This is a genomic window from Cellulomonas soli (assembly GCF_052036975.1).
Lineage (GTDB): Bacteria > Actinomycetota > Actinomycetes > Actinomycetales > Cellulomonadaceae > Cellulomonas > Cellulomonas soli_A.
Genome location: NZ_JBQIAR010000001.1, coordinates 1 through 55,419 on the forward strand (window position 1 = coordinate 1; position 55,419 = coordinate 55,419).

The window sequence follows — 55,419 nt, forward strand, 5'->3', positions numbered from 1 at the left end:
GGACTACCAACCCCAAAAACCACGACAGCCCGAACCCTGATGGGTTCGGGCTGTCGCCGATGTCTTGCGACATCACATGGCGGTAGCGGTGGGATTTGAACCCACGGTGGACTTTCACCCACACACGCTTTCGAGGCGTGCTCCTTAGGCCGCTCGGACACGCTACCTCGCGCAGAAGAGTACCGGGTCGGAGCCCCAGCCTCCGAATCGGCCTCGGGCCGCCCACCCCGCTGGCCGTCGGCGGGCCCCGGCGGCGCACCCCGCGACCCCCGGCGCACCCGGACGTACCGTGGTCGTATGTCCTCCTCCGACGCCCGCCCGATGACCGCGACGTCCCTCGCGGACGTGGTCGAGGTGCTCGCCGGGCATCGCCTGGCGGTGCTGACGGGTGCGGGGGTGTCGACGGACTCGGGGATCCCCGACTACCGGGGGCCGGACTCGCCGCCGCGCACGCCGATGACGTTCCAGCAGTTCGTGGGCGATGCGGCGTTCCGCCGGCACTACTGGGCGCGGAACCACGTCGGCTGGCGGCACGTGCACCGGACGTTGCCGAACGCGGGACACCGGGCGTTGGCGGCGATGGAGGACCGCGGCGTGGTGACGGGGGTGATCACGCAGAACGTGGACCTGCTGCACGAGGCCGCGGGCTCGCGCACGGTGGTGGACCTGCACGGCCGCTACGACAGGGTGCTGTGCCTGCAGTGCGGGCGGGTGATGCCGCGGTCGGAGCTGGCGGAGCGGCTGGACGCGCTGAACTCGGGGTTCATCGAGCAGGTGCAGCAGGTGGGCGACGTGGAGATCGCGCCGGACGCGGATGCAGTGATCGAGCAGACGGCGCACTTCGTGGTCGCGGACTGCGCGGTGTGCGGGGGGATGCTCAAGCCGGACATCGTGTACTTCGGGGAGACGGTGCCGCGGGAGCGGGTCGAGCAGGCGTTCGCGCTGGTGGACGCGGCCGATGCGCTGCTGGTGGCGGGGTCGTCGTTGTCGGTGCAGTCGGGGTTGCGGTTCGTGCGGCACGCGGCGCAGCGCGGCATGCCCGTGGTGGTGGTGAACCGCGGTGCGACGCGCGGCGACCGGTACGCGGCGGTGACGTTGGACGCGGGCACGTCGGAGACGCTCAGCGACCTGGCCGAGACCCTGCCCGCTCCCCCGCACCGCGCCGCACCGCACGGCCCGGCGGCGCCCTGAGCCCACCGACGGCTCGGCCGGACGTCAGCCCTCGCGGTGCTCCTCGAAGAACGCCCGCAGCAGCTCGCCGCACTCCTGCTCGCGGATCCCGCCGACGACCTCGACGCGGTGGTTGAGCCGCCGGTCCCGCACCACGTCCCACTGCGACCCGCACGCCCCGGCCTTCGGGTCCCACGCGCCCAGCACGAGCCGCTCGATACGGGCCAGCACGATCGCCCCGGCGCACATCAGGCACGGTTCGAGGGTGGCGACGAGGGTGCAGTCGTCCAGCCGCCACCGTCCCAGGTGCGTGGCGGCGTCGCGCAGGGCCATGACCTCGGCGTGGCCGGTGGGGTCGGCGTGCACCTCCCGGGTGTTGCGCCCGCGTCCGACCACCTGGCCGTCGGCGTCGAGCACCACGGCCCCGACGGGCACGTCGAGCGTGGTCAGGGCCAGCCGGGCCTCGTCGAGCGCGAGGCCCATGGCACGCTCGTCCTCGGCTCGTAGCCCGCGGCGTTCCGGTCGCACGGGCCCATCCTGCCCGGTGGCGCCCGACGTGACCGATCGCACCGCTCGATCGCGCCGCGCAGGGCCAGGAGGGGCGTCCAGCACGTGGGACGCACGGTAGGTTGGACCCATGCGCCTGCACGTCGCGGACCACCCGCTCGTCACCCACAAGCTCACGGTCCTCCGCGACAAGAACACCCAGTCGCCGACGTTCCGCCTGCTGGTCGACGAGCTCGTCACGCTCCTGGCGTACGAGGCGACGCGCGACGTCCATACCGAGCCGGTCGAGATCGAGACGCCGGTCACCACGACCACGGGCGCCAAGCTCGCCGACCCGCGCCCGCTCGTGGTGCCGATCCTGCGTGCCGGCCTCGGCATGCTCGAGGGCATGACGCGCCTGCTGCCGACCGCCGAGGTCGGGTTCCTGGGCATGCAGCGTGACGAGGAGACCCTCGAGGCGATCACGTACGCGAACCGTCTGCCGGAGGACCTCTCCGGCCGGCAGTGCTTCCTGCTCGACCCGATGCTCGCCACCGGCGGCACCCTGGTCGCAGCGATCGACTACCTGCTGGCGCGCGGCGCCCGCGACGTCACGGCCGTGTGCCTGCTGGCCGCACCGGAGGGCCTGAAGGTCGTCGAGGACCATGTGGGCGACCGGGCCAACGTGTCCGTCGTCGTGGCGGCCGTCGACGAGCGCCTCAACGAGAAGGCGTACATCGTCCCCGGGCTGGGCGACGCCGGCGACCGCCTGTACGGCGTCGTCTGACCTTCACCACCTGCGCGTCCCGGGCGAGCAGCCCGCGGCGACGCGCGTGTTCCATCACCTGAGACGGGCGTGAAAACGCTTGGGCGTCCCCGCACGCCCGTGTGACGATCAGTCAGTGACAGATCCCACGCGCCGATACCGCACCGCCACGGTGCGCGTCTGCGTGCGCGGGACGTCCGTGTGCTGTCGGCACTGAGCCCACGCGCCCACCCGACCCCGCCACCGCGCCGACCGCGGTCGGCCACCCCCACGCACGGAGAACCCCATGAGCCTGTCGGCCCCCCGCGGCGCACCCGCAGCCGCCGCCCGCCCCGCCCCGCCGCCCCGCAGTGCCGCCGAACGGCGCGCCACCCGCACCGTCGCCGACCCGGTCGCCCCGGCCCTGCCGCCCGGCCGGGCCGGGTTCGTGCTGTACGTGAGCCTGCCCGAGGACGGTTCGCCGGCCGACGGTCGGCCCGGCAGCACCCTGACGGCCGCCGACCTGGCCGGTGTGGCCGAGCTGCTGCGTGAGTCGGCCCTCGACCTGCTGCCCGCCGCCGAGACGTACACCGCGCTGTCGCTCGCACCGCAGCGCCCCGGCCCGTCGGTCGAGTTCGGCCGGTTCGGCGAGCGGCTCTCGCACCTGCGACTGCTCGCTCCGCTGCCCGACGACGCCCCCACGGCCGGCGCGTCGGCCCCTGACGTCCTCGGCGAGTCGGGGGACACCCGCTGAGGACCCGCGCCACCGGACCCGACGCGGATCGGGGGACCTGCCCGGGTCCGGTGGCGCGAACCACGCACGAGGACCCCGCCGCAACCTGTGCGACGGGGTCCTCGTGGTTCAGGCTCAGAAGGCGGGGAGCACCTCGCCGTCGGGCCACCGCTCCTCGATGTACGCCCGGACCTCCTCGGAGTGCAGCAGCTCGTCGAGCTTGACCAGCGCCGGGTTGTCGATGTCCTCCGAGCGGACCGCCAGGAAGTTGGCGTACGGGTTGTCCACGCCGGACTCGATGAGCAGCGAGTCGGTGGCAGGGTTCAGGCCGGCCTCGAGCGCGTAGTTGCCGTTGATGATCGCCAGGTCGACGTCCTCCAGGGCACGCACGAGCGACTCGGGGGCCGTCTCGATGAACTCGAAGTTCTTCGGGTTGGTGTCGATGTCCAGCAGCGTCGGGTCGGCATCGCCGGTGTCCTTCAGCGTGATCAGGTCGTTGGCGACCAGCAGGTCGAGCGCACGGGCCTGGTTGCCCGGGTCGTTCGTGATGCCGAACTGCGCGCCGTCCGGCACCTCGTCCAGGCTCGTCCACTTCGAGGAGTACAGCGCGTAGGGCTCGATGTGGATGCCCTCGAAGTGGTCGAAGTCGTAGCCCTGCTCGGCGACCTGCGACTCGAAGTACGGCAGGTGCTGGAAGTAGTTGGCGTCGATGTCGCCCTCGGCCAGCGCCGTGTTCGGCAGCACGTAGTCGTCGAACGTCTCGATCGTCAGGTCGAGCCCGGCGTCCGCGGCCAGGTTGTCCTGCACGAACTGCAGGATCTCGGCGTGCGGCGTGGGGCTGGCGCCGATGGTCAGCGAGACGACCTCGCCGGCGGCGGCGGTCGTGGCGGTGTCGTCGGCCGCCGGGTCGCTCGAGGAGCAGCCGACCAGGGTCAGGGCGGTGGCGGCAGTGAGCGCGATGGCACTCAAGGTCTTCCTCATCGTGTCCTCCTGGACGGTCGGTGGTGCGGGGTCGTGCAGCTCCCGAGGATCGGGAGGGGTCGGGGTCTAGCGGTGGTCGAGCGCGCGGGCGATGACGTCGCCGAGGGCCTGCACGACCACGACGAACACCGCGAGGACGATCACGCACGCAGCCATCACGGTGTTGTCGAAGCGTTGGTACCCGTACGAGATGGCCAGCGCGCCGATACCGCCCGCGCCGATCACCCCGGCCATGGCTGAGTAGCCGACCAGGGCGATCACGGTCACGGTGAAGCTCGCGACGAGCGCCGGCAGGGCCTCACGGATGTGCACCTGCACGGTGATGCCGACGCGCGTGGCGCCGATGACGCGGGCGGCCTCGATCTTGCCGGGGTTCACGTCACGCACCGCGGTCTCGACGAGCCGGGCGAAGAACGGCACCGCGCCGATGGTCAGCGGCACCACGGCCGCCTTCCACTGCAACGTCGTGCCGACCAGGGCCCGGGTCAGCGGGATCACCGCGATCATGAGGATGAGGAACGGCAACGAGCGCACGACGTTCGCGACGAACCCGATCACGGCGTTGACCGCGCGGTTCGGCGTGAGGCCGCCCAGCGACGTGGCGTGCAGCAGCAGGCCCAGCGGCAGGCCGAGCAGGGCCGTCAGCACCGCCGACACACCCACCATCTGCAAGGTCTCGAGTGTCGCCTCGGGCAGCTTCTGCTGGATGACCGGGTTGGTCACCAGCTCGTTCCACCAGCCCATCACAGCCCCCGCTCGAGCGTGGTGCGGACCGCGTCGGCGGTGTCCGGTGCGGGCGGTCGGTGCCCGGGCGGGCCGTCGGCGTGGCGGTCGTCGGGCACGGTGTCGTCCTCGTCGGTGGGCGGCTCGACCTCGGTGACCACGGCGTGCAGCCCTGCGGCGTGCAGCGCGGCGAGCGTCGCCTCGACGTGCTCGGCGTGCACGTCGAGTTGCAACCGGCCGACGCGTCGCCCGGCGATGGTCTCGATGGCCCCCGCGGCGACCTCGACGCCCTCGCCCAGTCCGGCGACCACGCGCAGCACCTGCGGCGTGGGCACGTCGTCGGTGGTGTACGCGACCTCGACCAGGCTGCGCTCGGCACCGACGGGCAGGTCGGGCACGGGGATGAGCTCACGGGCCAGGCGTGTGCCGTACCGGGCGACGACCTCGCCGACCGGGCCGTGCTCGGCGACCTTGCCGTGCTCCAGCAGGGTGACCGTGTCGCACACCTCGCGGACCACGGTCATCTCGTGCGTGATGATGACGACGCTGATGCCCAGGCGGTCGCGCAGCTCGCGGACCAGGGTGAGGATCTGCCGGGTGGTGGCCGGGTCGAGCGCGGAGGTCGGCTCGTCGAGCAGCAGCACGGCCGGCTCGGCGGCCAGGGCCCGGGCGATGCCCACGCGCTGACGCTGCCCACCGGACAGCTGGGCCGGGTAGGCGTGGGCGCGATCGCCCAGGCCGACGATCTCCAGCAGCTCCTGGGCGCGGGCGGCACGCTGCGCGCGACCGACGCCGGCCACCTCGAGCGGGTAGGAGACGTTGGCCAGGATGGTGCGCGAGTCCAGCAGGTTCACGTGCTGGAAGACCAGCCCGATGCGGCGCCGGGCGGCCCGCAGCTCCTTCTCGGGCAGGGCGGCGATGTCGACGCCGTCGACGACGACGTGCCCGCCGGTGGGTCGCTCGAGGGCCGTGAGGCAGCGGATCAGCGTGGACTTGCCCGCACCGGACCGACCGACGACGCCGTGGATCTCGCCGGGGCCGACGGTCAGGTCGACGCCGTCGAGCGCGACGACGGCACGCTCGCCGTCGCCGTAGACCTTGCGCAGGTCGGTGACGCGGATGCGCGGGGGAACGCCGGTGGATGCTGTCACGGGGTCGCCTTCGGGGCTGTGACGTGCGGGGGCACGTCGGGGCAGGGCACGGGAGGCGGGTACCGACCTGGCCTACGGGCCGGGCGGGCTCCTCCGGGGGACGCGCCGGGGCGTCAGTCGCTCAGCTCAACAGCAGCGGCGACGGCCGACGGCGCGCACCGGCATTCGACCCGGGAGGGTCGTGCGGAAGGAGGCGTCGGACATGACGTCATCAGACCACAGGATGAGACGGGCCCTGTCCACATGTCCATGGAATGGACGGGGTGGTGTCAGAGGGCCCGCGGGCAGCGGCCCGCACGCGTCACTTGAGGTCTCGCTGGAACAGCGAGATCACGCTCACCGCACCGCTGCCCGACTCCGGCGCCACCGCTGTGACCAGCACGCTCAGGTTGCCGCCGGCCTGGCCGTACGGCACCCGCAGCGACACCGGCAGCTCCCGCACCTCACCGGGCGCCAGGCTGCCCACCGTGCACACCACCGCGTGCGACCCGGGCTCGGCGCGCCGACTCTCTGCCACCCGACCACCACCCGGCCTATCAGCCACGCACGTCCAGCCGTCACCGTCCGTCGCGACCAGCCGCACCGCCGAGGGCGCCACGACCGCCACCGCGACCGGTGCCGCCACCGCACCACCGTCGTTGCTGACACTGACACCCAGCGGCTGCTCGCCGTCACCCGGTGCCACCAGCAAGGACTCCGGCGCCGCGAGCGCAAGCCGCGGCGGGCTCGACACCTGCAGGGCGATGACCCGGCTCTCGCTCGCGCCACGACCCGACGGCGCCAGCTGCACCAGCACCGTCGACGACGCCGCAGCCTTCTCGCCCGCCGTCAACGACAGCCGGACGCTCGAGGCCGAGTGGCCCGCGAGCACCTCGCGCACGCACCGCACCGTCGCGGAGTCCTGCGCCGTGCACCCCCAGCCGTCGGACTCGGGCGCCTGCTCCCACGCCACCCCGGCCGGCAGCGTCAGCTGCACCACGGCAGGTGCGGCGGCAGTCGTCGCCGCGCCCCCGAGGTTCTGCACCGGCACGACCAGCTCCCGCGCGCGCCCCACCACGAGGTCGAGGGACCGCGGTGTCGACGGAGCACTCACCCTCGCCGCCGACGGGGTGATCCGCATCCGCAGCGGCGCCGGCTGGGCCTTCACGCCCGCACCCTCGACCACGACCGCGACGGCCGCATCCGTGCCCTCGACGGCCTCGTCGACAGAGACCCGCAGGCTCAGCCGGGCCGTCTGCCGGGGGCCGAGCGACCCGAGGACGCACGAGGCGCTCGCCGCGTCGGCCGCGGGCACGCACAGCCACCCCGTGACGGCCGCCGGCGCGAACCCGGCCGTGACAGTGGTCGAGGCCGACGGCTGCGCACCGTCGAGCGAGAGACCCGCGGGCATCGTGACCGTCGCCGTCAACGCGCCGGTCGCCGTGCCACCGGAGTTCGTCACGTCGACCGCCAGGTCCTGCGCCCCTGCACCGGCCTCGAGCACATCGGCCGAGGCCGGCAGCGCGACCTCCACCGACGCCGGCGCCGGCGCGGGCGGAGCGGGAGGCGGAGGTGCCGCGGGCTCGACGCCCGTCCCGCCGCCGCTGCCGGACGGGTTCACCGCGTCGGCGTCCGAACCGCTACCCGTGCCCTCCCCCGTGTCGGAGGACGGCGTGAGACCGTCCTGCACGGCGACCGCGTCGCCCGGCGTCGCCGCATCCGTCGGCATCAGCGGGTCGTCCGGGATCGCCGAGGGCCCCGCGGTGACATCCGGCGTCGGCGACGACGTCGGAGGAGCCGTGCTCGCACCAGCGGCGCCGGTGCCGTCGGCCGCCGCCGACTCCTCGACCCCGAGCGCCCCCTCCGCCACCGGGTCACCGCCGAGCACACCGGTCACACCCGAGACGACAAGGGCCCCGGCCACCACCACCCCCGCGGCCGCCGCCATCAGCGGCACGGACGAGAACAGGGCGGCCAAGCCACCGACCGTCGCAGCGCCCGCCGCGGCACCGGCGGCACCCGTCACGGCACCCGCACCGACCAGGGCAGCCGCGCCTGCACCGGCGGAGGTCGCCGTGACCGCGCCGGTCCCCGCAGCCGCCGAACCCCCGACCGCCGCGAGCTCCGCCCCCGCGGCACCCGTTCCCGCGGCACCGGCCCCAGCGCCGGCACCCGCCATGCCCGAAGCCGCACCGGCACCACCCATCGCAGCTGCACCCGCCGCCAACCCGCCGGCCACCGGCAGCTCGTGCGCCAGCGCACCCAGCCCGAGCACCCCCAGCACCATCGGTGCGATGACGCCGCGCATGCCGTGGTTCACGTCGCCCAGCTCGAGCACCAGGGTGCGGCACCGGCCGCAGTCGTTGAGGTGCGCCTCGACCCGACGGGTGTCCCGCGCGGCCAGCCCGCTGCGCACGTACGCGCCCAGCAACCCGTGCACGTCGCGGCAGCCGTCGCCGGTCGCACCGGCCAGGTGTCCCTGCAGGTAGGCCTGGCGCAGTCCCTCGCGTGCGCGGTACGCCAGCGCGGCGACCCCGTTCGCGGTCAGCCCGAGCAGCGGGGCGACCTTCGCGGGCGCCAACCCTTCGACCTCCGTGTACCAGAGCACGGCCTGCCACCGCTCGGGCAGCGAACGGTACGCACCGGCCACCAGCGAGCCCTCGAGGCCCGCGAGCACCGGTTCCTCGGCGGCCGCCTCGGGGATCGCAGCGGCCTCCAGGACCCGCTCGTCGTCCGTAGGGAGCGCACGGGCCCCCTGGGCCCGCCGGGCGGCCGCGGTGCGGCGCACCACCGTGAACAGGTAGGCGCGGAACGCGACGTCCGGGCCCGAGCCGCCGACCAGTGCGGAGTACACGGCGGTGAAGGCCTCCGCCACCACGTCGTCGGCGTCGGCGCGGGAGTCGACGTACTGGCGCGCGACGACCCACGCGGCGCCCGCGTGCCGCTGGTACAGCTGCCCGAACGCGCCGGAGTCACCGCCGCGCGTTGCGGCGATCAGCTCGGCGTCCTCGTTGACGGGACCGAGCTCCGCGTCCCTGTCCACGTCACTCCCCTGGTCCATGGTCCGACGGCCCGCGATCACGCGGAAGTTCCGTGGGATCAGGGTCCCATAGTGCGCCGAACGGGTGAAAGTGCGCCAGTGGTTGGAATCCGGCGTCATGGACAGGCACGACGCCCCTCTCATCCCCCGTGAAGACCGACGAGGGGACCGGCGGGCCGCTCCTGCCCGACGCCCTGCGTGAGCTGTGGCGGCACGAGAGCACGACCAGCACGTGGCTGCGCCCGAGCGACTGGTACCACCCGGCAGTCGACGGGCTCGCCTCCGCCGTGCTCGAGCAGCGCGACCCGACCGGGGCGGCGCACGGCCTGGGGCATGCCCGCGGGCACGACGGCGTCGGCATCACCGAGGCCCTCGACGACCTGGCCTGCCTGTACCGCTCGACGGGGCTCGCCGACCCGCCGCACGCCGTGGTCACCGCCTTCTGCGCGGGCTGGGCCGACGCGCAGGCCGCCGGGGCTGTCGCCGTGCCGTGCCTCGACGCCGAGTCAGGACTGCCGACCAGCGACTACCTGTCCGTGCGGCTCGCCGAGACGTACCTGATGGCGGCCCGCACCGGGCGCCCTGCGCACGCCGACCACGATCTCATCCTGCTCGACGTCGCCACCGGCGAGCTGCACCCGTTCCTGCGCATGGCCCGTTCGGCGGCCGTGGGTGCGGCACTGCTCGCGACCTACGGGCACGGGCACCCGATGGCCACGCTGGGTGGTGGTGCGTTCGCCGTGCTCGTGCGCCACGACGAGGCCACCCGTGGCATGCGCATGTTGCGCACCGAGGTCGACCGGCACTGCGAGGCGCTCGGCCTGGGCCCGGAGGCCCTGCGTTCACCCGCTCGCATCTGGCGGCGTGCGCTGCCCGACACGCACGACGAGGCGGTGCAGGCCCTGACCCGGGCGGGCCGAGGCTGAGCGGACGCGTGACCGCTGCGTGGTCGGTGCGGACCAACCCTCGAGACGCAGCGGGGGACAAACGCGCGCCGTTCGCCTACCGTCGAGGGCATGCTCCCCGCGACGTCGCACGGAGAACCTGTCGTCCCGACCCCGCTCGGCCCGGTCGTCGCGACGGGTGCGTTCGCGGACGTCTACGCGATCGACGAGGCTCGCGTGCTGCGCCGTTACCGGTCAGGACGGGACGCCTCCGGTGAGGTCGAGCTGCTGGCACACGTGGTCGCGCACGGGTTCCCCGCCCCCCAGGTCCTCGAGGCGCACGGCCCCGACCTGGTGATGGAGCGGCTCCACGGGCCGACCCTGCTGCAGGCCGTCGTCGCGGGCATGATGCCGCTGCGCGAAGGCGCGGAGATCCTGGCCGACCTGCACGCACGCCTGCACGCGATCCCCGCCCCTCCCGGCTGGACGTCCACCGGCGTCGCCCAGGACTGGGGGCACGCCACCGGCGGCCCGGTGATCGCGCACCTGGACCTGCACCCCGGCAACGTGATCCTGTCCGACACGCACGGTCCGTCGCTGGTCGACTGGGCCAACGCCCGCACCGCCACCGCCGAGCTCGACGTCGCACTCACCGCGCTGATCCTGGCCGAGGTGGCCGTCGACGACGACGGCGAGTTCGCGCGCGGCGCCCGCGCACTCACGGCGGCGTTCCTCGCCTCCGCGCACGTCGACCCGCGCCGGTCGATCGAGGACGCCATGGCCGTACGACGGCAGGACCCCGGCCTGGTGGCGGGGGAACGCGAGCTCGTCCCCGCGGCCGCCCGGCTCGTGCACCAGCTGCTCGACGAGCTCGCCGAGGCGCACACCGCCCGCATCGCCAACTGACCGGTCGGCGGACGTCGGCCGGTCGACGTCAGCTGCGGGGATCAGCGCGGGGCGAACGTCAGGCAGTCGGCCAGGTCGTGGCCGGCACCGACCCGCACGGAGGTCGCCGAGCACTCCAAGGCGGAGTTGTGCGTGCAGTCCTGCCGCTGGCACGCGCCGACGTGCGTGACGACCTTGTCCAGACCGCCCTTGACGCCCAACGGGATGAACGTGGCGCACTGCGCGTCACCGTTCACACCGCCGATCGTCACCGCGGCGGCGTGGCAGTGCGAGTGGTCGTTGTAGGAGCAGCCGGCCACCGAGCACTCGGAGACCTCGGGCAGATCCATCAGCGTGCTCATGGCGTCCTCCGGCGAGGGATCAGGGGGGCGGCGGTGCGCGCCGTCCTGACGACCGTAGACCCGTCCGGGCCGCCGCGCCCGGCGGGGCGGACACGAGGTGGGGCTACCCCCACCTTCGACTCGCCAGCAGCCGCCACTGCGCTGTGACCTGCGACGACGCCAGACTGAAGCCATGACCACATCGACCGCGGCCCAGCCGGCCGCACCGACGTCGCCCGGCGTGCTGCGCGACACCCTCGCCAGGTCCCGGTACCTGCTGACCTCCCTGCCGCTCGCCCTCGGCTCGTTCACGGTGCTCGTGACGGGGCTGTCGTTGTCGGCGGCGCTCGTCGTGCTCGTCGCGGGGATCCCGCTCGCAGCAGCCACCCTCGACGTCGCCGGATGGTTCGCCGCGGCGGAGCGCCGCCGACTGGAGGTGATCGGCCACCCCGTGGGCCGGCCCGCTTACCGCCAGGCCCGCAACCAGGGCCTCGTCGGGTACGTCGACCGCCTCCGGGACCCCGCGCGCTGGGCGGAGGCCGCGCACGGACTGGTCCAGATGCCCGTCTCCGTGGTGACCTGGTCGGTGGCCTGCATCTGGTGGTCGGGCGCCGTCGTGGGGCTGACCTCGTGGATCTGGACCCCGCTGCTGCCCGAGGGCACGCACGGTGAGGTCGGGATCACCGGCCTCGACATGGTGTTCCCCGACGTGCCGCGCGTGGTGCTCGACCTGGCCGTCGGGCTGATCTTCGCCGCGACGCTCGTCCCGGTGATGCGCGGCTGCACCGCAGCGCACACGGCCCTCGGCGAGGCACTGCTGTCCTCCGACTCGGCGTTGCTGCGCCAGCAGGTGGAGCACCTGTCGCACAGCCGCGCCCAGGCCGCGCACGCCGAGGCGCAGTCGTTGCGCCGGTTGGAGCGCGACCTGCACGACGGCCCCCAGCAGCGGCTGATCCGGCTCGGCATGGACCTGTCGACCGCCGAGCGGCGACTGTCCGCCGACGACGTCGACGAGGCCCGGGTCGTCATCGCCGAGGCCCGCCGGCAGACCGACGAGGCACTGGCCGAGCTGCGGGCGCTGAGCCGGGGCATCGCTCCGCCGGTGCTCGCCGACCGGGGGCTCGTCGCCGCGCTCGTCGCCGCAGCGGCCACCTGCACCGTGCCGACCGCCCTGCACACCGACGTCGCCGAGGGCGTCCGCCTGCCGCCGGCCGTGGAGAACGCCGCCTACTTCGTGGCCTGCGAGGCCCTGGCCAACGTCGCCAAGCACGCCGGGGCGACCCGGGCCGACGTGACGCTCGTGGTCGACGGCGGGGTCGTCCGGCTGACGGTCGCCGACGACGGCCGCGGCGGCGCCCAGGTGCTCCCGGGCCACGGACTGGCCGGGCTGCAGGACCGTGCGGCTGGTGTCGACGGCACCGTCGAGATCACCAGCGGTGCAGGTCAGGGCACCATGGTCACCGTGAGGATCCCGTGCGCATAGTGCTGGCCGAGGACTCCGTCCTGCTGCGCGAAGGTCTGGTCCGTCTCCTGCAGGAGGCGGGCCACACCGTCGTCGCGGCCGTCGGCACCGCCCCCGACCTGATGACCGCCGCCCGCGATCACCGCCCGGACGTCGCCGTCGTCGACGTCCGGATGCCACCCGACCACACCGACGACGGGCTACGAGCCGCAGTCGTGCTGCGGCAGGAGCAGCCGGGCCTCGGTGTGCTCGTGCTGTCGCAGTACGTCGAGGAGACGTACGCCCGCGACCTGCTCGCCGACGGCCGCGGCGGTGTCGGCTACCTGCTCAAGGACCGCGTGCAGGACCTCGACGTGCTGGCCGACACCCTCGACCGGGTCGCCGCCGGTGACACCGCGCTCGACCCGCAGGTCGTGGCCCAGCTGCTGGTCCGTCGCCCGGCCGGGTCGCCCCTCGACGCCCTCAGCCCCCGCGAGCGCGAGGTGCTCGAGCATGTCGCCCAGGGGCGGACCAACGCCGCGATCGCCGACCGGCTCGTCGTCACGCACGGTGCGGTCGAGAAGCACGTGTCGAACATCTTCACCAAGCTCGGCCTGGCGGCCTCCGACGGCGACCACCGCCGGGTGCTGGCCGTGCTGGCCTGGTTGCGCGGGTAGGCCCTGGGGCGCCGCCTGTCGGACGGCACCGTCAGCGCGAGTCGCGCTGGGCCTGCCTGCGGGCGCCCTGCGAGGCGCTCGAGGCGTCTCGCTTCGCTCCCCCGGTGGTCTGCTGGTGGCCGGCGACGCGGCCGGGGCCGTCGACCGGTCCGGCGGAGGACGGGGACGAGTCGGGTCCGGTCGATCGGCCGGCTCGGGCCTGCGCGAGCCGCTGGGCCTTGAGCTCCTCCGCCTGCTCGTGGGCGACCACCGCGAGCCGCGCGCTCACCAGGGACAGTGCCTCCTCGAAGGCTTCCGCCCGGAGCCGCGCCTTGCCGCCCTTGGGTCCGGCGGCACCTCGACCTCCGGCCTCCTCGACGCGTTTCGCGCCTCCGCGGCGGTAGTTCGTCGTGTGCTTGTTTCGGGCTCTGCGGACCCGCCGGTGCAGGTCGATCAGGGCGTCCTCGTCGAGCGCGCCCATCCGGTCGGGTTCGATCTCCCGGACCAGGTCCTGCTCGGACTCCTTCAGCACCCACATGTACTCGTCCACGAACCCTCCTGGCCGGCTGAGTCTGCTGCACCTCGGCGTGCAGGTTCACCGTCCCACCTGGTGCGCCTGGGTGCGCGGCGAGGGAGCGACGACCGGCATCCCGCGACGAGGTCCGAGGTTCCTCTTGACACCGTTAACTGAGTCGCCTCATTATTGAGTCCACTCGGCCAGTCGCTCGACGGCAGACCGCCAGACGCGGCGCAGCGCGCTCCTCCCCCGAAGGACCACCATGAAGGCGTTCGGCATCACCGGCTACAAGCAGCCCCTGACCGAGATCGACGTCCCCGAGCCGACCGTCGGCCCCCACGACGTCCTGGTGAGCGTCCAGGCCGCGGGCCTGAACCACCTCGACGAGAAGCTCCGGGTCGGGGAGTTCAAGTCGGTCCTGCCTTACAGGACCCCCCTGGTCCTCGGCCACGACCTGGCCGGGACCGTCCTCGGCGTGGGCGCCCAGGTACGCGGGTTCCAGCCCGGCGACCAGGTGTACGGGCGTCCGCGCGACGGCCGCATCGGCACCCTCGCCGAGCGGATCGCCGTCGACGAGTCCGACCTGGCGCCCCTGCCCGCCGCACTGACCGTCGACCAGGCAGGAGGCCTGCCGCTCGTCGCCCTGACCGCCTGGCAGGCGATGGTCGAGGTCGGCGGGCTCGAGGCCGGGCAGAAGGTGCTCATCCACGCCGGCGCCGGTGCCGTCGGCTCCCTCGCGATCCAGCTCGCCAAGCACCTCGGCGCGCACGTCGCGACCACCGCCAGCGGCGACGGGATCGACCTGGCACGCGAGCTCGGCGCCGACGTCGTCATCGACTACCGCACCCAGGACTTCGCCGCCGAGCTGACCGGCTACGACCTGGTGCTCGACAGCCTCGGCGGGGACAACCTCAGCCGGTCCCTGCGCGTCCTCGCACGCGGGGGGACGGCCATCGGCATCGCCGGCCCGCCCGAGCCCACCTACGCCCGCGCCGCCGGCCTCAACCCCGTCCTGCGGCTCGCGATCAGCGCACTGAGCAGCAAGGTCCGCCGTCAGGCCAAGCGCCTGGGCGTGACCTACCGGTTCCTGTTCATGCACGCCTCCGGCGACCAGCTGCGCCAGATCAGCGCACTGCTCGAGTCCGGCACCCTGCGCCCCCTGCCCGTCGAGGTGTTCCCCGCCGACCAGGCACCGCGGGCGCTGGACGCACTGGCCGCCGGACGGCTCCGCGGCAAGGCAGTCATCACCCGCCCCTGACCGCGCACCACCCAGACCGCCGACTCCCCGCCACCGACGTCCCCACCCCGCAGGAGAGCACCCGTGAGCACCACCGGCACCGAACCCGTCATCACCACCTACGCCCAGGCCCCCGCCCGCACCCTCCGCGTCGGCACCGACACCTTTGCCTACCGCGAGCTCGGCCCGACCGGTGGCGTCCCGGTCGTGTTCTTCGTGCACCTCGCCGCCACCCTCGACAACTGGGACCCCCGCATCGTCGACGCGATCGCGGCCCACCGGCACGTCATCGCCTTCGACCAGCTGGGCGTCGGCGCCTCCAGCGGGAAGGTCCGCGACACCCTCGAGGAGGCCGCCGACGACGCGTACGCCTTCATCCGGGCACTCGGGCACGACACCGTCGACATCTTCTCGTTCTCGATGGGCGGGATGATCGCCCAGGACCTCGTGCTCAAGCACCCGGACCTGGTGCGCCGGTTGGTGCTCACCGGCACCGGGCCGCGCGGCGGCAAGGACATGGACAAGGTCGTCCGCACGACCTACTGGGACGTCGCACGCGCCACACTGACGCGGTCGGACCCCAAGGAGTTCCTGTTCTTCCCCCGCGACGCCGAGGGCAAGCGCGCCGGGAAGGCGTTCGTGGCGCGCCTCAAGGAGCGGACCTCGGACCGCGACCAGGACGTCACGCTGGCCGCGTTCCGCACCCAGCTGCGTGCGATCGTGAAGTTCGGCCGCTCGGCCCCGTCGGACCTGTCCGCCATCACCCAGCCGACCCTGATCGCCAACGGTGACAACGACCGCATGGTGCCCTCGGTGCTCTCCCAGGACCTGCATCGGCGCATCAAGGGATCCGAGCTGATCATCTACCCGCGCTCGGGGCACGGCGCGATCTTCCAGTACTGGGAGCAGTTCGCCCCCGTCGCCGCGGCCTTCCTCGCCGACCCGCCCGCCGGAGCGGCCTCCTGAGCCCGCGGGGCAGCGACTACCCTCGCCACTGAGCACAGTCAGAGTCTCGCCCCGGAGGATCCGATGCCCCTCGACCCCCCGCCGGTCGGACGACGCGAGCGCAACAAGCAGGCCAAGCTCGAGCGGATCGTCGCCGCCGCCGGCGAGCTGTTCGCCGCGCACGGCGTCGACGACGTCACGACCCAGCAGATCGCCGAACGCGCCGACATCGGCACCGGCACCCTGTTCCTGTACGCCAAGACCAAGGGCGAGCTGCTCCTGCTGGTCCAGAACGCCGCCTACGTCGACGCCCTCGCCCGGGGCCGCACCGCCGCCGAGGGCACGCCCGACGTGGTGGACGCGGTCATGGCGATCGTCCGCCCCGTCGTGGAGTGCAACCGCACCCAGGTCGACAACGGCCGCACCTACCTGCGCGAGATGGTCTTCGGCGACCCCGAGGAACCCCGCCACCGCGAAGCGCTCGAGATCGTCGCCCAGACCGAAGAGGCCGTCGCCGCCGTGCTGCGCCGGGACGCCCGCATCACCGGCGAGCACGCCGCGACCCTCGCGCGGATCATCTCCGCGGTGCAGTTCGTGACCATGGCAGCCGGCGTGAACGCGACGGCCGAGGTCGAGGAGATCCTGCAGGACGTCCGCAGCCAGGTCACCGCGATCCTGCCGGGCTGACCGGACGACAGCTCCGGCGCCCCTCGGGGGGACCGGGGTGAGGTCGCCTCACGGAGGCGACCTCACCCGACGATCAGAAGTCCCAGTCCTCGTCCTCGGTGTTGACGGCCTTGCCGATCACGTACGACGAGCCCGACCCCGAGAAGAAGTCGTGGTTCTCGTCCGCGTTCGGGCTCAGCGCCGACAGGATCGACGGGTTCACGTCGGTCTCGTCACGCGGGAACAGCGCCTCGTACCCGAGGTTCATCAGCGCCTTGTTGGCGTTGTAGCGCAGGAACTTCTTGACGTCCTCGGTCAGACCGAGCTCGTCGTAGAGGTCCTGCGTGTACTCCACCTCGTTGTCGTACAGCTCGAAGAGCAGCTCGAACGTGTAGTCCTTGAGCTCGGCACGCTCGGCCTCGCTGACCAGCTCGAGACCCTTCTGGTACTTGTAGCCGATGTAGTACCCGTGCACGGCCTCGTCACGGATGATCAGGCGGATCAGGTCGGCCGTGTTCGTCAGCTTGGCGCGCGACGCCCAGTACATCGGGGCGTAGAAGCCCGAGTAGAACAGGAACGACTCGAGCATCGTCGAGGCGACCTTGCGCTTGAGCGGCTCGTCCCCGCGGTAGTAGTTGAGGACGATCTCGGCCTTGCGCTGCAGGTTCGGGTTCTCCTCCGACCAGCGGAACGCCTCGTCGATCTCCTTGGTGGAGATCAGCGTGGAGAAGATCGAGGAGTACGACTTGGCGTGCACCGACTCCATGAACGCGATGTTCGTGTAGACGGCCTCCTCGTGCGGGGTCAGCGCGTCGGGGATCAGGCTGACGGCACCGACCGTGCCCTGGATGGTGTCCAGCAGCGTCAGGCCGGTGAAGACGCGGGTCGTCATCGTCTTCTCGGCCTCGGTGAGCGTGGCCCAGCTCTGGATGTCGTTGGACACCGGGACCTTCTCCGGCAGCCAGAAGTTGCCGGTCAGGCGGTCCCAGACCTCGGCGTCCTTCTCGTCCTCGAGCCGGTTCCAGTTGATCGCCTGCACCCGGTCGACCAGCTTCAGCTTCCCCGTGGGGGTCATGTCGTTCCTTCGTCGTTCGATGCGTGATGGATGTGCGAGAGGGAGTGTGCGCAACCAAGTGTGACCTACGTCACAACATGCAGGAAACGCAACCCTCCACTTCCGTGCCCTCCAGCGCCATCTGCCGCAGGCGGATGTAGTAGATCGTCTTGATGCCCTTGCGCCAGGCGTAGATCTGCGCCTTGTTCAGGTCGCGCGTCGTGGCGGTGTCCTTGAAGAACAGCGTCAGCGAGAGGCCCTGGTCGACGTGCTGGGTGGCCTCGGCGTACGTGTCGATGATCTTCTCGAAGCCGATCTCGTACGCGTCCTGGTAGTACTCCAGGTTGTCGTTCGTCATGAACGGCGCCGGGTAGTAGACGCGCCCGATCTTGCCCTCCTTGCGGATCTCGATCTTCGACGCGATCGGGTGGATCGAGCTCGTCGAGTGGTTGATGTACGAGATCGAGCCGGTGGGCGGCACGGCCTGCAGGTTCTGGTTGTAGAGACCGTGCTCCTTGACGAGTGCAGCCAGCTCGCGCCAGTCGTCCTGCGTCGGGATGTGGATGCCCGCCTCGGCGAACAGCTCGCGCACCCGCGCGGTCTTCGGCTCCCACGTGCCGGTCACGTACTTGTCGAAGTACTCGCCCGTCGCGTACTTGGAGTCCTCGAACCCGTAGAACGCCTGCTTGCGCTCCTGCGCCAGCAGGTTCGAGGCACGGATCGCGTGGTAAGCCACCGTGTAGAAGTAGATGTTCGTGAAGTCCAGCCCCTCCTCGGAGCCGTAGAAGATCCGCTCGCGCGCCAGGTACCCGTGCAGGTTCATCTGGCCCAGGCCGATCGCGTGCCCGCCGGCGTTCGCGCGCTTGACCGACGGGACCGACTCGATGCTCGTCTGGTCCGACACGGCCGTCAGCGCCCGGATCGCCGTCTCGACCGACTGGCCGAAGTCCGGCGAGTCCATCGACAGCGCGATGTTCATCGAGCCGAGGTTGCACGAGATGTCCCGGCCGACGTGGTCGTAGGACAGGTCCTCGTTGAACGTGGAAGGCGTCGAGACCTGCAGGATCTCCGAGCACAGGTTCGAGTGCGTGATCTTGCCCTTGATCGGGTTCGCGCGGTTGACCGTGTCCTCGAACATCACGTACGGGTAGCCCGACTCGAACTGCAGCTCGGCGAGCGTCTGGAAGAACTCGCGGGCGCTGATCTTCGTCTTGCGGATCCGGCCGTCGTCGACCATCTCGTGGTACTTCTCCGACACGTTGACGTCGGCGAACGGCACACCGTAGACGCGCTCGACGTCGTACGGGCTGAACAGGTACATCGGCTCGTTCTTCTTGGCGAGCTCGAACGTGATGTCCGGGATGACGACGCCCAGCGAGAGGGTCTTGATCCGGATCTTCTCGTCGGCGTTCTCACGCTTGGTGTCCAGGAACCGCATGATGTCCGGGTGGTGCGCGTGCAGGTACACCGCACCGGCCCCCTGGCGCGCGCCGAGCTGGTTGGCGTAGCTGAACGAGTCCTCGAGCAGCTTCATCACCGGGATGACGCCGGACGACTGGTTCTCGATGTGCTTGATCGGCGCGCCGTGCTCGCGGATGTTGCTGAGCAGCAGTGCCACGCCGCCGCCGCGCTTGGACAGCTGCAGGGCGGAGTTGATGCCGCGCGCGATGGACTCCATGTTGTCCTCGATGCGCAGCAGGAAGCAGGAGACGGGCTCGCCGCGCTGCGCCTTGCCGAGGTTGAGGAACGTCGGGGTGGCCGGCTGGAACCGACCGGAGACGATCTCGTCGACCAGGTGGAGCGCGAACTCCTCCTTGCCCTCGGCGAGCGAGAGGGCGACCATGCAGACGCGGTCCTCGAACCGCTCCAGGTAGCGCTTCCCGTCGAAGGTCTTCAGCGTGTACGACGTGTAGTACTTGAACGCGCCGAGGAAGGTCTGGAACCGGAACTTCTTGGCGTAGGCGTGCTTGAAGAGCGTCTTGATGAACGCGCGGTCGTACTGCGCGAGCACGGCCGGGTCGTAGTACTTGTTCTCGACCAGGTAGTCGAGCTTCTCGTCCAGGTCGTGGAAGAACACCGTGTTCTGGTTGACGTGCTGCAGGAAGTACTGCCGCGCGGCCTCACGGTCCTGGTCGAACTGGATCTTGCCGTCCGCGTCGTACAGGTTGAGCATCGCGTTCAGGGCGTGGTAGTCCAGCCCCGTCGCGGGAGTCACGCGGGAATCTGTCGCTGTCGCTGCCAAAACTGCCCCAATCCTTCTCGGACGCGCTGCACGTCCTCAGTGGTTCCCATGAGCTCGAAGCTGTACAGGTGGGGGACGTGGCACTTGGCCGCGATGATGTCCCCCGCGATGCAGTACGCCTCGCCGAAGTTCGTGTTGCCGGCCGCGATGACGCCGCGGATCAGCGCACGGTTGTCCTCGTCGTTGAGGAACTTGATGACCTGCCGGGGGACGGCGCCCCCCTCGTTGCCGCCGCCGTACGTCGGCACCACGAGCACGTACGGCTCGTGGACGCGCAGGAAGGGCTCGGCCGGGAGCAGCGGGATGCGCTGCGCGTCGATGCCGAGCTTGGCGACGAAGCGGTGGGTGTTGCCGGACGCGGAGGAGAAGTAGACCAGCGAACTCATCGACCTGCTCTCCTCGCCTGGTGGAACCGGTGGGTCAGGTGGGCGACGAACGTGCAGGACGGGTGCCCGCCGGGCCGACGCGGTGCTCCGACGCCGGCCCGGGGCGTCCGGTCAGGCGATGACTGCCGCCAGGCGCTGCTCGAGCGCCTTGATGCGGTCGGGCCGGTAGCCCGACCAGTGGTCGCCGTCGACGATGACGACGGGTGCCTGCAGGTGCCCGAGCGACATGACGTAGTCACGCGCGTCGGCGTCCTCGCTGATGTCGACGACCGTGTAGTCCGCGCCGAGCTTGTCCAGCGCGCGGTACGTGGCGTTGCACTGCACGCACGCCGGCTTGCTGTAGACGGTGATCGTCATGCCCACTCCCCCGAATGTCCTGTCCGTGATCCCCCCGACGGGCCTCCCGTGAGGCCCTGGCGGCCAGGTCCCGGAAGGCCACGAGGCCCCGTAGGACCTTCGTCGGCGCCTCGGTCGGCCGCGTGAAGAAGACACTACACCTGGTGTCTGACACTGCAATGCACCACTAGGTGTTGTGTTGCACACGTGTCGTTTTCACCCTGTGCACGGCGTTCTGCACCGCCTGTGGGCGGCGGGGCACCGCCCTGGCCTGCGTCTTCACGGGCCGATCCGGCCACCCTGGCGCCCTACGCACAGGGGCGTCCACAACGACGCGCCGCTCGTCCCCAACGGCGTCCACAGGGCGCCCGCCCGGTTCGCCCGGATCTCACCGCCACCCCGGTGCACCCACGCGTCCGCGCACGCGCACACCCGCCACCGAGTCCCGCAGGTCCTGTGCAGGACCCGTGACCGCGCTGCGAACCTGGCATGCCACGCCCCCGCGCACGGCAGGCTCGACCCGTGCCACCCACCACCCCGCCCTCGCCCCTGCGGTACCCGTGATGGAACTGGCCGTGGGCCTGGTGATCCTCCTCCTGATCGGCCTCGCGGTGCTGGGCGTCGTCCTGACCGGGATGCACCTGCACAACGCGCTGCGCCCCTCCCACGCCCGGCGCCCCCGAGGGGTCGAGCTGACGATCTACCTGCTCGGGCTCCCGCTGACCGGCCTGCTGCTGTCGATCCTGGGATGGCGCAAGGACTGGCCGGAGGCCCTCGAGGCCGGCGCCTCGTTCGAGGACCTGCACAGGCCGGTCGCCTCCTGGCACACCCCGACGGTCGCCGCGCTGGCCATCGCCGGGCTGCTCGCACTGGCGGCCCTCCGCCGGTCGCAGCGCCACCAGCCACCCCTGGTCACCGTGCTGTGCCTGTCCGCCACGTACCTGGCGGCGGCCGTGTGCCTGGCGTGGCTCGTGCAGGTCGGGCCTCACACCACGCAGAGCCCGCTCACCGCGCTGGTCTGCCTCGTACCGTTCGCGTTCCTGGTGTCGACCGTCGACGTCACGCGGGCCGTGATGGCCACAGCGCTGACCGAGCGCGCGCGCACGGCCACGCCGCACCCGGGCGTCGCCTCGACGAGCGCGGTCGACCCGGTCCCACCCCAGCGCGCGAGCCTGCAGGGGGTGCTGGCCTGGTCGGAGCAGGTCCTGCACCGCGTCTCTCGCTGGCCGGTCGCGGCGCTCGCCCTCGCGCTGCCGGTGTGGGGCGTGCTCACCGCCGTGCTGCTCCTGCTCGGACAGCGGCCCGACTCGGCCGTGCGGGCGTTCCTGGACACCAGCGACTGGACGCTGTCCACCCGGCAGTCGCCGCCGATGGTCCAGCTCGACCAGCACTACCTGTGCACCGTCGCCGCGGGCGGTCACCGCAGGCTGGTCCGTCCGCTGCGCCGCGGGGTCCGGCACGGGCACGACGTGGTCGTCAACCGGCAGCTGTGCGTCGCGAACGCGTTCGAGGACGTGCTCGCCGAGCGCCTGCCGCGCACGCACAGGGCGGTGCGCGGGTTCTACGACCGGTGCGGTCTACCCGTCGCCCGGCACGTGACGACCTCGTGGCGGGCCGACGCGGTCTACCTGGTGATGAAGCCGCTCGAGTGGGTGTTCCTCGCGGTGCTCTACGCGAGCGACGACCACCCCGAGCAGCGGATCGCCCGTCAGTACCTACCGGGCGCACCGGCGCGCCCGCGCTGACGCGTCCGGTAGGGACCGGCGGGCACCCGCGCGGCCCCGCGAACTGATGGACCGAACGCGCCACCCGGACGGGACCGGATCGGTACGGTTCGGCCCATGACGACACTGCCGACCCTGCTGCTCACGTCCGTCACCACGACGACCACGACGACCACGACCACCGGCCCGTCGGGCGGCGCGATCGTCGGCATGATCCTCCTGGCGATCGTCGGCTGGATCATCGGCGGGCTGCCCGTGGCCGGCATCTTCGAGAAGGCCGGGGAGCCGAGCTGGCAGGGATTCGTGCCGTTCTGGAACACGATCGTGCTGCTGAAGATCGCCGGGAAGCCCTGGTGGTGGTTCCTGCTGATGGTCGTGCCGGTCGTCGGGATCGTCCTGCAGATCCTGCTCTACCACCAGGTGTCACTGTCGTTCGGCCATGGCGCCGGGTTCACGGTCGGGCTGGTCCTCGTGCCGCTGATCTTCCTGTACGCGCTCTGGCTCGACTCCAGCACATACCGGGGCCCGGCCGCAGGCCGACCCGTCGCCCCGGCGGTCTGACCCGCACCTCGACCACCGGCTCGCCGCCCGCGAGCCGAACGTGAAGCCCCCTCGGGGACCGTCAGCGCGAGCCGGGTCGCCAGAGCACGACCGACCCCGACTCGATCTGCGCCACCGGGCGTCGCGGCCTCGCCCCGCGCGGACCGGCCACCACGTCACCGCGGGCGTCGGCGGTGAACACACGCCGACCCGGCTCGATGAACGCGCGCAGGTACTCCACCTGCGTGACCAGCCGCTCCACCTGCGACTCGAGCTCGAGGATGCGCTTGATGCCCGCCAGGTTGACGCCCTCGTCCTGCGAGAGGCGCTGCACCTCGCGCAGCATCGCGATGTCCCGCACCGAGTACCGCCGGCCGCGCCCACGCGTCCGGCCGGGCGAGACCAGCCCGAGCCGGTCGTACTGCCGGAGCGTCTGCGGGTGCATGCCCGCCATCTCGGCGGCGACCGAGATGACGTAGCGCGGGGTGTCGTCGAGGGCCATCAGGTCACTTCTTCGCGGCGTCCATCAGGTCGGCCCGCACGTTCTCACCCGAGGTGGCGATGCCGAACGCCTGCACGGCCTCGCGTGCGGCACCGGTGAGCCGCTGCGGCACCACGATCTGCACGGTGACCAGCAGGTCACCGGCGGTCTTGGCCGTGGCGACACCCTTGCCCTTGACGCGCAGCGTGCGACCCGACGGAGTGCCCTCGGGCACCTTGACGCGCACGGTGCCGCCCTCGAGCGTGGGCACCTCGATGGTCGCGCCGAGCGCCGCCTCGTCGAACGCGACGGGCACGGTCAGGCGCAGGTCGGCGCCGTCGAGCGTGAACACCGGGTGCGGCGTGACGTGCACGGTGACCACCAGGTCACCCGCGGGGGCGCCACCCTGGCCGGGACGACCCTTGCCGCGCAGCCGGATCTTCTGCCCGTCGCGCACCCCAGGGGGGATGCGTGCGGTGACCGTGCGGCCCTCGACGCCGAGCTGCACGGTGGAGCCCGTCGCGGCCTGACGGAAGGGCAACGTCGTGGTGGCCGCGAGGTCCACGCCCTGCTGGGCGCCGCGCCCCCCGTACCCGGACCCACCGCCGAAGAGGCCGCCGAGCAGGTCCTCGAACCCGGGGGCACCGCCGGCACCCGCGCCCGGGGTCGAGTACCGCACGCGAGGGCCACCGGCGCCGCCGGCCGCGCCCCCGCCGCCGAACATCGACCCGAACAGGTCCTCGAACCCGGCCGTGCCGCCGCGCCCGCCGGAGGTGAAGCGTGCGCCGCCCGCCATGGCCCGCAGCTGGTCGTACTGACCGCGCTGCTCGGCGTCCGACAGGACGGCGTACGCCTCCCCGATCTCCTTGAACTTCGCCTCGGCGACCGCGTCACCCGGGTTGTGGTCCGGGTGCATCGAGCGGGCGAGCTTGCGGTAGGCCTTCTTGATCGTGGCCGCGTCGGCGTCCTTGGGCACACCGAGGACACCGTAGAAGTCCTTCTCCAACCAGTCCTGGCCGGTCACCGGGTCTCCTTCTCGTCCGTCCCACGCTCACATCGCCGACCTACCGCCTCGCCCGCGCTCACGGCGCCGAGGATGTCATGCCTCCGGGTCGACGACGGCCACGCGCGCCGCCCGCAGCACGCGGTCCTTGGTCCGGTAGCCCGGCTGCAGGACCGCCTGCACGGTCGACTCGGTCACGTCGGCCGAGTGCGCGTGCATGAGCGCCTCGTGCACGGCCGGGTCGAACGCCTCGCCCGCCTCGCCGTACCGCTCGACACCGAACCGCTCGAGCGTGGACTCGAGCTTCTCGGCGATCGAGGCGAACGGGCCCGTGAGGTCACCGTGCTGCCGGGCGAGCGCGATGTCGTCCAGCACCGGGATCAGCGCCTCGGCGAGCGCGGCGACACCCCGCTCGTGCGCGGTGATCGCCTCCGCCTTGGACCGCTTCACGTACGCCGAGTACTGCTGCTCGAGGTTGTAGTGGGCGGCCTGCGCCCGCTGCAGCTCCTCGAGCCGCTCGGCCGCGAGCTTCTGGGTCTCGACGAGACCCTCGAGCACCACGGCCTCCTCGGCCCCGGCCAGCGTCTCCGCGGCGTCGGCGAGCACCTGCTCCTCGGGCGTGCGCACCTGACCCGTCTCCGGGTCGATGCGCCGCTTGTCCGTGAAGCGCGGGACCTCGTGCTCGTCGCCGCCGGCGCCCTCGTGCGAGGTCACTTCTTCTCGTCCTCGTCGTCCACGATCTCGGCGTCGACGACGTCGTCGTCAGCGGCCGAGGTGCTCTCGGCGGGCGCGTCGGCCTGGGCCTGCTGGGCCTGGTCGGAGGCGTAGAGCGCCTCGCCGATCTTCTGGCCGACGGCCAGCAGCGCGGCGTGCTTGGTCTTGACTGCCTCGATGTCCGTGCCCTCGAGCGCCGTCTTGAGCTCGGTGACCGCGGTCTGCACCTCGGTCTTGACGTCCTCGGGCAGCTTGTCGCCGTTGTCGGTGAGCTGCTTCTCCATCGAGTAGACGAGCTGCTCGGCGGTGTTGCGGGTCTCGGCCTCCTCGCGGCGCGCCTTGTCCTCGGCGGCGTGCTCCTCGGCCTCCTTGACCATGCGGTCGATGTCCTCCTTGGGGAGGGCCGAGCCGCCGGTGATCGTCATCGACTGCTCCTTGCCCGTGCCGCGGTCCTTGGCGGACACGTGCACGATGCCGTTCGCGTCGATGTCGAAGGTGACCTCGATCTGCGGGACGCCGCGCGGGGCCGGCGCGATGCCGGTCAGCTCGAACGTGCCCAGCGGCTTGTTGTCGCGGGCGAACTCGCGCTCGCCCTGGAACACCTGGATCAGCACGGACGGCTGGTTGTCCTCGGCCGTGGAGAAGATCTCCGAGCGCTTGGTCGGGATGGCCGTGTTGCGCTCGATGAGCTTGGTCATCACGCCGCCCTTGGTCTCGATGCCGAGCGACAGCGGGGTGACGTCGATGAGCAGGACGTCCTTGCGGTCGCCCTTCATGACACCGGCCTGCAGCGCGGCACCGACGGCCACGACCTCGTCCGGGTTGACGCCCTTGTTGGGCTCGCGCCCGCCCGTGAGCTCCTTGACGACCTCGGTGACCGCGGGCATGCGGGTCGAGCCGCCGACCAGGACCACGTGGTCGATGTCGGCCAGCTTGATGCCGGCGTCGCGGATCACCGAGTGGAACGGCGCCTTGGTCCGGTCGATGAGGTCCTGCGTCATCTGCTGGAACTGCGCCCGCGTGAGCTTGGTGTCCAGGTGGACGGGGCCGTTCTCGCTCATCGACAGGTACTGCATGGAGATGTTGGTGCTCGTCGCGGACGAGAGCTCCTTCTTGGCCTGCTCGGCCGCCTCACGCAGACGCTGCAGGGCGATCTTGTCCTTCGACAGGTCGACGCCGGTCGTGTTCTTCACCTCGGCGACCAGCCACTCGACGATCCGGTTGTCCCAGTCGTCGCCGCCGAGGCGGTTGTCGCCGGAGGTCGCGCGGACCTCGATGGTGGAGAAGCCGTCGTCGTCCTTGCCGACCTCGAGCAGGGACACGTCGAACGTGCCACCACCCAGGTCGAAGACCAGGATGAGCTCGTCCTCCTTGCCCTTCTCCAGGCCGTAGGCCAGGGCGGCGGCGGTGGGCTCGTTGATGATGCGCAGTACGTTGAGGCCCGCGATGGTGCCGGCGTCCTTGGTGGCCTGGCGCTCGGCGTCGTTGAAGTACGCCGGGACGGTGATGACGGCCTCGGTGACGGGCTCGCCCAGGTACGCCTCGGCGTCGCGCTTGAGCTTGGAGAGCACGCGCGCGGAGATCTCCTGCGCGGTGTACTTCTTCTCGTCGATCGCCGTCGACCAGTCGGTGCCCATGTGGCGCTTGACCGAGGTGATCGTGCGGTCGACGTTCGTGACGGCCTGGCGCTTGGCGATCTCGCCGACCAGCACCTCACCTGTCTTGGAGAACGCGACGACGGACGGCGTGGTGCGCGACCCCTCCGCGTTGGCGATGACCGTGGGCTCGCCACCCTCGAGAACGGCGACCACCGAGTTCGTGGTGCCCAGGTCGATACCGACTGCTCGTGCCATGTGCTGTGCCTTCCTTCGTGCCGGCGGCGTGCCTCCGTGCCCCGTGGGTCCAGGGGTGCCGCGCGTGCGTGTCTTGAGCCTGCTGCGCTCAAGTCTGCGACGGCGGGCCGGTCTGTGCAAGCCCAGTCGATCAAACTTGAGTCTGACAGGCTCAACTTGAGGACGGCGCGATCTGTTCCCCTGGGCCGGCGGACCCGCCCCTACGGTGAGGGCATGGCCTCCCGACTCTCCGAGCTGGTGATCGACTGCCAGGCCCCGCAGCGGCTGGCGGAGTTCTGGTGCCAGGTGCTCGACTACGTGGTCCTCGACACCGACGAGGGCGCGATCGAGATCGGCCCACCGAGCGGGTTCGGCGGACTGCAGCCGACGCTGATCCTCAGTCCCTCGCCCGAGCCGAAGACCGGCAAGCTGCGACTGCACATCGACGTGAACCCGGTCGACCGCGACCAGGACGCCGAGCTCGCACGCCTGCTCGAGATCGGCGCGCGGCCGGCCGACATCGGGCAGACCGGCGAGGAGCCCTGGCACGTCCTGCTCGACCCGGAGGGCAACGAGTTCTGCCTGCTGCGCCGCCGCCTGGACTAGGACCCGTCGGGTCTCGCACGCGCGCGAGGCGGCACGAGGTATCTTGACGTCAAGATAATTGCCCGCAGGGCTTCCCCGCTCCTGGTGGCAAGCGGCCCCGACCAGGGAGTGACCGTCGTGCCAGTGGACTTCCACGATCCCGCGAACGCGCTGACCTACTCCGGCCGCAACGCCGACCCCGCCTGGGGACGAGCCGTCACGAGCCTCGTCGACGCCACGGGACGCACCGTCGTCGACATCGGCTGCGGCGGCGGCACCTACGCGCGGGAGTGGCTGCGGCTCGGGGCGTCCGCCGTGGTCGGCGTCGACTCCAGCATCCCGATCCTGGGCGCCGCCCGCGCAGATGCCCCCGCGGGCCTCGAGCTGCGCGAGGGCGATGCGGCAGCCACGGGTCTTCCCGGAGGCCGCCACGACATCGTCTTCGCCCGTGCGCTCGTCCACCACGTCCCCGACCTGCGATCCGTCGTCGCCGAGGCCCACCGTCTGCTGCGCCCGGGCGGGCACTACCTGGTGCAGGACCGGACGATGGAGGACGTCCACCAGCCAGGGTCGCCGGACCATCCGCGCGGGTGGATCTTCGAGGTGTTCCCTCGCCTGCGGGACGTCGAGGCTCGTCGCCGCCCGGACAGCGCCACCCTGCGCGACGCGATGGTCGCTCAGGGCCTCGACAGGCCGGCCGTCCACAGCCTGTGGGAGGTGCGACGGCACTACCCCGACCGCAACGCCTACCTCGCCGACGTGAGCGCCCGGACCGGACGGTCGCTGCTGCACGAGCTCGACGACGACGAGCTCGTGCACCTCGTGGCCGAGCTGCGGCGGCGCCTGCCGGACGGACCGATCACGGAGCAGGACCGCTGGACACTGTGGTGCGCAGCGCGCCCGTGAGCCTCCCGGCCCCTCTGGGCCGCAGCATCCGCCGACCGGCTCGTCAGCGCGCGAGGAGTTCCACGTGCACCGTCGGGAGAGTGGTGATGCCGTTCTGCAGGTCGACCAGGACGCGCATCCTCACCTGGGACGAGCGCCACCCCCGATAGCCCGCCGGGTGAGGTCGACGGCAGCACTCAGCGCGACCACGGCCACCACGACCGACGCGTCGGCCTCACCGAGGGAGCCGCCGAGGCCGGGTATGCGGGCACCGAGGCCCGCACCGCCGCATAGGTCTCGACGAAGCGGAGCAGCTCACCCTCGTACTGCTCACGATCGAAGACGAACGGTCCGCCCTCGAACCGGATGTCGTCCTCACCGTCGTCCCAGTCGGTGTCCCAGCCGAACTCCCGCCACACGACTGTGGCCTCCGACCACTCGACGGCGGCCGAGACCACCCCGCAGCCGGCGTCGCCGCAGACCGAGCACACGTACAGCGCGACCCGGCCACCGGGCAGCGCCGAGGGCTTCCGCCCCAGCAGCTCCTCGGCCCCGTCCGTACCGGCCACCGGCCAGTTGTGGACGAGCACGGGGACACTCTCGCCAGCCGGGCCGACGTGCTCGCGCTCACCGACCTGACCCGTCGCGTCCGGGTCATGGAGCAGCCCACGCACCGGGCGGCCGTCGACGAGCGGTTCCCAGTACGCCAGACCGAACCGGCTCGAGGTCACCTGCTCGAACGTCAGGCGGTTCACGTCGGTCATCCTCCCGCGCCGGACGGGACCAGCGTCGTGGCTGCCCACGACGCCAGCAGCTGCAGCCCGTCCGCGGACGGAGAGCCCGGCACCGCCGTGTAGACGTTCACCTGCAGCCCGGGGTCGGCCGGGAGCACGAGCGCCTCGTAGTCGAGCTCGAGCCGTCCGACTGCCGGGTGGTGGAAGACCTTCGTGCCCGAGCGGTGGTAGCGCACGTCGTGCGAGGCCCAGAGGCGACGGAAGTCCTCGCTGCGGGTCGACAGCTCGCCGACCAGGTCGGTCAGTCGCTTGTCGTACGGGTTGCGCCCCGCCTCGGCGCGCAGGAGCGCGACCGAGTCGTGCGCCATGCGGTCGGCCTTCGCACCCCAGAACGCCTCGGCGCCTGCCGGGTCCAGGAACATGAACCGGGCCGAGTTGATCGGCTCGCCCGGCGCGCAGGAGAGCGAGTCGTACAGCGGCGCGTACAGGGCACGCCCGAGCAGGTTGGTGCCCAGCACGTCGAGGCGCCCGTTGCGGACGAAGGCCGGTGCGCCCAGCGCGTCGAGGATGCGTTGCACCGCAGGTCGCAGCACGGCTGTCGGCGCCCGGCGGGCCCGGGACCGCGCCGCGCCGGAGGCGTTGGCCGTCCGGGCCAGGTCGAACAGGTGCCCGCGTTCGGCCTCGTCGAGCTGCAGGGCCTGCGCCAACGACTCCAGGACCTCCTCGGAGACACCGGCCAGGTTCCCGCGCTCCATGCGCGTGTAGTAGTCGATGCTCACGCCGGCGAGCATGGCGACCTCCTCGCGGCGCAGGCCCGGCACGCGGCGGTTGCCGCCGTACGCCGCCAGGTTCGCCCGCTCGGGGGTGATGCGCCCGCGGCGAGTCGTGAGGAACTCACGGGTCTCGGCTCTCAGGTCCATCCGTCGACGGTACGACCGGCGGCCGGATGCCGGGAGGCCCTGGCGTTACCGGGCAGGACGATCCGTCGTGCCCGGGCTGGCAGAGCGAGGTAATGACAGACCCTCCCGCACGGCCCGGCCGCTTCCTAGCGTGCACGACATGACGACGCCCCCGATCCCCACCCTCACCCTGAACAACGGCGTGACGATCCCCGCCCTCGGGTTCGGGGTGTTCCAGACCCCGCCCGAGCAGACCGTCACCGCGGTGCGCACGGCTCTCGAGGTCGGCTACCGGCACATCGACACGGCCGCCGCGTACGGCAACGAGCGCGAGGTCGGGCGGGCCCTGCGCGAGTCGGGGGTGCCGCGCGAGGACGTCGTCGTCGAGACGAAGGTCTGGGTCAGCGACTACGGGTTCGACGCGACGTTGCACGCGTTCGAGAAGTCCGCCGGCAAGCTCGGCCTGGACGTCATCGACGTGCTGGTCCTGCACCAGCCGCTGCCGAGCGAGCCCGACCTGGCCGCCGACGCCTACCGCGCGCTCGAGCACCTGCTGGCCGAGGGCAGGGTGCGCGCGATCGGGGTCTCGAACTTCATGCCCGACCACCTCGAGCGCCTGCTGGGCGACGCCACCGTGGCGCCCGCGCTCAACCAGGTGGAGGTCCACCCGTACTTCCGGCAGCCCGACGTGCTCGCGACCGACGCCGAGCACGGGATCGTGACGCAGGCGTGGTCGCCCATCGGTGGCATCACGTTCTACCCGGGCTGGGGCGACGGTGCGCGTCGCAGCACCCTTCAGGACCCGACCATCGGCCGGATCGCCGCTGCGCACGGTCGGACCCCCGCGCAGGTGATGCTCGGGTGGCACCTGCAGCAGGGTCGCTCGGCCATCCCGAAGTCCGTCACCCCGGCGCGCATCGCGGAGAACTTCGCCGTCGCCGACCTCACGCTGACCGACGACGAGCTCGCCGCGATCGACGCCCTCGACACCGGCCTGCGCGGGGGTCCCGACCCGGACACCGTCACGGTCGCAGGGTGGGGCCGCGACATCCCCGAGGCCTGAGCGCCCCGCACCACGACGACCGGCTGGACCCCTGCCGACCTGGGAGCCATCGCGCCCACCCGGACCGGAACGGCCACGGCTCGCCGGTGCGGGCGATCACCAGCGCCGTCGCGACCGCGACCACCCTGCGCGTCGACCCGCGCTGAACGCCCGGGCGGTGCGTCAGAGCAGCTCGACGTCGTCCGCCTGCGGGCCCCGGTCGCTCTGGCGCACCTTGAACCGGACCCGGTCGCCCTCGAACAGCGACTCGCCACCGCGCACCACCGACACGTGCACGAACAGGTCCGCGCCACCCGCGTCCGGGGTGATGAAACCGAACCCGCGGTCCGCGTCGAAGCGTGCGACCACGCCCTCACCGCCGCGCACCGGGCCGGACGCCGACGACGAGCCCGGACGGCCGCCGCGCGGCGACGACGCGGGTGCCGAGCGGTGCCCGGACCCGCGGACCAGGTCCACGTTGCGGGCCTGGGGCCCACGCTCACCGGGGGCCACGTCGAACACCACACGGTCGCCCTCGGACAACCCGGTCAGGCCCCGACCCAGGGCCTTGACGTGCACGAACACGTCGTCGCCACCCGAGTCGGGCGTGAGGAACCCGAAGCCCTTGTCCGCGTCGTACCAGGTCACCGTGCCGTCGGCACCGTCGGACGCAGCGGCCTGCGCACCGCCACCCGCCCCGGCACCGGCACCGAGCGGCAGCAGATGGTCCGCCTGCGGGCCCTTCTCGCCGTCGACGACCAGGAACGCCACCCGCTGACCCTCGGCGATCACGCCGCCACCGACGATGGCCGAGCTGTGCACGAAGATCTCCGCGCCACCACCGTCGGGCGACACGAAGCCGTACCCCTTGGCCGGCTCGTACCAGGACACCGTGCCCAGCACACCCAGCGCGGCGTCGGGCGCGTGGCCGCCGATCACCTTCACCCGACGGGCCTGCGGGCCGCGGTCACCCTCACCGACCTCGAACTCGACGACCTGGCCCTCGCGGAGCAGCCGGTCCTCCCCGAGGATCTCGGAGGCGTGCACGAACAGGTCCTCGGCGCCGTCCTCGAGGGCGAGGAAGCCGAACCCCCGATCGACGTCGAACCAACGGACGGTTCCCTGGGGCACGGCTGACTCCTTCTCGAACGACGAACTGCTGCCCCCCAGTGTCCCCGACAGAACCGCCCCGCGCGGAACCAGGTGACGGCAGTCACGGCACGCCGGTCAGGCGCCCCGGTACTCCTCGTCCGGCACGTGCTCCAACCACGTGACCACCTGACCGTGCTCGTCGGCCTCCTGCATGGCCACGTGCGCCATGAACCGGTCCGGTGTGGCCCCGTGCCAGTGCTCCTCGCCGGGCTCGATGACGACCACGTCACCCGGGCGGATCTCCTGCACCGGGCCGCCGCGGCGCGCCACGTAGCCGACACCGTCGGTCACGTAGAGCGTCTGACCCTTCGGGTGGCGGTGCCAGGCCGTGCGCGCACCCGGGGCGAACCGCACGTGCGCGCAGCCGATCGCCGACTGCTCGTCCGGCGTGCGGACGCCGTCGATGTACACGGTGCCGGTGAACCAGTCCTCCGGGCCGGCGGCCGTGCTGCCGCCGCTGGGGATGAACCTCATGTCCGTCGTCCCTCCTAGAAGGTCAGCAGCACCTTGGTGGCGCGCCGCTCGTCCATGGCCCGGTAACCCTCGGCCGCGTCCTCGATCGGCAGCGTCAGGTCGAAGACCCTGCCCGGGTCGATCGTGCGGTCCCAGATGAGCCGGATCAGCTCGGGCAGGAACCGGCGCACCGGAGCCGGGCCGCCGTGCAGGTGGACACCCGAGAAGAACAGCTCCAGGCCCGGCAGCGCCACGTCGTGCGACACCCCGACGTACCCGACGTGCCCGCCGGCGCGGGTCGCACGGATGGCCTGCAGCATCGACTCCTGCGTACCCACGGCCTCGATCGTGGAGTGCACGCCGAGCCCACCGGTGAGCTCCTTGATGCGGGCCACACCCGCGTCGCCGCGCTCCTCCACGATGTCCGTGGCACCGAACTCGCGGGCCAGTGCCTGCCGGTCGGCGTGCCGCGACATCGCGATGATCCGCTCCGCACCCAGCTGCCGGGCGGCCAGCACACCCAGCAGGCCCACCGCGCCGTCCCCGACCACGGCAACCGTCTTGCCCGGCCCGACCTCGGCGGCCACGGCCGCGAACCAGCCGGTGCCCAGCACGTCGGACGCGGCCAGCAACGACGGGATCAGGTCCGCGTCGGGCATGCCCGGGGTGGCCACCAGCGTGCCGTCGGCCAGCGGGATCCGGGCGTACTCGGCCTGCGCACCCGGCAGCGCACCGGGCTTCCGGTGCACGCAGTGCGACTGGTACCCGGCCTGGCAGATCTCGCACGTGTTGTCCGAGGCGAAGAACGACCCCACGACGAAGTCCCCGACCGCCAGGGTCGTGACTGCCGAGCCGATCTCGTCGACGACACCCACGTACTCGTGGCCCATCGGCTGGTGGTCGACGTGGTCCGCCCCCCGGTACGGCCACAGGTCGGACCCGCAGATGCAGGTCGCGGACAGCTTGATGATCGCGTCGGTCGGCTCGACGATCGTCGGCCGGCTGGTCTCGTCGACCCGGACGTCGCCCGGGGCGACCATGACGACTGCACGCATGGTGATGCCTCTCTCTTGTGGTCCTCCCGCCGCACGGCGACGCGCGACGACCGGGACACCCCAGGTTCGCGCCCCGGCCGCTGCCCCGGGAGTCCCTGCTGGGAGGTGTACTGCCAGGGCACCCCACCAGGGGTGTGCGCCACCTAGCCTGCTGCGCATGGACACCCGAGCCGAGGTCCGCGAGTTCCTCATGACCCGCCGCGCCCGCGTCACGCCCGAGGCCGCCGGCGTGGTCGCCGGGTCGAACCGGCGCGTGCCCGGGCTGCGCCGCAGCGAGGTCGCGGCCCTCGCGGGCGTCAGCGTCGAGTACTACGCCAAGCTCGAGCGCGGCGCCATCGCCGGGGCGTCGGCCTCCGTGCTCGAGGCGGTCTCCCGTGCCCTGCAGCTCGACGACACCGAACGCGCCCATCTGCTCGACCTGGCCCGTGCCGCCGACGGCATCCCCACCAGCAGCCGCCCGCGCCGCCGAACCAGCAGGCCCGGAGCCACCCGACCCAGTCTGCACTGGGCGCTCGCCGCCATCACCCACGCCGTCGCGTTCGTCCGCGACCCGCAGCAGAACCTCCTGGCCACGAACGACCTGGGCCGCGCGTTCTACTCCCCCGTGCTCGGCGACGGCGGCCGCACCCCGAACCTGGCGCGCTTCCAGTTCCTCGACCCGGCCGCCCGCGACTTCTACCCCGACTGGGACCTGTTCGCCGAGATGTGCGTCGGGATCATGCGCGCCGAGGCCGGTCGCGACCCGCACGACAAGGCCCTGCAGGACCTCGTCGGTGAGCTGTCCACCCGCAGCGAGACGTTCCGGCGCCTGTGGGCCGCGCACGACGTGCGCACGCACGGCTCCGGCACCAAGCGGTTCCACCACCCCGTCGTCGGCGAGCTGGTGCTGGCCTACGAGGAGCTGGCCATCACCGCCGAACCCGGGCACGTGCTGCTCGTCTACACCGCCGAACCCGGCTCCCCGTCCGCGGAACGCCTGCGGCTGCTGGCCTCGTGGGCCGCCGACGCGACGGTGCCGGAGAGCGCCCCACCCCGCTGACCGTTCGCTGCCCGACCTGGGGGTGTGCGGCGAGAACCCGCCGTTGCTTACGATTGCCCGGGCCCGCGAGACCGCGACAGCCCTCCCCCTGCAGGACGGACGGCGCATGAGCGCGCAGACAAGCACGCCGGCGCCCGGTGTCGGCGACTCCCTCGACGCCACCGCTCCCGAGCAGCCCGGCGTCCTGCCCGCCGACTTCGAGACGTTCCTGCGGGTGGCGGACCAGGTCGCGGCGCTGCCGCAGACGCACCCGCAGCACGCGCAGGCCCGTCGCGCGGCCGCGGCGCTGTTCAAGGCGGCCAAGAAGCACCGGCGCGACGAGAAGCGCCGCATGGTCTCCGAGGCCGACGCCGCCGTCGTCGCCGCGACCGCGACCGGCAGCCCGGGGCGGATCGACGACGAGACCAACGGCCTGGCGTTGACGTCCGCGGCGACGAGCGCCATCGCCGGGACCCTGCTGCGCCCGCGTCCCTGCTACGTGTGCAAGCGGGACTACACGGTCGTCGACGCGTTCTACCACCAGCTCTGCCCGGAGTGCGCGGCGCTGCACCACGCCAAGCGCGACGCCCGCACGGACCTGACCGGACGGCGTGCCCTGCTCACCGGCGGCCGCGCCAAGATCGGCATGTACATCGCGCTGCGGCTGCTGCGCGACGGTGCGGACCTGACGATCACGACCCGGTTCCCGCGCGACGCCGTCCGGCGGTTCAGCGCGATGGAGGACGCCGGCGACTGGCTGCACCGGCTGCACGTCGTCGGGATCGACCTGCGCGACCCGTCGCAGGTGGTGTCCCTCGCCGACCACGTCGCCGCGCAGGGTCCGCTCGACATCCTCATCAACAACGCCGCGCAGACGGTGCGCCGGTCGCCCGGCGCGTACACGCACCTGGCCGACGCCGAGTCGGCGCCGCTGCCGGCCGACGCCGCACGCATGATCACGACGTTCGGGCACACCAGCGACGCGCACCCGCGGGCGCTGGCCGGGTCCGTCAGCGAGCTGTCGAGCCCCGCGCTGGCGATCGAGCGCGCCGCCGGCGCCGCCGCGGACGACCTCGTCGCGCAGTCCCTGACCGCGCACGCCGCGAGCCTCGAGCGGCTCGTGGCGGGCACGTCCATCGACGCCGGCGGGCTGATCCCCGACGTGGCCGAGACCAACAGCTGGGTCGCCACCGTCGAGCAGGTCGACCCGATGGAGCTGCTCGAGGTGCAGCTCTGCAACCAGACCGCGCCGTTCATCCTGGTCAGCCGGCTCCGGCCGGCCCTCGCCGCGTCACCTGCGCGCCGGACCTACATCGTCAACGTCTCGGCGATGGAGGGCGTGTTCTCCCGCGGCTACAAGGGCCCCGGGCACCCGCACACGAACATGAGCAAGGCCGCGCTCAACATGCTCACCCGCACCAGCGCGGCGGAGATGCTCACCGACGGCATCCTCATGACGGCCGTCGACACCGGCTGGATCACCGACGAGCGACCGCACCACACCAAGGTGCGGCTCGCCGAGGAGGGCTTCCACGCACCCCTGGACCTCGTCGACGGTGCCGCGCGGGTCTACGACCCGATCGTCCGGGGCGAGGCCGGCGAGGACCTGTACGGCTGCTTCCTCAAGGACTACGTCCGTTCCCAGTGGTGAGCCGTGGCGGAACCGCCGCAAACGGGTGATTGGCCGCAGAACTCGCGGAGCGCCCGAAGGGCGCGTGCCACGATCGTCGGGTGAGCTCCCTCCCCCCTGCCGGCTGGTACGACGACGGCGTGACGGCCGGTGTGCTGCGCTGGTTCGACGGCACAGCGTGGACCGAGCACACGACAGCGAACGCACCGCAGGTCCAGGCCCCGGCCGTCGTCCCGGCGATGGCTCCGGAACCGGTGGCCGCCCCGGCGCTCGCCTCGACGTTCGGCAGCGTCCCCGCCTGGCGCATCGGTCAGTCGCTGAACCTCGCTGACCGCGTCGTCGAGGACGACGCCTTCCAGCGCAACCGCCTGCACGAGGCGATCGCGCTGCGCCGCAGGGGCTTCACGATGTTCGGCGGTGCACTCGCCGTGCTCGTGGTGACGGGCGCGATCGGCATGGCGATGCACGGCGCGGACACCGTCTGGTACGTCGGCGCGGCAGCGGCCGTGTTCCTCTGCGTCCGCGCGTGGCGCGACTACCAGAACGCGACGTTCCGTGGCGCGCCCACGCTCACCGCGGGCGGCTGGGCCCTGGCGGGTGTCGCACTCGTCGCGGCGCTCGTGGTCCTCCTCGTCGGCCCGCTCGTCGCGATCAACTCGCTCGCGCACCTCGGAGACACCGTCGGGCAGTAGCCCCTGTCGGTTACCCGGCGGCGGCGAGCGCCGCCACCAGCGCGCTGGCGAAGCCCGCGGGATCGTCGAGCATCATCACGTGGCCGGTGTCGGGCACCACGTGGACGGGGATCCGGGCGGCGCGCAGCCGCGGGTCGTCGGCGAGCCAGCCGCTGAGTCCGCCTTCGATGACCGCGCGGGGCATCGGCAGGCGGAGCAGCACGTCGTCGAGCACGGGCATGCCGGCACCTAGGCCGAGCTCCGAGCGGTACATGGCGACCGGGTCGGCCAGGCGCATGGTGGCCGCCCACTGCGGGCCGGCGTCGTCCAGCCGCCGGGCGAACCCGGACTGCACGTACTCCTGCTCGGTGGACGACTCGGGGATCGGCCGCGGGGTGGGGTGCAACGACGGCTCGACGAGCACCAGACGGCCCACCAGGTCGGGGCGACGGTCGGCGAGCGCGACCCCGATGCCCCCGCCCATGCTGTGCGCGACCACGTCCGCGCCGGTGACGCCCAGCGCGTCGAGCGCCCGCGCGACGGCGTCGGCGTGATCGGTCACCGTGTACCCGAACGCGGCCGGGCGGTCGCTGAGCCCGAAGCCCAGGAAGTCGAGCATGAGCACGTGCCGGCCGGCGATGCCGGGCTCCGCGGCGGGCCGGGCGAAGTACGCGACCGAGCACGAGCCGAGCCCGTGCAGGTACACGAGCGCCGGGCCGTCACCCTCGAGCTCGACGTAGCCCATGCGTGCACCGTCCGGGCCGACCTCGACGTGCTTCATCACCGCTCCTGTCCTCGGCGAGGGTCCTGACGACCCGTCGCACCGCGGCTGACAGTAGAGGCAGGGTCCGACAGCCGAACCGTCGCGCGGCGGGTGATGGCGCAGGTCAGCGTGCGGATCTCGTCACGGGTTCGACCGACGCCCGGGTCCGAGCGGTTCGACGACCTGCTTGCGCGTGTGGTCGAACACGATGGACGTGCGGATGTCGGCGATCTCGGGCCGCTTGGCCAGGGCGAGCACGAACTCGCGCAACCGGTCGGTGTCCGGCACGGCCACGTGCACCAGGAAGTCGGACGCGCCGGAGACCATGAACACCGACAGCGTCTCGGGCAGGTCGGCGATCCACCGTTCGAACGTGCCCGCGGAGCCGAACGCCTGCGGTTTGATCTTGAGCGCGACCATCGCCTGCGCGCTGCGACCGATCGCCGAGAGGTCCACGTCGACGTGCGCACCGCGGATCACACCGGCCTCACGCAGGGCACGGACGCGGGCCAGGCACGACGACGGCGCGAGTCCGACGGCGGCCGCCAGCTCGCGGTTGGTCTGCCGCACGTCGTGCTGCAGCCGGTCGAGGATCGCCAGGTCGAGTTCGTCCATGACGACGATCATGGCAGCGACGCCCGCACGTCGTTCGGCCTGGGCCGATCCAACCGCTCGTCCGTTCTAGCGTTGTCGGCGATCCCCGAACGGAAGGACGCCTGCCGATGCCACCCGAGACCTCCGACACCCGCCTGGTCCTCGCCCTCGTCGACGACCTGCCGACCGGCCTGACCCTCAACGCCGGGGCCCTGCTCGGCATGAGTCTCGGGCGGATGTTCCCCGACGTCGTCGGGCACGACGTGACGGACGCCTCCGGCGTGGTGCACCCGGGCATCAGCACCCGCACGTTGCCGGTGCTCAAGGCGTCCACCGAGCGGCTCGCGCACCTGACCGGCAAGGCGCGCGCCACACCGGGCGTCACCGCCGTGGACGTCACGGACACCGCGCAGCGGGCCCGCACGTACGACGACTACGCCCGCCGGCTCGCCGACGCACCCACCGAGACGCACCGGGTGCTCGGGCTGGCCTTGCACGGCCCCGACGCGGCGATCCGGTCGCTCACGGGCGACCTGCCGCTGTACCGCTGACGCGTCAGGTGCCCGGCCGGTCCGGACTGCGCAGGCGCTCGACGAGCGTCGCGCGCCGACGGGACACCCGCGCCCAGATGACCTGCTGGGCGAAGAGCATCAACCACCCGGCGAGCGCCATACCCGTGAGGTTCACCACGAGCTGCAGCAGGCTCCCCCACACCTCCGTCGAGTCGCCGAGTGCCAGCGAGAGCGCCACGTTGCCCGCGGCGGGCACGGTCGTGACCGAGATGAACACCCCGGCCAGGCCCCCGACGCGCGCGGAGGTCAGGGACAGCACACCGGCGGCGCCGGCGATGACCGCGACGACGAACGACCACTTGTCGGGCGAGTAGATGAACGAGGTGCCCGGGCGGCTGGCGGTGACGTGGTCGAGGCTGATCCAGCCGAGCCAGCTGGCGACGAGCGCAAGCACGGTCGTCGCCGCCATGGCCACGAGGAAACCGACGACCAGGGTGCGGCCCGCGAACCAGAACAGCTGGGGGCGTCGCCGCACGAGGGCCACGCCGAGCGCCGCCACCGCACCGAACTCGGGGCCGAGCACCATGGCGCCGATGACGAGCACCTGGGAGTCCAGCACGATCGCGATGGCGGCGATGATCGTGGCCAGGGACAGGAACGTGAGGAACGTCCAGTTCAGCTCGCTGTCCTCGTAGGCGCGCTGGGTCACCTCGGGCCAGACGACCGAGTCGGCGCTCGACCCGGGGGCCAGCTGCTCGGCCTCGTAGCCGGCCTTCGACACCCACGTCGTCACCGGTTCCAGGTGCAGGGAGCCCTCGCGGTGCACGTCGAGCGCCAGCAGCCGTTCGACGACGTCGTTGCACGCCTCACGGGCCACGTCGGCAAGGAACACGTCGCCCTCGGGCCGCACGGACGCGCCGCGCAGCACGGCCAGGCTGCTGACGGCGGGGTCGTCGGTGAGCACCGTGAGCACCTGGTCGCTCAGGTGCGTCGGGACGGTGACGCTCAGTCGTTGCACCCGGTGATTGTCCCGCCCGGCCGGTCAGCCCGCGACGAGCAGGCCCAGCAGTGTCAGGTTGAGCGCCACCACCAGGACGACGACGAGCACGAGCGCCGCGTGCGTCCACGGCCCGTTGCGGTGCTCCCCCATGAGCGAGCGGTCCCGGGTGAGGCGCACCAGCGGGATCACGGCGAACGGGATGCCGAAGCTCAGCACCACCTGACTGACCACCAGCGTCCACGTGGGGTCGGCGCCGACCGCCAGCAGGACGAGTGCCGGGATCAGGGTCACGGCGCGGCGCACGAGCAGCGGGATCTGCCGGTGCACGAGCCCTTCCATGATCGTCGCGCCTGCGTACGCGCCGACGGAGGTGGAGGCCAGGCCGGAGGCGAGCAGGCCGATGGCGAAGACGATCGCGACGCCCGGGCCCAGCGCGGACTGGATGGCGGCGTGCGCACCCTCGATCGAGTCGGTGCCGGGCACGCCGCGCAGCCCGGAGGCGGCGAGCAGCAGCAGGCCGATGTTCACCAGGCCGGCGAGCAGCAGGGCGCCGGCCACGTCCCAGCGGGTCGCGCCGAGCAGCGTGCGGTGCGCGAGCCCAGGTCGGTCGGTGGCGTGGTGGGCCTCGAGCGCATGCTCGGGTGCCCGGCCGAACCGGTCCCTGACCAGGGCGGAGTGCACGTAGATGGCGTGCGGCATGACGGTGGCGCCGAGCATGCTGGCGGCGAGCAGCACCGAGTCGGGGCCGTCGAACCGGGGCACCAGGCCGGAGAGCACCCCGCGGGCGTCGGGCGGGCTGAACAGCAGCCCGGTGAGGAACCCGACGGTGATGACCAGCAGCAGACCGACGACCACCGACTCGAACCGGCGCTGCCCGTACCGGTTCTGGGTGGCCAGCAGCAGCATCGAGACGCCCCCGACCACCAGGCCGCCGACCGGCAGCGGCACCCCGAACAGCAGGTGGAGCGCGATGGCGCCGCCGACGATCTCGGCGAGGTCGGTGGCAGCCGCGACGACCTCGGCCTGCAGCCAGAACGCCAGCCGGGGACCGCGGCGCAGGCGGGCGCCGAGCACCCCGGGCAGCGACTCCCCCGTGACGATGCCGAGCTTGGCCGACTGGTACTGCACGAGCACCGCGATGACGTTGGCGGCGACGAGCACCCACAGCAGCAGGTACCCGTACCGGGCGCCGGCGGTCAGGTTCGCGGCGACGTTGCCGGGGTCGACGTAGGCGATGGCGGCCACGAACGCCGGGCCGAGCAGCGTCGGGGTCAGGTGGCGCGGGCGCCGACCCGTCGGCTCGTGGGCTGCGGGCAGCACCTGCGGTGGCGCATCCGTCATCGTCCCGATCACCCCTGATCCGTTTCCCCGCACACATCTTTTCGGTCACCCGAACTTTACGGGACCCGGGTGACCCCGGCCAGCCCTGCCGGGGTGTGCCCAGGGTCAGGCAGCGACCTCCACCGCGCGCTCCCAGCCGCCCTCGACCCGGCTGAAACCCACCCGCGTGAGGTACTCGCGCGACTCCGGCCGCTCACCGGTCACCAGCAGCCGCTCGAACCCGTGCGCGCCGAACACCCCGCTGCGCCGGTACACGAACTCACCCGGCGTGAAGTCACGGAACCGCGGCGTCACGTAGTCCAGCTCGACGACACCCGTGCCGTCACCCTCGCCGCGCACGACCACGACACCGACCGTCTCGTCGCCACGGACCACCAGCAGCGCCGCCCGGGCACCGTCACCGGCCTCGGCGGCCGCCGTGAACCGCGGCACGAAGCCCGGCGAGAACCCCTCGATGTCGTCCGCGTGGACCGCCAGCACGTGCCGCAGGTACGCGTCGTCCGGCGTGACCTCGACGACCTCGTAGGCACGGTCGTCGTGCCGCTCCCGCTGCAGACGCACCAGCCAGTACACGTTGATCAGCGCGATGACACCGTTCATCACCGCGAACGGCCAGATGCCGACGATCGCGTTGTACCCCGCCGCGATGACCGAACCCACCAGGTTGAGCACCCGGAACCGCAGCACCCGTGCCTGCGTGAGGGAGACGATGACGAGCAGGGAGCCGGTCCAGCCGACGATCTCGAGCCACATGCGCACGAGCCTAACGAGATCACCGAGCCTCGCCTGACTCGTCGAAAACCGCTCGACGGCACGGTGCCCGGCGCCGACCCTGGAGGCATGCCCCCGACCCAGCCGTCACCGCCGCCGGCCGGGGTGTCGATGCGCGAGCTGCCGGTGCCCGCCGACCTCGACGCCCCCGACGCCTGGCTCCTGCGCGGCCAGATCGACGCCGCCAACGAGGTCGCCCACCACGTGTGGGGCACGCGCGACCACTGGCGCACCCCGCACGAGGCCCTGCGCTCGCTGCACATGCAGGAGTACACGACCAAGCTGCGCCTGGTGGCCCTCGACGAGAGCAGCACCGCCCAGGAACCCGCCCGGGTGCTCGGGTACGCCGCGCTCGACCTGCCCCGCCAGGACAACACGCACACGGGGTACCTGGGTGTCGCGGTCCGGCCCGCCGCGCGGGGTCGCGGCATCGGCAGCGCGCTGCACGACGCCGCGCTGGAGATCGCCCGTACGCACGGCCGCACGATGCTCACCGCCGAGACCGACCAGACCAGCGAGCCGGCCGACGACGAGCACGCCCTGGCGCCCACGTCCGGCACCGGACGGGTCCGCCGGGACGACCCCGACGTGCGCTTCGCGATGGCCCGGGGCTGGACGCTCGAGCAGGTCGAGCGGTACTCGGTGCTCGACGTGCCCGTGCCACCCGCGGTGCTGGCCCGGCAGCGCGCCGACGCGCAGGCCGCCGCCGGTCCCGACTACCGGGTGGTGCTCTGGTCGGACACCTGCCCGCAGGCGTGGGTCGACCAGTACGCCGTGCTGCTCACCCGCATGAGCACCGACGTCCCCCTCGGCGGGATCGACTGGCACGAGGACGTGTGGGACGCCGCCCGGGTGCGGAGCGTCGAGCAGCTGCTGCGCGAACGCGGCATGGACCACCTGGTCGCGGCCGTCGAGCACACGCCCACCGGCACGCTCGCGGCGTTCACCTCGCTGGAGACGACCCCCGTGACCGAGGAGTTCGTCTACCAGGACGACACCCTGGTGCTGCGCGAGCACCGTGGCCGCCGGCTCGGCATGCTCGCGAAGACCGCGAACCTGCAGCGCCTGGCCGCCGAACGGCCCGCCGTGCGTCGCATCGGCACGTGGAACGCCGAGGAGAACGCGCACATGCTGGCCATCAACGTCGCCCTCGGGTTCCGGCCCGCGGGTGGCACCGGGGAGTGGCAGCGGAGCCTGTGACCTCGACGACCCCGCCCGACGCGCTCAGCCCCGGGCGGTGACGCTCGGCCGGTGGGCGGGGTGCGAGGCCGTCTGCCACCAGCCGCCCCACCGGCGCTCCACCTCGGCGAACAGCGCGTCGTCCATCCCGTAGGTCGACAGGATCGCGTCGATGTGGCCGTGCGGCGGGTGGTGCGCGGCGGGCGTGATCATGACCACCAGGAACGACTCGGCGAACCCGTGCAGGTGCACGCCGAACTGCAGCTCGCCCTTGTGCAGCAGAGTCCCGCCCAGCTGGGTGCCGTCGGGCCGGCGCGCGTGCACGTGCCCGCCGACCGGGACACCCCGCGCCCCGTGCAGCCCCGCCCGGTCCAGCAGCGGATCCTGCCGGGAACCGGCGTCCAGGCCGAACACCGCCAGCGTGCGCCGGTCCTCACCGGGGTGCACCGTCAGGGCGAAGCGCAGCTGCTGCGTCCACGCGATCCACCGTTCGTCGATCTCGTCCCGCACGCCGTCGAACGAGGTGAGGCCCTCGTGGCTGCGGCGCGTGAACTGCAGGCGGGTGCGATCGGGCCGGTCGACCGAGCCCGTCACCGTCAGCACGTCCAGGTGCGGCCAGGTCAGGGTGTGGGTGGTGGTGCCGTCGTCGACCCGCACGTGCTCGACCGCCTGCTCGCCGAACACGTGCCGGATCTCCTCGTCGAGACCCGGCCAGTCCCACGCGTACCAGCGGCGGATCAGGTGCGGGTCGCGCAGGTGCTCCCACACGGTCGCCAACGGGGCCGGGATGTCGATCGACACGACGACTCGTCGCTCCAGGGTCATCCCGCTCACCTCACGTCCGCGTGCGTGGTCACCTGCCCTTCGACCGTAGCCCGGCCGCCCGCCGCGTGCAGGCGGACGCGCTCGTCGGCGGGCACGAACGCGACGGCCGTCGGGTCGACCGCGAGCGCGACGACCATCCCGACGTGCGGCTCGGCGCCCAGGGCGGCGACGGCGGTGAGCGCACCCAGCCCGTCGACCTCGACCTGCACCTCGGCGCGCCCGCGACGCGCGACGACCCGGATCACGGTGCCCTTGAGCGCCGGTCCGTCGCCGCGGGGGCCGTGCGTGCGTTCGGTGACCACGAGCGCCCCGGGCGCGAGGGCGAGCAGGGCCGTGGGGTCGCCCGCGCAGCCCGCCTCGGTGGCCACGTGTACGACCTCGTCGACCTCGGGGCCTGCGGACCGCACGGGGTCCGCCGGGACGAACGCCTCGTAGCCGAGGAACTCGGCGACCTGCCGGGTCGCGGGGTGCCGCCACAACGCGCCCGGGGTGTCGACCTGGCGCAGCCGGCCCGCATCCATCACGGCGACCCGGTCGGCGACGGCGAACGCCTCGTCCTGGTCGTGCGTGACGAACAGCGCGGTGGTGCCGGTGGCGACCAGCGCGGCCCGCAGGTCGTCGGCGAGACGTTCGCGCAGCGCACGGTCGAGGGCGGAGAGGGGTTCGTCCAGCAGCAGCAGGCGTGGCCGGGGGGCCAGGGCCCGCGCCAGGGCGACACGTTGCCGTTCACCCCCGGACAGCGTGGCCACGGGCCGGTCGCCATACCCGGTCAGGCCCACGACGGCGAGCAGCTCGGCGACCCTGGCGTCCCGGACCGTGCGCGCCGTGCGACGGCGGCCTCCCCCGCCCGCGTGCAGGCCGAACGCGACGTTGCCGGCCACGTCGCGGTGCTCGAACAGCTGCCCGTCCTGGAACATCAGCCCGAACCCGCGGCGGTGCACGGGCATGTCGGTCACGCTCACGCCGTCCCAGCTCACCTGCCCGCCGGCGAGCGGTTCCAGACCGGCGACGGCGCGCAGCAGCGAGGACTTGCCGCAGCCGGACGGCCCGAGCAGGGCGACGACCTCGCCGGTGCCCACGTGCAGCGAGACGCCGTCGACGGCCGTGGTGCCCGCCCCGCCGTGCCGTGAGCCGTCCCCGGTGTACCGCACGACGACGTCGTGCAGCCCCAGGCCCGTGCCGGTCGGTTCGTCCGTCATGCTCACCACTCGCTCCCCGTGGTCCGCAGGCGTTCGCACAGCGCGACGATCCCGGCGGTCAGCACCGCGAGGACCACCGACGCGGCGAGCGCCATGCCGTAGTTGTCGGCGCCGGGGCGCCCGATGAGCCGGAAGATGACCACCGGCAGGGTGGGGTTCGCCGGGCGGGCCAGGAACGACGTCGCACCGAACTCCCCCAGGGACGCGGCGAACGCGAAGCCGACGGCCAGGCCGAGCGACCGGGCCGCGATGGGCAGGTCGACCGCGGACAGCACGCGCGCCGGTGAGGCACCGAGGGTCGCGGCGGCCTCCCGCAGCCGCGGGTCGATGGCCCGCAGCACGGGCAGCACGGTGCGCACCACCAGCGGCACCGCCACCACGGCCTGCGCCACGGGCACCAGCATCGGGCTGGTGCGCAGGTCCACCGGCAGGCCGAACGGCTCGTGCATGGCCAGCAGGAACCCGAACCCGACGGTCACCGCCGAGACGCCCAGCGGCAGCATGAACACCGCGTCGAGCCCGGCGACGGCGTGCCGGGCCCTCCGCGAGCGCGGCCGACGGGACACCACGAGTGCCACCAGCCCGCCGACGACCAACGCGATGGTCGTGGCGTCGACGGCCGTGCGCAGCGAGGTCGCGGTGGCCTGCCACACGGAGACCTGCAGCGTGTCGCCCGGGGTGCCCAGCGCGCGGTAGTGGTCGACCCCCCAGCCGTCGGCGGTCTGCAGCGACCGGACGACCAGGTTCACCAGCGGGAGTGCGAGCAGCACGACCACGGCACCGGTGATCGCCGCCGCCGCCACGTCGAGCCCGTGGCCGTCACCGCGCGGCACGCCCGCGGGGCGCCGCAGGCGCAACGGCGCCACCGCGCTGTCGGGCACGGCCAGGGTCAGTGCGCGTTCCCGACGCGAGCGCGCGCGCCCGGCCACCCCCAGGGCTGCGGCGACGACCACGAGCTGCACCACGGACAGCACCGCGGCGGCCCGCAGGTCCAGGTACTGCGTGGTCTGCACCCAGATCTCGGTCTCGATGGTGCCGAACTGCAACCCGCCGAGCACCAGCACGGTGCCGAACGCCGTCGCGCAGAACAGGAACGCCAGCGAGGCCGCCGACGCGATCGCGGGCGTCAGGGCCGGAAGCGTGACCTGCACGAACGCACGCCATGGGGACGCCCCCAGGGCACGCGCGGCCTGCTCGGCGCGCGGGTCGAGCCGCTCCCACAGCCCCCCGACGCCGCGCACCACGACCGCGTAGTTGAAGAACACCAGGGCCGCGACGATCGCCGCGAACGTGCCGTCCAGGTGCAGGAACCCCAGCGGGCCTCCCTCCACCAGCAGCGACCGGAACGCCACGCCGACCACCACGGTCGGCAGCACGAACGGCACGGTGACGAACGCCCGCACCACGGCCCGCCCGCGGAACCGGCGCCGGTGCAGCACGTACGCGCCGGGCACCCCCAGCGCGACGCTGATCGCGGTGGCCAGCCCGGCCTGGGCGAGCGTCAGGCCGATGATCCGCCACGTGCGGGGCCGGGAGAACACGTCGGCGAACCCGCCGAGGTCGAGCGCGCCGTCGGCCACGAACCCGCGGCCCATCATCACCAGCACCGGGTAGGCGAAGAAGAACCCGAGGAACAGCACGGGCACGGCCACGGCCGTCGCCCAGAAGAGCACGCGGCCGACGGACCGTCGCACCTCGGCAGGTGCGACGGCCGCCGGCCGCGTGAGCGTGGTCATGGACGGACCGTCAGCCGATCACCGTGTCGGACCAGGTGGTCAGCCACGCCTCACGGTGCGCGGCCACGTCCGCCAACGGCACCTCGAACGGTGCGTCGGCCAGCGGCGCCCACTGCGTCCACTCCTCGGGGAGCACCACCGACGCGCTGACCGGGTACATGTACATCGACCCGGGGATGTCGGCCTGCACCTCGTCGGACAGCAGGAAGTCGAGCAGCTGCGCGGCGCCCTCCGGGTTGGCGGCACCGGCCAGCACCCCGGCGTACTCGACCTGCCGGAAGCACGTGTCGAGCAGCGCACCCGTGGTGGGTACGTCGCCGCCCTCGGGCACCGTGAACGGCGGGGACGAGGCGTACGACAGCACCAGCGGCCGCGGGCCGTCGCCGCCACCGGCCGTGAAGTCCACGTAGTAGGCGTCCGACCAGCCGTCAGCGACCTTGAGCCCGTTGTCCTTCAGCTGCTGCCAGTACGTCGGCCACGCGTCCTCGCCGAACGCCCCGACGGTGGCCAGCAGGAACGCCAGACCCGGCGAGGACGTCACCGGGTTCGGCACGACCAGCAGGTCCTTGTACTCGGGCTTGGCGAGGTCCTCGAGCGTGGTCGGCTCCGCCAGGCCCTGCGCGGCGAACCACTCGTGGTCGACGTTGACGCACACGTCGCCGAAGTCGACCGCGGTGAGCGCACCCTCGTCGCCGTCCACCGCGTACGCCGCAGCGTCCTCGACGGCCGGTGCGGTCAGCTCGGCGGGCACCACGACGCCCTCGTCGATCACGCGTGAGGCGAACGTGTTGTCGATGCCGAAGACCAGGTCGCCCAGGGGGGCGTCCTTGGTGAGCACCAGCTGGTTGGCCAGCACGCCCGCGTCGCCGGGCTGCACGATCTCGACGGTCAGGCCCGACTCCTCCTCGAACTGCTCGAGCAGGCCGTCGGACAGGCCGAACGAGTCGTGCGTGACGAGCGTGACGCTGCCGGACGCGGCCGCCCCGGACGCGCTGGGCTCCGCGCCGTCGGACTCGAGGGCCGAGCAGCCGGCCAGCGCCGTGACGCCGACGAGCACGGCAGCGGTGGTCGTCAGGACGCGGGCGCGTCGGGGGGTGCGGCGCGGGGCCGCGCGGACGAGTGTCCTCGTCATGGGTGATGCTCCTCCTCGGTCAGCAGGAGGGGGTCACGCGCCCGCCGCGGGGCCACGCACGGCACACCCGTGCACGGACCGCGACGGGGTGGTGACTGAGATTCCCGACTCCCTACGCCGGTGCAAACCGGATCAGGTTCGAGGGTCTGCGGTGGTCCGCACTCTCAGCGCCCCGGCCTGCCGGCACCGTGCCGGACGACCCTGACGCTCCCCTGTCGTTCGAGGTCGATCCTAGCGCGCCGTGAACGAGCCCCGTCGCCCCGCACGAGACGGGCGACGCGCACCACCCGGCCTGCCGCCAGCTCGACCGCCGCGTGGAGATCGTGCTGCCCGCCGGCGCGTGACCGGGGGCGCGGCTCGCTACGGTGGACCGACGTCCGCGCTCACCAGGAGGTACCCCGTGGCCGACAAGCCGACCCGGCCCAACCAGTCCGTCCTCACACTCCTGATCGACACCGCTGCCACCCTCGCGGCGGCGTGGTTCGTGCAGGAGGCGGTCGAGCAGGCGTGGAAGGCCGCGCGCGGCCACAAGCCGCCACGTGCCGACAACCCGACGGACGGCGGGCTGAAGGAGGCGCTGGCGGCGGCGGCCATCACCGGCGCGCTCGTCGGGGCGTCCCGGGTGCTCGCCACGCGCGGCGCGGTCCGCGTGGCCGGTCAGGTCGAACGCAAGCGCACCCGCCACCTGCGCTGACCGGCCCCGACGGTCAGTCGCGCTCGCCGGGTGTCGGCTCGTCGGGCTGTGCGCCGAACCCCTCGGGGTCGAGCACGACGCCCGCCCCCGCTGCGGCTTCGGCGGCGGCGCGTGCGCGGGCCATGTCGCGGGTGAGCTCGTCGACGACGAGCAGCTCGCTGCGGACCTTGCCGGTGCGGTACCCGGCCCGGCCGACCATGTGCGCGGCGACCGGGGCGGTGAGCATCTGGAAGACGGCGACGAGCACGAGCGCCCACACCGCCCCGCCGGACCGCAGCCGCAGGGCCAGGCCGACGAGCACGAGCACCAGTCCGAGCACCTGCGGCTTGGTCGCGGCGTGCATGCGGGCCAGCAGGTCGGGGAACCGCAGGGCACCGACGCCGGCGGCGAGCGCGAAGAACGCCCCCCCGAGCAGGCACACGGCGGAGGCGACGTCGGCGACGGTCGTCCAGTCGTCGGCGGTCATCGTCCGTTCCCTTCCGGCGCGTCGTCCGGGCCGGGCTGCGGGCCCGGTGGGGTGCCGTGCTCGCGTTCCTGCGCGCGGCGCAGCGCCCACGCCCGGCGGCGCTCCTCGGTCTCGGCCTCGACGCGGCGGCGTTCGGACTCCTCGGCGGCGATCTCCTCGCGGGTGCGCACGCGGCCCTCACCCTCGGGTTCCACGGACGCGAACCGGGCGACGGTGACCGAGCCGACGAACCCGACGAGGGAGAGCACCACGAGCACGGGGACCACGTCGGTGCGGCGGTGCACGGCGGCGTAGAGGGCGACACCGGCGATCATCATGGTCACGACGATGTCGAGCGCGATGGTGCGGTCGAGCATCGAGGGGCCCTTCTCGGCGCGGGCGATCGACAGCACGGTGCCGACGGTCAGCATCACGGCGCACACGATGGCGACGGCGGTCACGGTCGGCCCTCCGTTCCGCGGGGAACCGCCGGCTGGCGGGTCGGGGTGCCGGGCATCAGGCCCGCGTCGGCCAGCTCGGAGGCCGAGGCGAACGCGCGCAGCACCCGTTCCTCCTGGTCGAGCACGTGCTGCCGGGCCTTCTCGACCCCGCCGGCCTGGCGCACGTCGAGCACGTGCAGGTAGAGCATCCCGGTGAGCCGGTGCGCCTCGACGACGATCGAGCCGGGCACGAGCGAGCACAGCTCGCCGGTCATGGTCAGGTACAGGTCGGAGTGGCTGCGCAGCTGGACGCCGATGACCGCGCCGCGCGGGGTGTACCCGGGGCGCAACGCGATGAACGCGACCTCGAACGACGCGCGGACCAGGTCGATCCCGAACCGGGTGAACAGGTGGAGCACGGCGAGCGGGCGGACGCGTCCGTGGAACTCGATGGGCGTCATGCGCAGGCCGAGGGTCACGGCCAGGGCGACGCCCAGCCCGGCGAGCACGTTGCCGACGGACAGGTCGCCCCACAGCAGCACCCACACGGCGGTGAGCCAGACGATCGTGCCCCACTGGGTGCGGACGCGGGCACGGCGGGCGTGGAGCGTCATCCGTGCACCTCCTCGTCGGCGGAGGCCTCGTCAGGACCGACGACGTCGGCGGACTCTCCCGGGCCGCGTTCGCCGTCGGGCAGGACCGCGACGATGTACGGGTCACGTTCGGCCAGGGCCTGTGCCGCGCGTGAGGTGTACGCGTACAGCGGGCCGGCGGCCAGGGTCAGGGCGAGCCCGATGCCGACCAGCGCGGCGGTCGGCAGGACCATGCCGACGGGCAGCCGGGTGGGCGGCGGGTCCTCGGGCGGGGTCTGCCAGAACGCCTTGTTCCATGCCTTGACCAGTGCGTAGAGCGTCAGCAGCGACGTCAGCACCGACCCGGCGACGAGCGTGTAGGCCAGCGGGGTGCCGGCGGCGACACCCGCCTCGAGCAGCCCGACCTTGCCCAGGAACCCGGACAGCGGCGGGATGCCGGCCAGGTTCATGGCGGGCACGAAGAACAGCACGGCCAGCAGCGGGGCCAGGCGCGCCAGCCCACCGAGGCGTTCCAGCGACGTCGACCCGCCGGCGCGTTCGACCAGGCCCACCACCAGGAACAGCGCGGTCTGCACGGTGATGTGGTGGGCGACGTAGTAGATGGCCGCGGTCATGCCGGCCTGGCTGGACAGGGCGATGCCGAACACCATGAACCCGATGTGGCTGACCAGCGTGAACGACAGCAGACGTTTGATGTCGTCCTGCGCGACCGCGCCCAGGATCCCGATGAGCATGGTGGCCAGCGCCGCCCACATCAGCACGCCGTCCAGCCGCCCGTCGGGGAACAGCAGGGTCTGCGTGCGGATGATCGCGTACACGCCGACCTTGGTGAGCAGGCCGGCGAACACGGCGGTGACGGGTGCGGGCGCGGTCGGGTAGGAGTCCGGCAGCCAGGCCGACAGGGGGAAGATCGCGGCCTTGATCGCGAACGCCAGCAGCAGCATGACCTGCAGCACCAGCTGCGTCCCGGGGTCGATCTCGGGCAGCCGGATGGCCAGCTGGGCCAGGTTCACGGTGCCGGTCGCGGCGTAGATCATCGCGATGGCGATGAGGAACAGCACGGACGACAGCAGGGCGACGACCACGTAGATGGTGCCCGCGCGGATGCGCTCACCGGTGCCGCCCAACGTGAGCAGCACGTACGAGGCAGCCAGCAGGATCTCGAACCCGACGTACAGGTTGAACAGGTCGCCGGACAGGAACGCGTTGGCGACCCCGGCGGTCAGCACCAGGTACGTCGGGTGGTAAATGGAGACGGGGGCGGACTCCTCGTCGTCCTCCTGGCTCTGCGCGAGCGAGTACAGCAGGACGCACAGGGTCACGGCGCCGGACACCGTGAGCATCAGCGCGGAGAGTCGGTCGGCCACCAGGTCGATGCCGACGGGTGCCGCCCACCCGCCGATCTCGACGACCAGGGGCCCGTCGTCTGCGAGCACGAGCAGGGTGACCGAGGCGAGCAGGGCCAGGCCGAGCACGGACACGCTGACCACGCGCTGCACGCGCGGGCGGCCGTACAGGGCGAGCGTGAGCCCGGCGCCCAGCAGCGGGAGCATCACCGGGAGCGGCACGATCCACGTGACGTCGTTCACCGCTGCTCCCCTTCCGCCCCGTGGCCCTCGTCCGTCTCGTCGCGCGCGAGTGCGGCCTCCTCGTCGAGGGACTCCACGAACCCCTCGGTGTCGGTGTCGACGAACGCCCGTTCGTCGAGCCCCGCGAGGCGGACGATGCGGCGGTCCTCGATGTCGTCCTGCACCTCGTCGTGCCCGTGCAGCTGCCACGACCGGTAGGCCATGGCCAGCAGGAACGCGGTCATGCCGAGGGTGATGACGATGGCGGTGAGCACCATGGCCTGCGGCAGCGGGTCACTCATCTGCCCCTCGGGCTCCAGCCCGACGATCGGTGCCCTGCCCGCGGCGCCGCCGGCCACGAGGAACAGCAGGTTCGCGCCGTTGCCGACGAGGATGACGCCGATGAGCACGCGCGACAGGCTGCGCTCGAGCAGCAGGTACACGCCGACCGTGAACAGCGCGGCGATGGTCACCACGAGCACCAGGTTCGGGGTCATGTCGATCATCGGGCCCCTCCGCCCTGGCCGGGCAGCCCGGCGGTCACGTCGGTGCGGTCGGCGGCGTCCTCGAGGTCGTCCTCGCCCGCCTCGGCCCGCCGGTCCAGCTCGGCGCCGAGGCTGCGCAGGATGTCGAGCACCAGCCCGACGACGACCAGGTACACGCCGACGTCGAAGAACAGGCTGGTCACCAGGTGCACGGTGCCGATGACCGGCACGTGCACGTCGATCAGCCAGGACTGCAGCGCGGAGCCTCCGAGCAGCAGCGCCGCCAGACCGACACCCACCGACAGGAACAGGCCCAGGCCCAGCAGCGCACCGGGCTGGACCGGCGCGGCTTCGCCCAGCTCGTACCGACCGCCGGCCAGGTAGCGCACGATCAGGGCGATCCCGGTGACCAGGCCCGCGGCGAACCCGCCGCCGGGGGCGTTGTGGCCGGAGAACAGCAGGTACACCGAGTAGACGATCATCGTGTGGAACAGCAGCCGGACCACGACCTCGAACACGACCGACCGTCGCTGCGGCGCCAGGGTGCGGCCGGCGAGCAGCCACTCGCGGGCCCGCGCGCCGGAGGTCGCCGACCCGGAGTCCATGGCCTGCTGCCGGGCCTCGGCCACCTCGCCGGGCCCCTGGTGGTGGCGCAGCGCGGCCATCGGATCGGTGCCCGCACCGGCCCACACCGCGCGGTCCTGCGGGGCGTCCTCGGCGCGGAAGATCGCCCCGGTGCGGCGCGAGAGGAACACCAGGGACGCGACACCGGTGGCCGCGACCAGCAGCACGGAGATCTCGCCCATGGTGTCCCAGGCGCGGATGTCGACGAGCGTGACGTTGACGATGTTCGTGCCGCCCCCGAACTCGACGGCCTCACGGGCGAAGTGCTCCGACACCGGCACGTGCACCCGCGCGCCCGGTACCACGAGCGCGATCCCGCCCACGGTGAGCCCCACTGCCAGCCCCACCGCCAAGCGCACCCACCGGGAACCGGCCAGCGGACGGTCGGAGAAGTACGGGGGCAGCCGGCGCAGCACGAGGACGAACACGACGAGCGTCACGGTCTCCACGAGCACCTGCGTGAGCGCCAGGTCAGGGGCACCGTGCAGCAGGAACAACCCGGCGACGGCGTACCCGCCGATGCCCAGCAGGATCACGGCCTTGAGGCGCCGGCGGGCCCGTGCGGCCAGCACCGCCGAGATGATCACGACGGCACCGAAGACCACCTGCGCGGGCTGGTCCCACCACCGGGGGCTGGTCGGACCCGTGCCGCCGACGACGAGCGCCGTGCCCACGCCGACGACGAACACCACGAGGATCCCGCCGAGGTACAGCGGCAGGGAACCACGCTGCGTGACGGCTGTGACATCGGCCGCGAGGTCGTCGAGCCGACGCATGGACCGGCGGTACACGCGATCCGCCTCGGGACCCCGGTACAGCCCGGCCTGCAACCTCTCGACGCGGTCGCGCGCCAGGAACAGCAGCAGACCGGCGAGCAGGATCCCCGCGGTGAGCGCGAGCGTCGGCGTGAGGCCGGCCCACAGCGCCAGGTGACCGGGCTCGCCCGCACCGGCCGTGTCCGCGTACGGCTGCAGCAGGTTCTCGCCGAGCCCGGGCAGCAGCGCCACGGCCACACCGAGCACCGCCAGCACCATGGCCGGCCACACGAGCAGCAGCGACGGGTGCGTGATCGGGGCCGGTTCGGCGGTGCCGTCCGGCACGGGGGCCGACGCGGCAGGCACCGTGCCGTCCGCGGCGGGCTGCACCGCCTCGTGGGCGACGACGCGCTTGGTCGCGAACGCCCCCCACCAGAGGCGCAGCCCGTACGCGACGGTCAGCACCGACCCGACGGCGACGGCCACCACCAGGAACGTGCCGAGCCCACCGCCCAGGTGCGCCAACGACTCCAGCGCGGCCTCCTTGGCCACGAAACCGGCGAACGGCGGCAGACCGATCATCGAGGCGGTGGCCAGTGCGCCCGCGGTGGCCGTCCACGGCAGCTCGCGACCCACCCCGGACAGTCGCCGCAGGTCACGGGTGCCGGTCGCGGCGTCGACCACGCCGACCACCAGGAACAGCGACGCCTTGAACATGGCGTGCGCGCCGAGCATCGCCACGCCCGCGAGCGCGGTGGCCTGCGTGCCCAGTCCGACCAGCAGCACGATCAGCCCGAGCTGGCTGACGGTGCCGAACGCGAGGACGAGCTTGAGGTCGTGCTGCCGCAGCGCCCGGTAGCCGCCGAGCAGCAGGGTGCCCACGCCGAGGGTCACGACGATCGCCTGCCACACCGGTTCCTGCCCGTAGGCGGGCGCGAACCGGGCGACCAGGTACACACCGGCCTTCACCATCGCGGCGGCGTGCAGGTAGGCGCTGACCGGGGTCGGGGCGGCCATGGCGGCGGGCAACCAGAAGTGGAAAGGGATGAGGGCGGACTTGGTGGCGGCCCCCGCGAGCAGGCACACGAGCGCGACGGTGACGGTCGTGCTGCCCCGCGGCGGGTCGGCGAGCAGCTCGGACACCCGGTACGTGCCGGCGGCGTCGCTGAGCAGCACGAGCCCGACGAGCATGGCCAGTCCGCCGGCGGTGGTCACCACGATGGCCTGCATGGCGGCCCGTCGGCTGGCCTTGCGGTCGAAGTAGTGGCCGATGAGCAGGTACGACGTGACGGTCGTCAGCTCCCAGAACACGAACAGCAGCAGCATGTCGTCGGCGGCGACCAGGCCGAGCATCGCGCCGGAGAACGCGACGAACACCCCACCGAACCGCCCCAGGCCGTGCGCGTGCACCGAGAAGTAGGCCGAGCAGTAGAGGAGGACGAGCGCCCCGACGCCGCCGACCACCAGCACCATGAACCACGACAGGGTGTCGAGCCGGAAGGCGAGCTCGAGGCCCAGCTGCGGGATCCACTCGACGACCTCGGTCGGTGCCTGCCCGCTCTGCACACGGGAGGTCCACGTCAGCGCCCAGACAGCTGCGGAGGCCGGTGCCAGCGCGAGTACCCAGAACGCCCGACGCCCCATCAACCGGACCAGCACGGGCGCGACGAGAGCGGCGAGCAGGTGCACGGCCAGCAGGGTCAGCACATCCGGCTCCGTCCTCGTCGGGGGCGGGTGGTCGGTGAGG

General features: G+C 72.6%; 56 protein-coding genes, 1 tRNA gene and 1 riboswitch. Of the genes, 21 read left to right on the forward strand and 36 right to left on the reverse strand.

Annotated elements, in window-relative coordinates; genetic code table 11:
• Window positions 1-77 precede the first annotated feature (77 nt).
• A tRNA-Ser gene (locus ACTHAM_RS00005) sits at window positions 78-167 on the reverse strand.
• Window positions 168-297: 130 nt separating this feature from the next.
• Here ACTHAM_RS00005 and ACTHAM_RS00010 point away from each other — a divergent pair.
• A complete protein-coding gene (locus ACTHAM_RS00010) occupies window positions 298-1,191 on the forward strand; it encodes an NAD-dependent protein deacetylase (RefSeq protein WP_440683483.1) in 894 nt (297 codons plus the stop codon).
• A gap of 24 nt (window positions 1,192-1,215) precedes the next feature.
• Here the strand turns inward: ACTHAM_RS00010 and ACTHAM_RS00015 are convergent, their stop codons facing one another.
• Complete coding sequence (locus ACTHAM_RS00015) at window positions 1,216-1,698, reverse strand: nucleoside deaminase (RefSeq protein ID WP_440683485.1); 483 nt, start codon at window positions 1,696-1,698, stop codon at window positions 1,216-1,218.
• Between the two features lie 109 nt (window positions 1,699-1,807).
• On the opposite strand from ACTHAM_RS00015, the gene upp reads away from it, so the two are divergent.
• The gene (gene upp, locus ACTHAM_RS00020) at window positions 1,808-2,443 is read left to right on the forward strand and encodes a uracil phosphoribosyltransferase (protein WP_440683487.1); all 636 of its coding nucleotides are present in this window, start codon (window positions 1,808-1,810) and stop codon (window positions 2,441-2,443) included.
• A gap of 265 nt (window positions 2,444-2,708) precedes the next feature.
• Window positions 2,709-3,155 (forward strand): hypothetical protein, encoded by a 447-nt coding sequence (locus ACTHAM_RS00025; RefSeq protein WP_440683489.1) that lies wholly within the window; start codon window positions 2,709-2,711, stop codon window positions 3,153-3,155.
• 114 nt (window positions 3,156-3,269) lie between these two features.
• Here ACTHAM_RS00025 and ACTHAM_RS00030 read toward each other — a convergent pair whose 3' ends face one another.
• The 4 genes from ACTHAM_RS00030 to ACTHAM_RS00045 form a co-directional block, all read right to left on the reverse strand.
• Window positions 3,270-4,115 carry a MetQ/NlpA family ABC transporter substrate-binding protein gene (locus ACTHAM_RS00030; protein WP_440683491.1) on the reverse strand — a complete coding sequence of 282 codons (846 nt, stop codon included), beginning with the start codon at window positions 4,113-4,115 and terminating at the stop codon, window positions 3,270-3,272.
• A gap of 66 nt (window positions 4,116-4,181) precedes the next feature.
• Window positions 4,182-4,859: a methionine ABC transporter permease gene (locus ACTHAM_RS00035; protein ID WP_440683493.1), complete on the reverse strand. Its 678-nt coding sequence runs from the start codon at window positions 4,857-4,859 to the stop codon at window positions 4,182-4,184.
• Window positions 4,859-5,989: a methionine ABC transporter ATP-binding protein gene (locus tag ACTHAM_RS00040; RefSeq protein WP_440683494.1), complete on the reverse strand. Its 1,131-nt coding sequence runs from the start codon at window positions 5,987-5,989 to the stop codon at window positions 4,859-4,861. The genes ACTHAM_RS00035 and ACTHAM_RS00040 overlap by 1 nt, the downstream gene beginning before the upstream one ends.
• Window positions 5,990-6,290: 301 nt before the next feature.
• The gene (locus ACTHAM_RS00045; protein ID WP_440683496.1) at window positions 6,291-9,011 is read right to left on the reverse strand and encodes a sigma-70 family RNA polymerase sigma factor; all 2,721 of its coding nucleotides are present in this window, start codon (window positions 9,009-9,011) and stop codon (window positions 6,291-6,293) included.
• A 146-nt stretch (window positions 9,012-9,157) separates the two neighbouring features.
• Between ACTHAM_RS00045 and ACTHAM_RS00050 the strand changes: the two genes are divergently transcribed.
• Complete coding sequence (locus ACTHAM_RS00050) at window positions 9,158-9,934, forward strand: hypothetical protein (protein ID WP_440683497.1); 777 nt, start codon at window positions 9,158-9,160, stop codon at window positions 9,932-9,934.
• Window positions 9,935-10,024: 90 nt separating this feature from the next.
• The gene (locus tag ACTHAM_RS00055) at window positions 10,025-10,798 is read left to right on the forward strand and encodes a phosphotransferase (RefSeq protein WP_440683499.1); all 774 of its coding nucleotides are present in this window, start codon (window positions 10,025-10,027) and stop codon (window positions 10,796-10,798) included.
• A gap of 41 nt (window positions 10,799-10,839) precedes the next feature.
• Here the strand turns inward: ACTHAM_RS00055 and ACTHAM_RS00060 are convergent, their stop codons facing one another.
• Entirely contained in the window at window positions 10,840-11,139 is a 300-nt protein-coding gene (locus ACTHAM_RS00060; RefSeq protein WP_440683500.1) for a DUF1540 domain-containing protein, read from the reverse strand.
• Between the two features lie 172 nt (window positions 11,140-11,311).
• Between ACTHAM_RS00060 and ACTHAM_RS00065 the strand changes: the two genes are divergently transcribed.
• A complete protein-coding gene (locus tag ACTHAM_RS00065; RefSeq protein WP_440683502.1) occupies window positions 11,312-12,601 on the forward strand; it encodes a sensor histidine kinase in 1,290 nt (429 codons plus the stop codon).
• Window positions 12,592-13,236, forward strand: a complete 645-nt coding sequence (locus ACTHAM_RS00070; RefSeq protein WP_440683504.1) for a response regulator — start codon at window positions 12,592-12,594, stop codon at window positions 13,234-13,236. Before ACTHAM_RS00065 ends, ACTHAM_RS00070 begins: the two co-directional genes overlap by 10 nt.
• Before the next feature lie 31 nt (window positions 13,237-13,267).
• On the opposite strand, the gene ACTHAM_RS00075 is transcribed toward ACTHAM_RS00070, so the two are convergent.
• Window positions 13,268-13,765, reverse strand: coding sequence for a hypothetical protein (locus ACTHAM_RS00075; RefSeq protein WP_440683506.1), 498 nt, complete (start codon window positions 13,763-13,765; stop codon window positions 13,268-13,270).
• 229 nt (window positions 13,766-13,994) lie between these two features.
• Here ACTHAM_RS00075 and ACTHAM_RS00080 point away from each other — a divergent pair, with 229 nt between their 5' ends.
• From ACTHAM_RS00080 to ACTHAM_RS00090, 3 genes are all read left to right on the forward strand, one after another.
• A complete protein-coding gene (locus ACTHAM_RS00080) occupies window positions 13,995-14,990 on the forward strand; it encodes an NADP-dependent oxidoreductase (protein ID WP_440683508.1) in 996 nt (331 codons plus the stop codon).
• Between the two features lie 63 nt (window positions 14,991-15,053).
• Window positions 15,054-15,935, forward strand: a complete 882-nt coding sequence (locus tag ACTHAM_RS00085; RefSeq protein WP_440683510.1) for an alpha/beta fold hydrolase — start codon at window positions 15,054-15,056, stop codon at window positions 15,933-15,935.
• 63 nt (window positions 15,936-15,998) lie between these two features.
• The gene (locus tag ACTHAM_RS00090; RefSeq protein WP_440683512.1) at window positions 15,999-16,601 is read left to right on the forward strand and encodes a TetR/AcrR family transcriptional regulator; all 603 of its coding nucleotides are present in this window, start codon (window positions 15,999-16,001) and stop codon (window positions 16,599-16,601) included.
• 73 nt (window positions 16,602-16,674) lie between these two features.
• Here ACTHAM_RS00090 and nrdF read toward each other — a convergent pair whose 3' ends face one another.
• From nrdF to nrdH, 4 genes are all read right to left on the reverse strand, one after another.
• Window positions 16,675-17,655 (reverse strand): class 1b ribonucleoside-diphosphate reductase subunit beta, encoded by a 981-nt coding sequence (gene nrdF, locus ACTHAM_RS00095; RefSeq protein ID WP_440683513.1) that lies wholly within the window; start codon window positions 17,653-17,655, stop codon window positions 16,675-16,677.
• A gap of 70 nt (window positions 17,656-17,725) precedes the next feature.
• Window positions 17,726-19,876 (reverse strand): class 1b ribonucleoside-diphosphate reductase subunit alpha, encoded by a 2,151-nt coding sequence (gene nrdE / locus ACTHAM_RS00100; RefSeq protein WP_440683515.1) that lies wholly within the window; start codon window positions 19,874-19,876, stop codon window positions 17,726-17,728.
• Entirely contained in the window at window positions 19,846-20,262 is a 417-nt protein-coding gene (gene nrdI, locus ACTHAM_RS00105; protein WP_440683517.1) for a class Ib ribonucleoside-diphosphate reductase assembly flavoprotein NrdI, read from the reverse strand. The genes nrdE and nrdI overlap by 31 nt, the downstream gene beginning before the upstream one ends.
• A 111-nt stretch (window positions 20,263-20,373) precedes the next feature.
• Window positions 20,374-20,619 carry a glutaredoxin-like protein NrdH gene (gene nrdH, locus ACTHAM_RS00110; RefSeq protein ID WP_440683519.1) on the reverse strand — a complete coding sequence of 82 codons (246 nt, stop codon included), beginning with the start codon at window positions 20,617-20,619 and terminating at the stop codon, window positions 20,374-20,376.
• 446 nt (window positions 20,620-21,065) lie between these two features.
• Between nrdH and ACTHAM_RS00115 the strand changes: the two genes are divergently transcribed.
• Entirely contained in the window at window positions 21,066-22,343 is a 1,278-nt protein-coding gene (locus ACTHAM_RS00115; RefSeq protein ID WP_440683521.1) for a DUF6688 domain-containing protein, read from the forward strand.
• 96 nt (window positions 22,344-22,439) lie between these two features.
• Window positions 22,440-22,883, forward strand: coding sequence for a DUF5684 domain-containing protein (locus tag ACTHAM_RS00120; protein ID WP_440683523.1), 444 nt, complete (start codon window positions 22,440-22,442; stop codon window positions 22,881-22,883).
• A 61-nt stretch (window positions 22,884-22,944) separates the two neighbouring features.
• On the opposite strand, the gene ACTHAM_RS00125 is transcribed toward ACTHAM_RS00120, so the two are convergent.
• The 4 genes from ACTHAM_RS00125 to dnaK all read right to left on the reverse strand — a co-directional run bounded on the left by ACTHAM_RS00125 (window position 22,945) and on the right by dnaK (window position 26,913).
• Window positions 22,945-23,364: a heat shock protein transcriptional repressor HspR gene (locus ACTHAM_RS00125; RefSeq protein ID WP_440683525.1), complete on the reverse strand. Its 420-nt coding sequence runs from the start codon at window positions 23,362-23,364 to the stop codon at window positions 22,945-22,947.
• A gap of 4 nt (window positions 23,365-23,368) precedes the next feature.
• Window positions 23,369-24,367: a DnaJ C-terminal domain-containing protein gene (locus tag ACTHAM_RS00130; protein ID WP_440683527.1), complete on the reverse strand. Its 999-nt coding sequence runs from the start codon at window positions 24,365-24,367 to the stop codon at window positions 23,369-23,371.
• A 75-nt stretch (window positions 24,368-24,442) separates the two neighbouring features.
• Window positions 24,443-25,060: a nucleotide exchange factor GrpE gene (grpE, locus tag ACTHAM_RS00135; RefSeq protein WP_440683529.1), complete on the reverse strand. Its 618-nt coding sequence runs from the start codon at window positions 25,058-25,060 to the stop codon at window positions 24,443-24,445.
• The gene (dnaK, locus tag ACTHAM_RS00140; protein WP_440683531.1) at window positions 25,057-26,913 is read right to left on the reverse strand and encodes a molecular chaperone DnaK; all 1,857 of its coding nucleotides are present in this window, start codon (window positions 26,911-26,913) and stop codon (window positions 25,057-25,059) included. Before dnaK ends, grpE begins: the two co-directional genes overlap by 4 nt.
• A gap of 213 nt (window positions 26,914-27,126) precedes the next feature.
• Here dnaK and ACTHAM_RS00145 point away from each other — a divergent pair, with 213 nt between their 5' ends.
• Both ACTHAM_RS00145 and ACTHAM_RS00150 read left to right on the forward strand, forming a co-directional pair.
• The gene (locus tag ACTHAM_RS00145) at window positions 27,127-27,498 is read left to right on the forward strand and encodes a VOC family protein (protein WP_440683533.1); all 372 of its coding nucleotides are present in this window, start codon (window positions 27,127-27,129) and stop codon (window positions 27,496-27,498) included.
• 117 nt (window positions 27,499-27,615) lie between these two features.
• Window positions 27,616-28,383, forward strand: coding sequence for a class I SAM-dependent methyltransferase (locus tag ACTHAM_RS00150; RefSeq protein WP_440683535.1), 768 nt, complete (start codon window positions 27,616-27,618; stop codon window positions 28,381-28,383).
• A gap of 176 nt (window positions 28,384-28,559) precedes the next feature.
• Here the strand turns inward: ACTHAM_RS00150 and ACTHAM_RS00155 are convergent, their stop codons facing one another.
• Window positions 28,560-29,117: a hypothetical protein gene (locus ACTHAM_RS00155; RefSeq protein ID WP_440683537.1), complete on the reverse strand. Its 558-nt coding sequence runs from the start codon at window positions 29,115-29,117 to the stop codon at window positions 28,560-28,562.
• Window positions 29,118-29,122: 5 nt separating this feature from the next.
• Window positions 29,123-30,016, reverse strand: a complete 894-nt coding sequence (locus tag ACTHAM_RS00160; protein WP_440683539.1) for a helix-turn-helix transcriptional regulator — start codon at window positions 30,014-30,016, stop codon at window positions 29,123-29,125.
• A 139-nt stretch (window positions 30,017-30,155) separates the two neighbouring features.
• Between ACTHAM_RS00160 and ACTHAM_RS00165 the strand changes: the two genes are divergently transcribed.
• A complete protein-coding gene (locus ACTHAM_RS00165; RefSeq protein ID WP_440683542.1) occupies window positions 30,156-31,058 on the forward strand; it encodes an aldo/keto reductase in 903 nt (300 codons plus the stop codon).
• Between the two features lie 162 nt (window positions 31,059-31,220).
• Here the strand turns inward: ACTHAM_RS00165 and ACTHAM_RS00170 are convergent, their stop codons facing one another.
• The 3 genes from ACTHAM_RS00170 to ACTHAM_RS00180 all read right to left on the reverse strand — a co-directional run bounded on the left by ACTHAM_RS00170 (window position 31,221) and on the right by ACTHAM_RS00180 (window position 33,697).
• On the reverse strand, window positions 31,221-32,168 hold the full coding sequence (locus ACTHAM_RS00170; protein ID WP_440683544.1) for a cold-shock protein: 948 nt from the start codon (window positions 32,166-32,168) through the stop codon (window positions 31,221-31,223).
• Between the two features lie 96 nt (window positions 32,169-32,264).
• Window positions 32,265-32,663 (reverse strand): (R)-mandelonitrile lyase, encoded by a 399-nt coding sequence (locus ACTHAM_RS00175; RefSeq protein WP_440683546.1) that lies wholly within the window; start codon window positions 32,661-32,663, stop codon window positions 32,265-32,267.
• 14 nt (window positions 32,664-32,677) lie between these two features.
• Entirely contained in the window at window positions 32,678-33,697 is a 1,020-nt protein-coding gene (locus ACTHAM_RS00180) for a zinc-dependent alcohol dehydrogenase family protein (RefSeq protein ID WP_440683548.1), read from the reverse strand.
• 157 nt (window positions 33,698-33,854) lie between these two features.
• Here ACTHAM_RS00180 and ACTHAM_RS00185 point away from each other — a divergent pair, with 157 nt between their 5' ends.
• The 3 genes from ACTHAM_RS00185 (at window position 33,855) to ACTHAM_RS00195 (ending at window position 37,037) form a co-directional block, all read left to right on the forward strand.
• The gene (locus tag ACTHAM_RS00185; protein WP_440683550.1) at window positions 33,855-34,736 is read left to right on the forward strand and encodes a helix-turn-helix domain-containing protein; all 882 of its coding nucleotides are present in this window, start codon (window positions 33,855-33,857) and stop codon (window positions 34,734-34,736) included.
• 106 nt (window positions 34,737-34,842) lie between these two features.
• The gene (locus ACTHAM_RS00190) at window positions 34,843-36,366 is read left to right on the forward strand and encodes an SDR family NAD(P)-dependent oxidoreductase (RefSeq protein ID WP_440683552.1); all 1,524 of its coding nucleotides are present in this window, start codon (window positions 34,843-34,845) and stop codon (window positions 36,364-36,366) included.
• An 80-nt stretch (window positions 36,367-36,446) separates the two neighbouring features.
• Entirely contained in the window at window positions 36,447-37,037 is a 591-nt protein-coding gene (locus ACTHAM_RS00195) for a DUF2510 domain-containing protein (RefSeq protein ID WP_440683554.1), read from the forward strand.
• 10 nt (window positions 37,038-37,047) lie between these two features.
• Here ACTHAM_RS00195 and ACTHAM_RS00200 read toward each other — a convergent pair whose 3' ends face one another.
• Both ACTHAM_RS00200 and ACTHAM_RS00205 read right to left on the reverse strand, forming a co-directional pair.
• A complete protein-coding gene (locus ACTHAM_RS00200; protein ID WP_440683556.1) occupies window positions 37,048-37,797 on the reverse strand; it encodes an alpha/beta fold hydrolase in 750 nt (249 codons plus the stop codon).
• Window positions 37,798-37,920: 123 nt separating this feature from the next.
• Entirely contained in the window at window positions 37,921-38,394 is a 474-nt protein-coding gene (locus ACTHAM_RS00205) for an Lrp/AsnC family transcriptional regulator (RefSeq protein WP_440683558.1), read from the reverse strand.
• A 107-nt stretch (window positions 38,395-38,501) separates the two neighbouring features.
• Between ACTHAM_RS00205 and ACTHAM_RS00210 the strand changes: the two genes are divergently transcribed.
• Window positions 38,502-38,924 carry a DUF2000 domain-containing protein gene (locus ACTHAM_RS00210; RefSeq protein WP_440683560.1) on the forward strand — a complete coding sequence of 141 codons (423 nt, stop codon included), beginning with the start codon at window positions 38,502-38,504 and terminating at the stop codon, window positions 38,922-38,924.
• Window positions 38,925-38,928: 4 nt separating this feature from the next.
• On the opposite strand, the gene ACTHAM_RS00215 is transcribed toward ACTHAM_RS00210, so the two are convergent.
• The 3 genes from ACTHAM_RS00215 to ACTHAM_RS00225 form a co-directional block, all read right to left on the reverse strand.
• On the reverse strand, window positions 38,929-39,903 hold the full coding sequence (locus tag ACTHAM_RS00215; RefSeq protein WP_440683562.1) for a DUF389 domain-containing protein: 975 nt from the start codon (window positions 39,901-39,903) through the stop codon (window positions 38,929-38,931).
• Between the two features lie 24 nt (window positions 39,904-39,927).
• A complete protein-coding gene (locus ACTHAM_RS00220; protein WP_440684176.1) occupies window positions 39,928-41,226 on the reverse strand; it encodes an Nramp family divalent metal transporter in 1,299 nt (432 codons plus the stop codon).
• Between the two features lie 105 nt (window positions 41,227-41,331).
• Complete coding sequence (locus ACTHAM_RS00225; RefSeq protein ID WP_440683563.1) at window positions 41,332-41,979, reverse strand: hypothetical protein; 648 nt, start codon at window positions 41,977-41,979, stop codon at window positions 41,332-41,334.
• A gap of 87 nt (window positions 41,980-42,066) precedes the next feature.
• Here ACTHAM_RS00225 and ACTHAM_RS00230 point away from each other — a divergent pair, with 87 nt between their 5' ends.
• A complete protein-coding gene (locus ACTHAM_RS00230; RefSeq protein ID WP_440683565.1) occupies window positions 42,067-43,197 on the forward strand; it encodes a GNAT family N-acetyltransferase in 1,131 nt (376 codons plus the stop codon).
• Window positions 43,198-43,221: 24 nt separating this feature from the next.
• Here ACTHAM_RS00230 and ACTHAM_RS00235 read toward each other — a convergent pair whose 3' ends face one another.
• Genes ACTHAM_RS00235 through ACTHAM_RS00250 form a run of 4 tightly spaced genes read right to left on the reverse strand, consistent with a single transcriptional unit; the run spans window position 43,222 to window position 48,068 of the window.
• Window positions 43,222-44,001, reverse strand: coding sequence for a hypothetical protein (locus tag ACTHAM_RS00235; protein WP_440684177.1), 780 nt, complete (start codon window positions 43,999-44,001; stop codon window positions 43,222-43,224).
• 5 nt (window positions 44,002-44,006) lie between these two features.
• Window positions 44,007-45,200, reverse strand: a complete 1,194-nt coding sequence (locus tag ACTHAM_RS00240) for an ABC transporter ATP-binding protein (RefSeq protein ID WP_440684178.1) — start codon at window positions 45,198-45,200, stop codon at window positions 44,007-44,009.
• Window positions 45,201-45,202: 2 nt separating this feature from the next.
• Window positions 45,203-46,936 (reverse strand): ABC transporter permease, encoded by a 1,734-nt coding sequence (locus tag ACTHAM_RS00245; RefSeq protein WP_440683567.1) that lies wholly within the window; start codon window positions 46,934-46,936, stop codon window positions 45,203-45,205.
• Window positions 46,937-46,946: 10 nt separating this feature from the next.
• Window positions 46,947-48,068 carry a thiamine ABC transporter substrate-binding protein gene (locus tag ACTHAM_RS00250; protein WP_440683569.1) on the reverse strand — a complete coding sequence of 374 codons (1,122 nt, stop codon included), beginning with the start codon at window positions 48,066-48,068 and terminating at the stop codon, window positions 46,947-46,949.
• Between the two features lie 92 nt (window positions 48,069-48,160).
• Window positions 48,161-48,292, reverse strand: a riboswitch (TPP riboswitch).
• A 176-nt stretch (window positions 48,293-48,468) separates the two neighbouring features.
• On the opposite strand from ACTHAM_RS00250, the gene ACTHAM_RS00255 reads away from it, so the two are divergent.
• Window positions 48,469-48,762 (forward strand): DUF4235 domain-containing protein, encoded by a 294-nt coding sequence (locus ACTHAM_RS00255; RefSeq protein WP_440683571.1) that lies wholly within the window; start codon window positions 48,469-48,471, stop codon window positions 48,760-48,762.
• A gap of 13 nt (window positions 48,763-48,775) precedes the next feature.
• On the opposite strand, the gene mnhG is transcribed toward ACTHAM_RS00255, so the two are convergent.
• The 6 genes from mnhG to ACTHAM_RS00285 are packed head-to-tail and all read right to left on the reverse strand — an operon-like array spanning window position 48,776 to window position 55,379.
• Window positions 48,776-49,228 (reverse strand): monovalent cation/H(+) antiporter subunit G, encoded by a 453-nt coding sequence (gene mnhG, locus ACTHAM_RS00260; RefSeq protein WP_440683572.1) that lies wholly within the window; start codon window positions 49,226-49,228, stop codon window positions 48,776-48,778.
• Window positions 49,225-49,668 carry a monovalent cation/H+ antiporter complex subunit F gene (locus ACTHAM_RS00265; RefSeq protein ID WP_440683574.1) on the reverse strand — a complete coding sequence of 148 codons (444 nt, stop codon included), beginning with the start codon at window positions 49,666-49,668 and terminating at the stop codon, window positions 49,225-49,227. The genes mnhG and ACTHAM_RS00265 overlap by 4 nt, the downstream gene beginning before the upstream one ends.
• Window positions 49,665-50,261: a Na+/H+ antiporter subunit E gene (locus ACTHAM_RS00270; protein WP_440683576.1), complete on the reverse strand. Its 597-nt coding sequence runs from the start codon at window positions 50,259-50,261 to the stop codon at window positions 49,665-49,667. The genes ACTHAM_RS00265 and ACTHAM_RS00270 overlap by 4 nt, the downstream gene beginning before the upstream one ends.
• Window positions 50,258-51,829, reverse strand: a complete 1,572-nt coding sequence (locus ACTHAM_RS00275) for a Na+/H+ antiporter subunit D (protein ID WP_440683578.1) — start codon at window positions 51,827-51,829, stop codon at window positions 50,258-50,260. The genes ACTHAM_RS00270 and ACTHAM_RS00275 overlap by 4 nt, the downstream gene beginning before the upstream one ends.
• A complete protein-coding gene (locus ACTHAM_RS00280; RefSeq protein ID WP_440683580.1) occupies window positions 51,826-52,314 on the reverse strand; it encodes a Na(+)/H(+) antiporter subunit C in 489 nt (162 codons plus the stop codon). The genes ACTHAM_RS00275 and ACTHAM_RS00280 overlap by 4 nt, the downstream gene beginning before the upstream one ends.
• Entirely contained in the window at window positions 52,311-55,379 is a 3,069-nt protein-coding gene (locus ACTHAM_RS00285; RefSeq protein WP_440683582.1) for a Na+/H+ antiporter subunit A, read from the reverse strand. The genes ACTHAM_RS00280 and ACTHAM_RS00285 overlap by 4 nt, the downstream gene beginning before the upstream one ends.
• Between the last annotated feature and the right edge of the window lie 40 nt (window positions 55,380-55,419).

Excerpts from the sequence above, each read along its gene's own strand:
- ACTHAM_RS00010 (WP_440683483.1), top strand. The coding sequence starts at position 298 with ATGTCCTCCTCCGACGCCCGCCCGATGACCGCGACGTCCCTCGCGGAC.
- upp (WP_440683487.1), top strand. The coding sequence starts at position 1,808 with ATGCGCCTGCACGTCGCGGACCACCCGCTCGTCACCCACAAGCTCACG.
- ACTHAM_RS00025 (WP_440683489.1), top strand. The coding sequence starts at position 2,709 with ATGAGCCTGTCGGCCCCCCGCGGCGCACCCGCAGCCGCCGCCCGCCCC.
- ACTHAM_RS00030 (WP_440683491.1), bottom strand. The coding sequence starts at position 4,115 with ATGAGGAAGACCTTGAGTGCCATCGCGCTCACTGCCGCCACCGCCCTG.
- ACTHAM_RS00035 (WP_440683493.1), bottom strand. The coding sequence starts at position 4,859 with ATGGGCTGGTGGAACGAGCTGGTGACCAACCCGGTCATCCAGCAGAAG.
- ACTHAM_RS00055 (WP_440683499.1), top strand. The coding sequence starts at position 10,025 with ATGCTCCCCGCGACGTCGCACGGAGAACCTGTCGTCCCGACCCCGCTC.
- ACTHAM_RS00060 (WP_440683500.1), bottom strand. The coding sequence starts at position 11,139 with ATGAGCACGCTGATGGATCTGCCCGAGGTCTCCGAGTGCTCGGTGGCC.
- ACTHAM_RS00065 (WP_440683502.1), top strand. The coding sequence starts at position 11,312 with ATGACCACATCGACCGCGGCCCAGCCGGCCGCACCGACGTCGCCCGGC.
- ACTHAM_RS00080 (WP_440683508.1), top strand. The coding sequence starts at position 13,995 with ATGAAGGCGTTCGGCATCACCGGCTACAAGCAGCCCCTGACCGAGATC.
- ACTHAM_RS00090 (WP_440683512.1), top strand. The coding sequence starts at position 15,999 with ATGCCCCTCGACCCCCCGCCGGTCGGACGACGCGAGCGCAACAAGCAG.
- nrdF (WP_440683513.1), bottom strand. The coding sequence starts at position 17,655 with ATGACCCCCACGGGGAAGCTGAAGCTGGTCGACCGGGTGCAGGCGATC.
- nrdI (WP_440683517.1), bottom strand. The coding sequence starts at position 20,262 with ATGAGTTCGCTGGTCTACTTCTCCTCCGCGTCCGGCAACACCCACCGC.
- nrdH (WP_440683519.1), bottom strand. The coding sequence starts at position 20,619 with ATGACGATCACCGTCTACAGCAAGCCGGCGTGCGTGCAGTGCAACGCC.
- ACTHAM_RS00120 (WP_440683523.1), top strand. The coding sequence starts at position 22,440 with ATGACGACACTGCCGACCCTGCTGCTCACGTCCGTCACCACGACGACC.
- ACTHAM_RS00125 (WP_440683525.1), bottom strand. The coding sequence starts at position 23,364 with ATGGCCCTCGACGACACCCCGCGCTACGTCATCTCGGTCGCCGCCGAG.
- dnaK (WP_440683531.1), bottom strand. The coding sequence starts at position 26,913 with ATGGCACGAGCAGTCGGTATCGACCTGGGCACCACGAACTCGGTGGTC.
- ACTHAM_RS00145 (WP_440683533.1), top strand. The coding sequence starts at position 27,127 with ATGGCCTCCCGACTCTCCGAGCTGGTGATCGACTGCCAGGCCCCGCAG.
- ACTHAM_RS00160 (WP_440683539.1), bottom strand. The coding sequence starts at position 30,016 with ATGGACCTGAGAGCCGAGACCCGTGAGTTCCTCACGACTCGCCGCGGG.
- ACTHAM_RS00165 (WP_440683542.1), top strand. The coding sequence starts at position 30,156 with ATGACGACGCCCCCGATCCCCACCCTCACCCTGAACAACGGCGTGACG.
- ACTHAM_RS00175 (WP_440683546.1), bottom strand. The coding sequence starts at position 32,663 with ATGAGGTTCATCCCCAGCGGCGGCAGCACGGCCGCCGGCCCGGAGGAC.
- ACTHAM_RS00180 (WP_440683548.1), bottom strand. The coding sequence starts at position 33,697 with ATGCGTGCAGTCGTCATGGTCGCCCCGGGCGACGTCCGGGTCGACGAG.
- ACTHAM_RS00185 (WP_440683550.1), top strand. The coding sequence starts at position 33,855 with ATGGACACCCGAGCCGAGGTCCGCGAGTTCCTCATGACCCGCCGCGCC.
- ACTHAM_RS00190 (WP_440683552.1), top strand. The coding sequence starts at position 34,843 with ATGAGCGCGCAGACAAGCACGCCGGCGCCCGGTGTCGGCGACTCCCTC.
- ACTHAM_RS00200 (WP_440683556.1), bottom strand. The coding sequence starts at position 37,797 with ATGAAGCACGTCGAGGTCGGCCCGGACGGTGCACGCATGGGCTACGTC.
- ACTHAM_RS00205 (WP_440683558.1), bottom strand. The coding sequence starts at position 38,394 with ATGGACGAACTCGACCTGGCGATCCTCGACCGGCTGCAGCACGACGTG.
- ACTHAM_RS00210 (WP_440683560.1), top strand. The coding sequence starts at position 38,502 with ATGCCACCCGAGACCTCCGACACCCGCCTGGTCCTCGCCCTCGTCGAC.
- ACTHAM_RS00220 (WP_440684176.1), bottom strand. The coding sequence starts at position 41,226 with ATGACGGATGCGCCACCGCAGGTGCTGCCCGCAGCCCACGAGCCGACG.
- ACTHAM_RS00225 (WP_440683563.1), bottom strand. The coding sequence starts at position 41,979 with ATGTGGCTCGAGATCGTCGGCTGGACCGGCTCCCTGCTCGTCATCGTC.
- ACTHAM_RS00230 (WP_440683565.1), top strand. The coding sequence starts at position 42,067 with ATGCCCCCGACCCAGCCGTCACCGCCGCCGGCCGGGGTGTCGATGCGC.
- ACTHAM_RS00235 (WP_440684177.1), bottom strand. The coding sequence starts at position 44,001 with ATGACCCTGGAGCGACGAGTCGTCGTGTCGATCGACATCCCGGCCCCG.
- ACTHAM_RS00240 (WP_440684178.1), bottom strand. The coding sequence starts at position 45,200 with ATGACGGACGAACCGACCGGCACGGGCCTGGGGCTGCACGACGTCGTC.
- ACTHAM_RS00245 (WP_440683567.1), bottom strand. The coding sequence starts at position 46,936 with ATGACCACGCTCACGCGGCCGGCGGCCGTCGCACCTGCCGAGGTGCGA.
- ACTHAM_RS00250 (WP_440683569.1), bottom strand. The coding sequence starts at position 48,068 with ATGACGAGGACACTCGTCCGCGCGGCCCCGCGCCGCACCCCCCGACGC.
- mnhG (WP_440683572.1), bottom strand. The coding sequence starts at position 49,228 with ATGACCGCCGACGACTGGACGACCGTCGCCGACGTCGCCTCCGCCGTG.
- ACTHAM_RS00270 (WP_440683576.1), bottom strand. The coding sequence starts at position 50,261 with ATGACGCTCCACGCCCGCCGTGCCCGCGTCCGCACCCAGTGGGGCACG.
- ACTHAM_RS00280 (WP_440683580.1), bottom strand. The coding sequence starts at position 52,314 with ATGATCGACATGACCCCGAACCTGGTGCTCGTGGTGACCATCGCCGCG.